General features: G+C 43.2%; 55 protein-coding genes, 1 tRNA gene and 1 pseudogene (2 of these 57 cut by a window edge). 37 read left to right on the forward strand and 20 right to left on the reverse strand.

What is annotated here, in order from left to right:
* Positions 1 to 846, reverse strand: partial view of a phosphate ABC transporter permease subunit PstC gene (gene pstC / locus AWH66_RS12060; protein WP_063606858.1) — the 5' portion only. Its footprint begins 84 nt before the window's first position; the window shows 846 of its 930 coding nt (coding positions 1-846); it begins with the start codon at positions 844 to 846; the stop codon falls past the left edge of the window.
* 53 nt (positions 847 to 899) lie between these two features.
* Entirely contained in the window at positions 900 to 1,943 is a 1,044-nt protein-coding gene (pstS, locus tag AWH66_RS12065) for a phosphate ABC transporter substrate-binding protein PstS (RefSeq protein WP_063606859.1), read from the reverse strand.
* A gap of 332 nt (positions 1,944 to 2,275) precedes the next feature.
* Here pstS and AWH66_RS26290 point away from each other — a divergent pair, with 332 nt between their 5' ends.
* The gene (locus AWH66_RS26290; RefSeq protein ID WP_063606860.1) at positions 2,276 to 2,566 is read left to right on the forward strand and encodes a hypothetical protein; all 291 of its coding nucleotides are present in this window, start codon (positions 2,276 to 2,278) and stop codon (positions 2,564 to 2,566) included.
* A pseudogene (locus AWH66_RS25430) lies at positions 2,515 to 2,856 on the forward strand (winged helix-turn-helix domain-containing protein); the annotation flags it as partial. The gene AWH66_RS26290 and the pseudogene AWH66_RS25430, both read left to right, overlap by 52 nt.
* Before the next feature lie 157 nt (positions 2,857 to 3,013).
* Here the strand turns inward: AWH66_RS25430 and AWH66_RS12075 are convergent.
* Both AWH66_RS12075 and AWH66_RS12080 read right to left on the reverse strand, forming a co-directional pair.
* The gene (locus AWH66_RS12075; RefSeq protein WP_063606861.1) at positions 3,014 to 4,291 is read right to left on the reverse strand and encodes an NAD(P)/FAD-dependent oxidoreductase; all 1,278 of its coding nucleotides are present in this window, start codon (positions 4,289 to 4,291) and stop codon (positions 3,014 to 3,016) included.
* A 13-nt stretch (positions 4,292 to 4,304) separates the two neighbouring features.
* Entirely contained in the window at positions 4,305 to 5,717 is a 1,413-nt protein-coding gene (locus AWH66_RS12080; RefSeq protein ID WP_083400031.1) for a glutamine synthetase family protein, read from the reverse strand.
* Positions 5,718 to 5,954: 237 nt separating this feature from the next.
* Here AWH66_RS12080 and AWH66_RS12085 point away from each other — a divergent pair, with 237 nt between their 5' ends.
* Genes AWH66_RS12085 through AWH66_RS12115 form a run of 7 tightly spaced genes read left to right on the forward strand, consistent with a single transcriptional unit; the run spans position 5,955 to position 13,423 of the window.
* Positions 5,955 to 7,286: a glutamine synthetase family protein gene (locus AWH66_RS12085; RefSeq protein ID WP_063606862.1), complete on the forward strand. Its 1,332-nt coding sequence runs from the start codon at positions 5,955 to 5,957 to the stop codon at positions 7,284 to 7,286.
* Positions 7,287 to 7,346: 60 nt separating this feature from the next.
* Complete coding sequence (locus tag AWH66_RS12090; protein WP_063606863.1) at positions 7,347 to 8,711, forward strand: aspartate aminotransferase family protein; 1,365 nt, start codon at positions 7,347 to 7,349, stop codon at positions 8,709 to 8,711.
* A 58-nt stretch (positions 8,712 to 8,769) separates the two neighbouring features.
* Positions 8,770 to 9,879, forward strand: a complete 1,110-nt coding sequence (locus AWH66_RS12095; protein ID WP_063606864.1) for a polyamine ABC transporter substrate-binding protein — start codon at positions 8,770 to 8,772, stop codon at positions 9,877 to 9,879.
* 55 nt (positions 9,880 to 9,934) lie between these two features.
* Entirely contained in the window at positions 9,935 to 11,077 is a 1,143-nt protein-coding gene (gene potG / locus AWH66_RS12100) for a putrescine ABC transporter ATP-binding subunit PotG (protein ID WP_063606865.1), read from the forward strand.
* The gene (gene potH, locus AWH66_RS12105) at positions 11,074 to 11,991 is read left to right on the forward strand and encodes a putrescine ABC transporter permease PotH (protein WP_063606866.1); all 918 of its coding nucleotides are present in this window, start codon (positions 11,074 to 11,076) and stop codon (positions 11,989 to 11,991) included. Before potG ends, potH begins: the two co-directional genes overlap by 4 nt.
* Entirely contained in the window at positions 11,988 to 12,830 is an 843-nt protein-coding gene (locus AWH66_RS12110; RefSeq protein WP_063606867.1) for an ABC transporter permease subunit, read from the forward strand. Before potH ends, AWH66_RS12110 begins: the two co-directional genes overlap by 4 nt.
* A 50-nt stretch (positions 12,831 to 12,880) precedes the next feature.
* Positions 12,881 to 13,423, forward strand: a complete 543-nt coding sequence (locus AWH66_RS12115; RefSeq protein ID WP_006069549.1) for a cupin domain-containing protein — start codon at positions 12,881 to 12,883, stop codon at positions 13,421 to 13,423.
* 61 nt (positions 13,424 to 13,484) lie between these two features.
* On the opposite strand, the gene AWH66_RS12120 is transcribed toward AWH66_RS12115, so the two are convergent.
* Together AWH66_RS12120 and AWH66_RS12125 are read right to left on the reverse strand one after the other, a co-directional pair.
* Positions 13,485 to 14,972 (reverse strand): aldehyde dehydrogenase, encoded by a 1,488-nt coding sequence (locus AWH66_RS12120; protein ID WP_063606868.1) that lies wholly within the window; start codon positions 14,970 to 14,972, stop codon positions 13,485 to 13,487.
* 17 nt (positions 14,973 to 14,989) lie between these two features.
* The gene (locus AWH66_RS12125; RefSeq protein ID WP_038227041.1) at positions 14,990 to 15,538 is read right to left on the reverse strand and encodes a cupin domain-containing protein; all 549 of its coding nucleotides are present in this window, start codon (positions 15,536 to 15,538) and stop codon (positions 14,990 to 14,992) included.
* 237 nt (positions 15,539 to 15,775) lie between these two features.
* Here AWH66_RS12125 and aptA point away from each other — a divergent pair, with 237 nt between their 5' ends.
* The 3 genes from aptA to AWH66_RS12140 are packed head-to-tail and all read left to right on the forward strand — an operon-like array spanning position 15,776 to position 19,371.
* A complete protein-coding gene (aptA, locus tag AWH66_RS12130; protein WP_063606869.1) occupies positions 15,776 to 17,122 on the forward strand; it encodes an omega-aminotransferase AptA in 1,347 nt (448 codons plus the stop codon).
* Between the two features lie 4 nt (positions 17,123 to 17,126).
* Entirely contained in the window at positions 17,127 to 18,623 is a 1,497-nt protein-coding gene (locus AWH66_RS12135) for a CoA-acylating methylmalonate-semialdehyde dehydrogenase (protein ID WP_063606870.1), read from the forward strand.
* A gap of 7 nt (positions 18,624 to 18,630) precedes the next feature.
* Positions 18,631 to 19,371, forward strand: a complete 741-nt coding sequence (locus tag AWH66_RS12140; RefSeq protein ID WP_063606871.1) for a type 1 glutamine amidotransferase — start codon at positions 18,631 to 18,633, stop codon at positions 19,369 to 19,371.
* Between the two features lie 203 nt (positions 19,372 to 19,574).
* On the opposite strand, the gene AWH66_RS12145 is transcribed toward AWH66_RS12140, so the two are convergent.
* Positions 19,575 to 19,934 carry a glutaredoxin family protein gene (locus tag AWH66_RS12145; RefSeq protein WP_063606872.1) on the reverse strand — a complete coding sequence of 120 codons (360 nt, stop codon included), beginning with the start codon at positions 19,932 to 19,934 and terminating at the stop codon, positions 19,575 to 19,577.
* A 108-nt stretch (positions 19,935 to 20,042) separates the two neighbouring features.
* Complete coding sequence (norR, locus tag AWH66_RS12150; RefSeq protein WP_063606873.1) at positions 20,043 to 21,626, reverse strand: nitric oxide reductase transcriptional regulator NorR; 1,584 nt, start codon at positions 21,624 to 21,626, stop codon at positions 20,043 to 20,045.
* A 303-nt stretch (positions 21,627 to 21,929) separates the two neighbouring features.
* On the opposite strand from norR, the gene hmpA reads away from it, so the two are divergent.
* On the forward strand, positions 21,930 to 23,129 hold the full coding sequence (gene hmpA, locus AWH66_RS12155; RefSeq protein ID WP_063606874.1) for an NO-inducible flavohemoprotein: 1,200 nt from the start codon (positions 21,930 to 21,932) through the stop codon (positions 23,127 to 23,129).
* A gap of 27 nt (positions 23,130 to 23,156) precedes the next feature.
* Here the strand turns inward: hmpA and AWH66_RS12160 are convergent, their stop codons facing one another.
* The 4 genes from AWH66_RS12160 to AWH66_RS12175 all read right to left on the reverse strand — a co-directional run bounded on the left by AWH66_RS12160 (position 23,157) and on the right by AWH66_RS12175 (position 26,183).
* The gene (locus AWH66_RS12160) at positions 23,157 to 23,696 is read right to left on the reverse strand and encodes a hypothetical protein (RefSeq protein ID WP_063606875.1); all 540 of its coding nucleotides are present in this window, start codon (positions 23,694 to 23,696) and stop codon (positions 23,157 to 23,159) included.
* A complete protein-coding gene (locus tag AWH66_RS12165) occupies positions 23,693 to 24,229 on the reverse strand; it encodes a YaeQ family protein (RefSeq protein ID WP_063606876.1) in 537 nt (178 codons plus the stop codon). The genes AWH66_RS12160 and AWH66_RS12165 overlap by 4 nt, the downstream gene beginning before the upstream one ends.
* A gap of 144 nt (positions 24,230 to 24,373) precedes the next feature.
* On the reverse strand, positions 24,374 to 24,583 hold the full coding sequence (locus AWH66_RS12170) for a cold-shock protein (protein WP_006069560.1): 210 nt from the start codon (positions 24,581 to 24,583) through the stop codon (positions 24,374 to 24,376).
* Positions 24,584 to 25,019: 436 nt separating this feature from the next.
* Positions 25,020 to 26,183, reverse strand: coding sequence for a threonine/serine exporter family protein (locus AWH66_RS12175; RefSeq protein ID WP_063606877.1), 1,164 nt, complete (start codon positions 26,181 to 26,183; stop codon positions 25,020 to 25,022).
* Between the two features lie 469 nt (positions 26,184 to 26,652).
* Between AWH66_RS12175 and AWH66_RS12180 the strand changes: the two genes are divergently transcribed.
* Positions 26,653 to 26,727, forward strand: a tRNA-Gly gene (locus tag AWH66_RS12180).
* Positions 26,728 to 26,941: 214 nt separating this feature from the next.
* On the opposite strand, the gene AWH66_RS12185 is transcribed toward AWH66_RS12180, so the two are convergent.
* Positions 26,942 to 27,373 carry a hypothetical protein gene (locus AWH66_RS12185; RefSeq protein ID WP_083400025.1) on the reverse strand — a complete coding sequence of 144 codons (432 nt, stop codon included), beginning with the start codon at positions 27,371 to 27,373 and terminating at the stop codon, positions 26,942 to 26,944.
* A 610-nt stretch (positions 27,374 to 27,983) separates the two neighbouring features.
* Here AWH66_RS12185 and AWH66_RS12195 point away from each other — a divergent pair.
* Positions 27,984 to 28,451, forward strand: coding sequence for an HAD family hydrolase (locus AWH66_RS12195; protein WP_063606880.1), 468 nt, complete (start codon positions 27,984 to 27,986; stop codon positions 28,449 to 28,451).
* Between the two features lie 104 nt (positions 28,452 to 28,555).
* Positions 28,556 to 28,777 carry a hypothetical protein gene (locus AWH66_RS12200; protein WP_124942187.1) on the forward strand — a complete coding sequence of 74 codons (222 nt, stop codon included), beginning with the start codon at positions 28,556 to 28,558 and terminating at the stop codon, positions 28,775 to 28,777.
* 43 nt (positions 28,778 to 28,820) lie between these two features.
* On the opposite strand, the gene AWH66_RS12205 is transcribed toward AWH66_RS12200, so the two are convergent.
* From AWH66_RS12205 to AWH66_RS12215, 3 genes are all read right to left on the reverse strand, one after another.
* Complete coding sequence (locus tag AWH66_RS12205; protein WP_063606881.1) at positions 28,821 to 30,008, reverse strand: multidrug effflux MFS transporter; 1,188 nt, start codon at positions 30,006 to 30,008, stop codon at positions 28,821 to 28,823.
* A 157-nt stretch (positions 30,009 to 30,165) separates the two neighbouring features.
* Positions 30,166 to 32,154, reverse strand: coding sequence for a peptidase U32 family protein (locus AWH66_RS12210; protein WP_063606882.1), 1,989 nt, complete (start codon positions 32,152 to 32,154; stop codon positions 30,166 to 30,168).
* Between the two features lie 91 nt (positions 32,155 to 32,245).
* A complete protein-coding gene (locus AWH66_RS12215; protein WP_063606883.1) occupies positions 32,246 to 32,962 on the reverse strand; it encodes a GntR family transcriptional regulator in 717 nt (238 codons plus the stop codon).
* A 205-nt stretch (positions 32,963 to 33,167) separates the two neighbouring features.
* Between AWH66_RS12215 and AWH66_RS12220 the strand changes: the two genes are divergently transcribed.
* The 7 genes from AWH66_RS12220 to AWH66_RS12250 all read left to right on the forward strand — a co-directional run bounded on the left by AWH66_RS12220 (position 33,168) and on the right by AWH66_RS12250 (position 40,445).
* Positions 33,168 to 33,575, forward strand: coding sequence for a glycine zipper family protein (locus tag AWH66_RS12220; protein ID WP_063606884.1), 408 nt, complete (start codon positions 33,168 to 33,170; stop codon positions 33,573 to 33,575).
* 171 nt (positions 33,576 to 33,746) lie between these two features.
* On the forward strand, positions 33,747 to 35,141 hold the full coding sequence (locus AWH66_RS12225; protein WP_063606885.1) for a coniferyl aldehyde dehydrogenase: 1,395 nt from the start codon (positions 33,747 to 33,749) through the stop codon (positions 35,139 to 35,141).
* Positions 35,142 to 35,432: 291 nt separating this feature from the next.
* A complete protein-coding gene (locus AWH66_RS12230) occupies positions 35,433 to 36,491 on the forward strand; it encodes a hypothetical protein (protein WP_063606886.1) in 1,059 nt (352 codons plus the stop codon).
* A gap of 180 nt (positions 36,492 to 36,671) precedes the next feature.
* Positions 36,672 to 37,448, forward strand: a complete 777-nt coding sequence (locus AWH66_RS12235) for a helix-turn-helix transcriptional regulator (protein ID WP_063606887.1) — start codon at positions 36,672 to 36,674, stop codon at positions 37,446 to 37,448.
* A 207-nt stretch (positions 37,449 to 37,655) separates the two neighbouring features.
* On the forward strand, positions 37,656 to 38,456 hold the full coding sequence (locus tag AWH66_RS12240) for an SDR family NAD(P)-dependent oxidoreductase (protein WP_167360949.1): 801 nt from the start codon (positions 37,656 to 37,658) through the stop codon (positions 38,454 to 38,456).
* Positions 38,457 to 38,699: 243 nt separating this feature from the next.
* Positions 38,700 to 39,878 carry an OmpP1/FadL family transporter gene (locus AWH66_RS12245; protein WP_063606889.1) on the forward strand — a complete coding sequence of 393 codons (1,179 nt, stop codon included), beginning with the start codon at positions 38,700 to 38,702 and terminating at the stop codon, positions 39,876 to 39,878.
* A gap of 165 nt (positions 39,879 to 40,043) precedes the next feature.
* Positions 40,044 to 40,445: a hypothetical protein gene (locus tag AWH66_RS12250; RefSeq protein WP_063606890.1), complete on the forward strand. Its 402-nt coding sequence runs from the start codon at positions 40,044 to 40,046 to the stop codon at positions 40,443 to 40,445.
* Between the two features lie 64 nt (positions 40,446 to 40,509).
* Here AWH66_RS12250 and AWH66_RS12255 read toward each other — a convergent pair whose 3' ends face one another.
* Together AWH66_RS12255 and AWH66_RS12260 are read right to left on the reverse strand one after the other, a co-directional pair.
* Positions 40,510 to 41,703, reverse strand: coding sequence for an HlyD family secretion protein (locus tag AWH66_RS12255; protein WP_063606891.1), 1,194 nt, complete (start codon positions 41,701 to 41,703; stop codon positions 40,510 to 40,512).
* 4 nt (positions 41,704 to 41,707) lie between these two features.
* Positions 41,708 to 42,031, reverse strand: coding sequence for a DUF3302 domain-containing protein (locus tag AWH66_RS12260; RefSeq protein WP_006069592.1), 324 nt, complete (start codon positions 42,029 to 42,031; stop codon positions 41,708 to 41,710).
* Positions 42,032 to 42,361: 330 nt separating this feature from the next.
* On the opposite strand from AWH66_RS12260, the gene AWH66_RS12265 reads away from it, so the two are divergent.
* The 11 genes from AWH66_RS12265 (at position 42,362) to phnD (ending at position 54,409) form a co-directional block, all read left to right on the forward strand.
* The gene (locus AWH66_RS12265; RefSeq protein WP_063606892.1) at positions 42,362 to 43,939 is read left to right on the forward strand and encodes an arylsulfatase; all 1,578 of its coding nucleotides are present in this window, start codon (positions 42,362 to 42,364) and stop codon (positions 43,937 to 43,939) included.
* 191 nt (positions 43,940 to 44,130) lie between these two features.
* Positions 44,131 to 45,435 carry an anaerobic sulfatase maturase gene (locus AWH66_RS12270; RefSeq protein WP_063606893.1) on the forward strand — a complete coding sequence of 435 codons (1,305 nt, stop codon included), beginning with the start codon at positions 44,131 to 44,133 and terminating at the stop codon, positions 45,433 to 45,435.
* A gap of 9 nt (positions 45,436 to 45,444) precedes the next feature.
* The gene (locus AWH66_RS12275) at positions 45,445 to 45,993 is read left to right on the forward strand and encodes a hypothetical protein (RefSeq protein ID WP_063606894.1); all 549 of its coding nucleotides are present in this window, start codon (positions 45,445 to 45,447) and stop codon (positions 45,991 to 45,993) included.
* Positions 45,990 to 47,045 (forward strand): tetratricopeptide repeat protein, encoded by a 1,056-nt coding sequence (locus AWH66_RS12280; protein ID WP_063606895.1) that lies wholly within the window; start codon positions 45,990 to 45,992, stop codon positions 47,043 to 47,045. The genes AWH66_RS12275 and AWH66_RS12280 overlap by 4 nt, the downstream gene beginning before the upstream one ends.
* A gap of 19 nt (positions 47,046 to 47,064) precedes the next feature.
* Entirely contained in the window at positions 47,065 to 48,051 is a 987-nt protein-coding gene (locus tag AWH66_RS12285; RefSeq protein ID WP_420882865.1) for an AAA family ATPase, read from the forward strand.
* Positions 48,052 to 48,055: 4 nt separating this feature from the next.
* Positions 48,056 to 48,991: a DUF58 domain-containing protein gene (locus tag AWH66_RS12290; RefSeq protein WP_063606896.1), complete on the forward strand. Its 936-nt coding sequence runs from the start codon at positions 48,056 to 48,058 to the stop codon at positions 48,989 to 48,991.
* The gene (locus AWH66_RS12295; protein WP_063606897.1) at positions 48,984 to 49,460 is read left to right on the forward strand and encodes a DUF4381 domain-containing protein; all 477 of its coding nucleotides are present in this window, start codon (positions 48,984 to 48,986) and stop codon (positions 49,458 to 49,460) included. The genes AWH66_RS12290 and AWH66_RS12295 overlap by 8 nt, the downstream gene beginning before the upstream one ends.
* Positions 49,461 to 49,469: 9 nt before the next feature.
* The gene (locus AWH66_RS12300; protein ID WP_063606898.1) at positions 49,470 to 50,492 is read left to right on the forward strand and encodes a VWA domain-containing protein; all 1,023 of its coding nucleotides are present in this window, start codon (positions 49,470 to 49,472) and stop codon (positions 50,490 to 50,492) included.
* Positions 50,489 to 52,105: a vWA domain-containing protein gene (locus tag AWH66_RS12305; protein WP_063606899.1), complete on the forward strand. Its 1,617-nt coding sequence runs from the start codon at positions 50,489 to 50,491 to the stop codon at positions 52,103 to 52,105. Before AWH66_RS12300 ends, AWH66_RS12305 begins: the two co-directional genes overlap by 4 nt.
* Positions 52,106 to 52,173: 68 nt before the next feature.
* Positions 52,174 to 53,388: a BatD family protein gene (locus tag AWH66_RS12310; RefSeq protein ID WP_167360950.1), complete on the forward strand. Its 1,215-nt coding sequence runs from the start codon at positions 52,174 to 52,176 to the stop codon at positions 53,386 to 53,388.
* A gap of 97 nt (positions 53,389 to 53,485) precedes the next feature.
* Positions 53,486 to 54,409 (forward strand): phosphonate ABC transporter substrate-binding protein, encoded by a 924-nt coding sequence (phnD, locus tag AWH66_RS12315; protein WP_063606901.1) that lies wholly within the window; start codon positions 53,486 to 53,488, stop codon positions 54,407 to 54,409.
* Positions 54,410 to 54,490: 81 nt separating this feature from the next.
* On the opposite strand, the gene AWH66_RS12320 is transcribed toward phnD, so the two are convergent.
* Positions 54,491 to 55,684, reverse strand: coding sequence for a C45 family autoproteolytic acyltransferase/hydrolase (locus AWH66_RS12320; RefSeq protein ID WP_063606902.1), 1,194 nt, complete (start codon positions 55,682 to 55,684; stop codon positions 54,491 to 54,493).
* A 131-nt stretch (positions 55,685 to 55,815) separates the two neighbouring features.
* On the opposite strand from AWH66_RS12320, the gene AWH66_RS12325 reads away from it, so the two are divergent.
* The 3 genes from AWH66_RS12325 to AWH66_RS12335 all read left to right on the forward strand — a co-directional run bounded on the left by AWH66_RS12325 (position 55,816) and on the right by AWH66_RS12335 (position 57,329).
* A complete protein-coding gene (locus AWH66_RS12325) occupies positions 55,816 to 56,226 on the forward strand; it encodes a helix-turn-helix domain-containing protein (protein ID WP_063606903.1) in 411 nt (136 codons plus the stop codon).
* A gap of 153 nt (positions 56,227 to 56,379) precedes the next feature.
* The gene (locus AWH66_RS12330) at positions 56,380 to 56,745 is read left to right on the forward strand and encodes a hypothetical protein (RefSeq protein ID WP_063606904.1); all 366 of its coding nucleotides are present in this window, start codon (positions 56,380 to 56,382) and stop codon (positions 56,743 to 56,745) included.
* A 17-nt stretch (positions 56,746 to 56,762) separates the two neighbouring features.
* Positions 56,763 to 57,329: a hypothetical protein gene (locus AWH66_RS12335; protein WP_063606905.1), complete on the forward strand. Its 567-nt coding sequence runs from the start codon at positions 56,763 to 56,765 to the stop codon at positions 57,327 to 57,329.
* A 39-nt stretch (positions 57,330 to 57,368) separates the two neighbouring features.
* Here the strand turns inward: AWH66_RS12335 and AWH66_RS12340 are convergent, their stop codons facing one another.
* Positions 57,369 to 57,671, reverse strand: the final stretch of a protein-coding gene (locus AWH66_RS12340; RefSeq protein ID WP_038227024.1) for a DeoR/GlpR family DNA-binding transcription regulator. The gene runs 456 nt beyond the window's last position; only the last 303 of its 759 coding nucleotides appear in the window; its start codon lies beyond the right edge, outside the window; its stop codon occupies positions 57,369 to 57,371.

Genomic DNA, 57,671 nt, shown 5'->3' on the forward strand with positions numbered 1-57,671 from the left:
TGATGCAATATGTATTGGATCGGTGGCTTCATTAAACTGCTGGGCAATAGTCGACGAGATTGATGCAGCAGGCATAAAGAAAGAAGTTTCAATACGGTTTGCACCACCAATCACAAAAGCGACCGCCATGGTTTCGCCTAGTGCGCGACCCAAACCTAAGATACCAGCACTCACGGTTGCGTTTTTCACTTTAGGAATCAGTACCTTGGTAATTACTTCAAAAGGTGTCGCTCCAGTACCATAAGCCGCTTCTCTCAACACATTGGGGATAGACTTTAGTGCGTCTCGTGTAAGTGACGTCATGATTGGCAAAATCATGAAGGAGAGAATAATGCCCGCAGTAAGAAGTCCGATGCCAATAGGCGGACCATTAAACCAAGATCCGATGATAGGGGTTTCAATAAGGTGTTGACCGGCCCAGGTTTGGAAGCCATTTGAAAACCAAGGAGAAAAGACAAAAAGACCCCACATACCATAAATAATGCTTGGAATAGCCGCTAGCAATTCGATCGCTTTACTTACCGGTACACTGACCCATTTAGGCGCTAACTCAGCGAGAAATATTGCTGTACCTAAGGCAATAGGGACGGCAATAATAATGGCAATTAGTGATGTCACTAGAGTACCGTAGATGGCTGACGCAGCGCCGAACTGGCCTCGAATCGGATCCCACACGTTATGGAATACAAAGCCCGGTCCGAATTCCTTAAATGCAGGCCATCCTCCATCAATGAGTGACAATAAGATTCCAGAAAGAGTAACAAGAATAAGTATGGCACTAGTAAAGCTCAATCGTTCGAAAATTGAGTCGCCATTTACTTTGTTGGATAAAGTTAAAGTAGTCATAATACTGGGAATACGAGCCTAGACCTCGAGAGGCGAGGCTCGTTAATAGTGAATTATTTAATAATGGCTTGATTGTTGGTTTTTAGACTTTGTTTCCAAGTGTCATTAACCATGCTAACGACTTTCTTCGGCATTGGAATATAGTCGAGTTCTTCAGCAGCTTTGCCTTGGGTATAGCTCCATTCAAAGAACTTAATAATCTCTTGTGCTTTCTTGGCGTCAGGTTGATTCTTATGCATTAAGATGAAAGTTGCGGCGGTCATTGGCCATGAATTAGCCCCCGGTTGGTTATTAAGAAGCAAATGATATCCTGGAGCGTCTTCCCAATCGGCGTTTGCGGCTGCGGCTTGGAATGTTTTCATGGTTGGCATTAGATATGCGCCATCGCGAGCCTGCATTTGTGTGTACGCCAAATCATTTTGTTTAGCGAATGCATATTCTACATAGCCGATAGCACCGCGAGTGCGCGTAACGAAGTTGGCGACACCAGCGTTACCGTTTCCACCAATTGCCGTCGCTGCCGAAGGCAATGCGATGTCTTTGCTTGCACCGATTTTTTCGTGCCATTCGGGGCTAACTTGATCAAGATATTCAGTGAAATTGAATGTAGTACCTGACCCATCAGAGCGGTGGACAACATAAATAGGTTGGTTCGGGATCACTATATCTGGGTTAAGTCCCGTAATAGCTTTATCGTTCCAGTTCTTGATATTTCCTAAGTAGATATCAGCTAATACTTTGCCTGTCAGTTTTAATTGACCTGCCTTGATACCTGGGAGGTTGATTACAGGGACAATCGCGCCCATGACCATAGGAAATTGAATCATGTCTTCTTTGTTCAACTCTTCGATGGTAAGCGGTGCATCTGTCGCGCCAAAGTCTACCGTTTTTGCTGTGATCTGACGAATGCCACCACCAGAACCGATAGCTTGATAGTTGATCTGGATACCCGTTTCCTTTTGGTATTGCTCAGCCCACTTTGCATAGATTGGATGAGGGAAAGTCGCACCCGCACCGTTAATAGTGGTCTTTGCTGCCAAGCCGAATGATGCAGTGACTAACACAGAAGACAAGAGAGCTGCTCTGATAAATTTCACAATATATCTCCGATATAATTCGTTTAGTGTGGGCCATTAAAAAGGAGTAATACTTTTTAATGGCCCGGTTTAGTTTTGTGTTCAAATAAAACTAAGGTGATTGAAACTACTCAATCCATTAATCGGTATGTACCAATCAACAAAGCGGAGATTAAGAATCAAATATTACAGTTATATTAAGCAAGTACGTGTCAGTGCTATTTAACGCAAAGATTTATATAAAAAGATACTTATCTGATAATAAAACTTCACAACATTTTACTTGGTTGTTTTAGCATGTAATACTTCTATTAATAGGTAACTTGACGATGTGAATTAAAATATTACAAAGTATGGATGAATTACTTACTTTTTCAGTTTATTTGGTTTATGGACTCGCTTTCTTTGCGATCTTTTTCGCTATATTGTTCCGAGACCTGAGTCAAAGTCGTATTTCAATGGCATCGGCATTACCGACGCTTGCTGCGTTCGGTTTATTACATGGTCTGCATGAGTGGTCTGAGCTTTATCTTGTTATTTACGCTGACGACCTAGGAAGTGTCACGGGCTTAGCAACCTTCAAGGTCGCCAGGACGAGTTTCTTACGAAACCTTTTAACCTCACTACGGTTTCGACAACCTTGAAACGAATTCATACTCAGCGATCTCCTAAGTCCCCCAAGCTAGAACGGGATGACGATTTAGTGTTTAGCGCTCTGTCGAATCCTATTCGACGACAAGTGCTTAAACAATTACGACTGCACCGTAAAATGAAGTTCATGGATTTATGTCGAGTAGTGGGAGTCGAGGATCACACCAAATTCAATTTTCATTTGCGTCAATTAGTTAAAGCAGGGTTGGTGTTTAAGGGGGAAGGGAAAATTTATTCCTTGACCCAAATGGGACTACAAGTCCATTCGGGGCTATTAAAGTAATGATGGGGTTTTAATTAACATAACAATTAAATTCCTAAGAAAAGCGTTGTGCATTATCTATCAAACTATGACGTTAATATAACTCAATAGGTTGTTGGTTAATTCAATATTTAAAATTCTAAAAAAGGAGCTACTAGTAGCTCCTTTTTTATCTACCTTATAAAAGGTCTCGAACTCTAAAATAAGACATGGCCAAAACTAACGCTGGGGTTCTAAACATTCGGCCACCAGGAAAGGGCATGTGTTTGATTCTATCAAATATAGAGAATCTCTCTGCTGTGGTCGCAATACACTCCGCCATTAATGTACCCGCCATACCTGTCGCGGCGATACCATGGCCTGAAAAACCTTGCGCAAAATAGACGTTTGGTTTTAGCCGGCCAAAGTGGGGGGCTCGATTCATAGTGATGGCGACATTTCCGCCCCAAGCGTATTCGATTTTTGTGTCTTTAAGCTGTGGGAATATATCAAGCATCCGCGCGCGCATGGCTTTTTCCAAGTTAAGTGGTGCGACGCCTGAATAACTCACCCTTCCGCCAAATAGCATACGGTGGTCACCGGAACATCGGTAGTAATCGAGAACGAAGTTGATATCGCAAGCTGAGATATGATCTTGCATCAGCGCTCCTGTTACTTCCTCGCCCAATGGTTCGGTCGCACAAATATAAGTGCCAACAGGCATTACTTTATTTTCGAGTTTCGATTCCAGCCCTTCCATATAGGCATTACAAGCAAGAATGACGTGATTTGCTTTTACTTTTCCATCTTTAGTAAACAGCGTTGCCGGATCACCATGTTCAATCTTGTTTACTGCGCTATCTTCATAAAATTCTGCCCCGGCGAGTTTGGCTGCATTAACTAAACCTAGGGTATAGTTGAGCGGGTGTAAGTGGCCACTGTTACTATCAAACATTCCAGAGGTATACTTGGTACTAGCAATGCGGCTGGCGACTTCATCTTTGTCCCACATTTCTAATGATTCATACCCATAGTTTTCAGTTAAATCGTCATACCATGCTTGTAACTCTTTATCGTGACGAGGCTTCATACCCACATGAACCATGCCATCACGCCAGTCACAATCAATGTTGTATTTGTTGATGTTCGATTTCGTTAATGCCAGCGCTTCAACCGAGATGTCCCAAAGCTTTTTAGCATCGGATTTGCCGACTAGTTTCTCAAGAGTGTCTTGCTCTGATGCCCAACCGAAGATCGCTTGGCCTCCACTGCGACCAGAAGCCCCCCAGCCAACGCGGTTAGCTTCTAACACAATGACTTTAAAGCCTTTGTTAGCCAACTCCAATGCAGCGGTGGCTCCGGTGATTCCGGAGCCTATCACACAGACGTCGGCAACATGTTCTCCCATAAGTTTGGGGAAATCGAAATGCTGATTTCTTGATGCTGCATAGTAAGAGTCTGTGTGTTTGACTTTCATTTTGTATCCTTACTTATTTGTACCACTGATATTCTAATGGAGAGACTTGTGCTGAAAAGCGCGCCTGTTCATGTTTTTTATTAGCAAGATAGACTTTACAAAACTCTTCACCAAAACTGCTTTTCATAAACTGACTGTTTTCAAACTCATGGAGAGACATGTCCCATGAAATAGGAAGCATAGGCAGTTCCAGTAGGGTAGCGTCACCTTCAATTGGGGCTGGTGGCGTCAGTTTGTTTTCTATCCCATCAATTATTGATGCTAGTAACACTGCGACGGTGAGATAAGGGTTTACGTCCGCGCCAGAGAGTCGATGTTCAATTCGTTTGTCTTCGGTACCGCTCGCTGGAATTCTTACCGCTACAGTGCGATTGTCCCATCCCCACGTAGCGTGAAGTGGTACAAACATATTGGGTTGAAGTCGACGATAGGAGTTCGCATTGGGGGCAAATATTGCCATGCTATCTTCTAAATGAGCGAGAACGCCTGCAATGGCATTGAGTAGTAGTTCTTCATTTTCACCAAATACGTTGTTGCCGACTTCGTCTTGCAGGCTGATATGGACATGGCAGCCGTTACCAGCATACTCTGTGTAGGGCTTGGCCATGAAATTGGCGTAAAAGCCGTGTTTCTTTGCTACTGCTCGCACTACGCGTTTTAGCAACATAGCTTGGTCACACGCCAGAAGTACATCGCTCGTATGTTTGAGGTTGACCTCGAATTGCCCAGGTGCGTATTCGGCGGTGATATTGTCGGCAGGGATATTTTGAGCGTTGCAGGTCTCAATCACCTCATCGAGAAACGCTTTAAACTCATCGAGCTCTTCCAGTGAGTAAACTTGCGTTTGTGTCATTCTTTCACCGCTGATTGGCATCAACGGTGGTTGCGGGTTACCCGCCTCATCAGGTTCGAGGTCTTGCAAGTAGAACTCGAGCTCAACGGCAATACATGGCTTGAAGCTTTTCGTAGCTAATTTGTCTAGCTGTACTTCTAGTACGTGGCGAGGGTCGGCAAAAAACGGTTGATTGGATGTGGGTTCAAACATAGTCACAATGGCTTGAGCACTGTTTTCCTGCCATGGCGTGATAGCCAAAGAACTTGTGACCATACGACAAATTCTGTCACCATCGCCTTTTTCGAATCCTAAGCCGGTCTCTTCTACGGTTTCACCACAGATATCTAAGGCAAACACGGAAGCCGGAAGACAAATACCTTGCGCTAGCACTTTATTGAGTTGTGATACAGGAACGCGCTTACCTCTCACTACGCCGTTCATATCGAACAATATGAGATCCAATGTTGTTACGTCCGGGTGGTGTTCAATAAATCGTTCAATTGTTAGCTTATCGTGACTAACCTGTATTGGTTCTATGTTGTCAGCACTGTTTGAAAGTTGACTTGTTCCCACTGTGGTTCCTCCACTTATCTCCAACCTATCCATGTATAGCAAGCCTTTTGTTTTGAATCTTGCGCCACTGGTTGCTTTTTAACCTTAGACATAATGTTCAGTAAAAGACAACACAAATGTATATAAAATGTTAATCAGTATCTCAAAAGTTACAAAATAATTAACATATTTGTTTGACAATTGTACAGCTTGCTGCCAATCCTAAATGGAGCTTATTGATAAATTCGTTGAGCAATTTTTGAAAAAGAAGGATTTATGGAAACGATTAGGAAATGGATAGAAGAGAACCGTATTACTGAAGTTGAGTGCCTGATCCCCGATATTACAGGCAACGCGCGAGGCAAGATTATGCCTGCGAAAAAATTCCTTCGAGAAGGGGGCATGCGTCTTCCCGAAGTGGTTTTTTTCCAGACCGTTACCGGAGACTGGCCAGACGATGAGAGTATGATCGACCTGACAGAGAAGGATATGACTCTGGAGCCTGACCAAAACACCATTCGCTTTGTCCCTTGGACAAAAGAACCTACCGCTCAGGTTATCCATGATTGTTTTACCGTCGATGGCGATCCGGTAGATATTTCACCGAGAGCCGTGCTGCGTCGAGTGCTGAGCCTCTACGCCAAAGAGGGGTGGCAACCTGTCGTAGCCCCAGAACTTGAATTCTTTCTGGTACAGAGAAATCTAGATTGGGACTACCCATTAGAGCCGCCAATTGGTCGCAATGGACGCCCTGAAACAGCTCGTCAGTCTTTTAGTATTGATGCGGTGAATGAGTTCGATCCTATTTTTGAAGACATGTACGACTACTGTGAAGCACAAGAATTGGACGTCGATACCTTGGTACATGAATCTGGCGCTGCACAAATGGAGCTGAACTTTGACCACGGTGAGCCGCTCGACAGAGCTGACCAAGTGTTCTTATTTAAACGCACAGTCCGTGAAGCGGCTTTAAGACATGATGTGTATGCCACCTTTATGGCAAAACCAATGGAAGATGAGCCAGGCAGTGCGATGCATATTCACCAGAGTTTGGTGGATAAAAATGGAAAAAACCTGTTTGCCAACGATGATGGTACTAACAGTGACCTTTTCTTGAACTATATCGGCGGTATGCAGAAATACACGCCAGCGGCTATTGCGTTCTTCGCACCTAACGTGAACTCCTATCGCCGTTTAGTATTTGGTGACTCTGCACCAACGAATGTGGCTTGGGGTGAAGATAACCGTACTGTTGGACTACGTGTGCCTATCTCTGACAAAGAGTCTCGCCGTCTTGAAAACCGTTACGCTGGCGCGGATGCAAACCCGTATCTCGCCATGGCATTGACGTTGGCATGTGGCTACTTAGGTATGAAAGAGAAGCTTACACCAACGGAAAAAAGCACTGGTGATATGACCACTGAGCCATACTCACTTCCTCATAACCTAGAAGACGCTTTGGTGTTGTTAGAAAACAGTGATGAGCTAAGAGAAATTTTAGGTGACCGATTCGTATCTGCTTACGTGGCCATCAAACGTAAGGAGTACAGAACGTATTTCCAAGTCATCAGTTCTTGGGAAAGAGAGTTCTTATTATTGAACGTTTAAAACAGGCAACGCTATAGATAAAAGCAAACCCGTTAATACAGCGAGAAATGGAATTAAGTTATGTCAAAACAAACTGGGTCTAAATGGATTGAACAAGATAGTGCACACTGCTTGCACCCATTTACCAACTTTAAAGCACTCAACGATAAAGGCTCACGCGTTATTACCCGAGCGGAAGGCATTTATATTTACGACGAAGATGACAACAAAATCCTAGATGGAATGGCAGGGTTATGGTGCGTCAATATGGGCTATAACTGCCAGCCACTTATCGAGGCTGCGACGAATCAACTTCAAGAGTTGCCTTACTACAATTTGTTTTTCCAAACCACTCATCCACCAGCTGTAGAGCTTTCAACTTTGCTTGCCGAAGTAGCGCCTGAAGGCATGAACCACGTGTTCTTTACCGGTTCAGGCTCAGAGTGCAACGACACCGTGGTTAGAATGGTGCGCCATTACTGGGCAAGCTTAGATAAGCCAAATAAACAAACCATTATCAGTCGTAAGAATGCATATCACGGCAGCACGATGGCAGGGGCAAGTCTAGGTGGCATGGCATTTATGCATGCCCAAGGTGGCCTACCACTACCGAATATCGTTCATATTGATCAACCTTATCATTTTGGTGAAGGACAAGGGACCGACGCGAATGAATTTGGTCTAGAACGTGCGCAGCAGCTAGAAGCAAAAATCCTAGAACTGGGTGAAGACAATGTTGCTGCGTTTATTGCGGAACCTATTCAAGGTGCAGGTGGCGTTATTATTCCGCCGGACAGTTACTGGCCTGAAATTCAACGTATCTGCGATAAGTATGAGGTCTTACTTATTGCTGATGAAGTCATTTGTGGCTTTGGGCGCACCGGTGAGTGGTTCGCAAGCCAAACATTCAACATTAAACCTGATCTGATGTGTATGGCGAAAGGCATTACTTCCGGGTACTTACCACTTGGCGGTGTAATGGTTCGAGACCATGTTGCACAGGTGCTAACAGACGCAGATACTGAATTCGCTCATGGCTTTACTTATTCGGGTCACCCAGCGGCATGTGCAGTTGCTATCGCCAATATTAAAGAGATGCAAAAACACAATATCGTTAATCGTGTACGCGAAGATATTGCTCCGTATTTTGCTTCTCGTTGGAATGAACTTCTTGAACACCCAATGGTGGCAGAAGCTAGAACGAAAGGACTGGTCGGGGCTATAGAATTAGTGAAAGACAAGACCACCAATGAGCGTTTTGACAAAGAACTCGATGTCGGCACGAGATGTCGTGAACACTGCTTTACCGCGGGTGTCGTGTTGCGAGCTGTTGGCGACACCATGATCTGTTCACCACCGCTTATCATTACGCGTGCAGAAATTGATGAGTTTATCGACAAGGCAAAAATAGCCTTAGACAACACACTCGCCGACGTTTCGCAGTAGCCGACGAGATTTATACCCAAAGGTATTAACCAAAGAGCAAACAGGAACGGAGATCCAAATGGAGAAAACAAAAGCATGCTTCGGTATCGCGTTAGGGATGACGATAGGACTTAGCTCAATGACATCCTATGCGGCTGAGGAAAAAGTGCTCAATATCTATAACTGGTCAGACTATATCGCAGAAGACACGATTAAAAAGTTCGAAGAAGAGACTGGTATCAAGGTTGTTTACGATGTATTCGACTCAAATGAAGTCTTAGAGGCGAAGATATTATCTGGTAATACGGGCTTTGATTTAGTCGTGCCAAGTAATGACTTTTTGGGACGTCAAGCGAAAGCTGGCGCATTCCAAAAGCTGGATAAATCAAAGCTAACAAACTACAAAAATCTAGACCCTAAATTAATGGGAATTCTGGCGGACACGGTCGACCCTGATAACGCTTACTCTGTGCCATATCTATGGGGCACAACTGGCATCGGTTACAACGTTGCTAAAGTCAAAGAGGTACTGGGTGAAGACGCGCCAGTGGATAGCTGGGACTTAGTATTCAAACCAGAAAACATGGAGAAACTTTCTAAGTGTGGCGTTGGTTTCTTGAATGCTCCGACAGAGATCATGGCAGCGGCGCTGAACTATATCGGCAAAGATCCAAACAGTACGGATCCTAACGCTTATAAAAAAGATGCGCTTGCACTGCTTAAGCAAGTTCGTCCTTATGTCACTTACTTCCACTCATCACAGTACATTAATGACCTAGCTAACGGCGATGTATGTGTTGCAATTGGTTGGTCAGGCGATGTACTGCAAGCGGCAGATCGTGCAGCTGAAGCAGACAATGGCGTAGAAGTGGCGTACTCGATTCCGAAAGAGGGAGCGCTGGCTTGGTTTGATTTAATGGCGATTCCAAAAGAAGCGAAGCACCCAGAAAACGCTCACTTGTTCATCAACTATCTACTTCGTCCAGAAGTGATTGCTGAAATCAGTAACTATGTTTGGTATGCGAATCCAAACCCACCATCACGTGAGTTTATTGACGCAGAAATCTTGGAAGATCCAGGAATTTACCCAACAGAAGAAGCGCAAGCTAAGTTATATAGCTCAAAGATGTTACCGCATAAAACATCACGCGCTATGACTCGCGCTTGGACGGATTTCATTAAGAACTGATCAAACCCTAATTTGGCGACTCGCTTTGAGTCGCCAATTTTGCTTGGAGACTACCATGACAGTGATGTCACTTGATACAGAACTCAATCACCAACATGTTTCGCCAGTGCCACCAAAACCATTATTAGAAATTCGAGGGCTGACAAAGGACTTCGGCGGCCATCTTGCGGTAGATAACATCGATCTTACCATCAACCAAGGTGAGCTGTTTGCGCTATTAGGCGCATCGGGTTGCGGAAAATCGACCTTGTTACGAATGCTCGCTGGATTTGAACAGCCAAGCGCGGGACAGATTATTCTTGATGGCGAAGATCTTGCCGATATCCCTCCATACAAGCGACCAGTCAATATGATGTTTCAGTCGTACGCACTGTTTCCTCACATGACAGTAGAAAAGAACATTGCGTTTGGATTAAAGCAAGATGGTATGCCAAACCAAGAAATTGCCAGTACCGTAAAACACATGCTTGAACTCGTTCGAATGACGGATTTCGCGAAGCGCAAACCGCACCAATTATCTGGTGGTCAAAAACAGCGTGTTGCGCTCGCTAGAAGCCTAGCCAAAAAACCAAAACTACTCTTGCTCGATGAGCCAATGGGCGCTCTGGATAAAAACTTACGCGAAAAAATGCAGCTTGAGGTTGTCGACATACTAGAAAGTGTGGGTGTTACTTGTGTGATGGTCACACATGACCAAGAAGAAGCCATGACTATGGCAACACGTATCGCCATTATGAACAAAGGCCAATTTGTGCAAATTGGTTCTCCAGAAGCGATTTACGAACATCCGAACTCTAAATTTGCTGCGAAATTCATCGGCTCAGTCAATATTTTTGAGGGTGTACTAGAAACCAATCTTAGCGACAAATCAACGGTTCGAACGCCAGACCTATCGAATGTGATTACTATTAATCATGGTATTTCAGGTGCACCGGGTATCCCTTTAATGATAGCCGTTAGACCAGAAAAAATGACGTTATGCGACCATACCCATCACTCTAGTAATTCGTGCAGTGGGGTAGTGGAAGATATTGCCTATATGGGCAACCAATCCATTTACCATGTTCGTTTGGATTCTGGCAAGTTAGTCACTGCAACACTGCAAAACACGAGCCGTGTGAGAAAGGGTATGCCGACGTGGGAGCAAAGAGTCAATCTTTGCTGGGACATGGAAAGCTGTGTGGTACTGAAACTATGAAGAAACAAGCCAAACTCAATATTTGGCGTATTGTTCCCACGCCAAAGTGCTTATTGCTTGCTGTTCCCTACGGATGGTTACTGCTTTTCTTTCTATTGCCGTTTCTGATCGTATTCAAAATCAGTTTTGCTGAAGCTCAAATATCGATTCCACCTTATTCTGAGTTGCTTAGTTATGCTGAGCAGCAATTGCAGCTATTACTCAATGTCGGCAACTATCAATATCTGATAGAAGATGACTTATACGCATCGTCGTATTTACAGTCGATTCGTATCGCGCTTATCTCAACATTACTTTGCTTAGTGATTGGTTTTCCGATTGCCTGGGCTATTGTTCACTCGAAGCCGTCAACACGAAATGTACTGTTAATGCTGATCATATTGCCGTCCTGGACCAGCTTTTTGATTCGAGTTTATGCGTGGATAGGAATTCTTAAGAATAACGGTCTTCTGAACAATATGTTGATGACCCTTGGTGTTATTGAGGAACCGCTAAAGATATTGCACACAGACACTGCGGTTTATATCGGTATTATCTATACCTATTTACCCTTTATGGTTCTGCCACTTTATACCGCATTGATGCGAGTGGACTACTCCTTACTGGAAGCGGCAAGCGATCTTGGGGCGAAACCAGTAACGACACTATTCACGGTACTCGTACCATTGACACGTGCCGGTATTATCGCAGGCTCGATGTTAGTGTTTATCCCTGCTGTGGGTGAGTTTGTTATTCCTGAACTACTTGGCGGGCCTGATACAGTACTGATTGGTAAAGTCTTATGGCAAGAGTTCTTTAACAATCGAGATTGGCCAGTCGCTTCGGCGGTAGCTATCGTAATGTTGCTTATTTTGATGTTGCCTATCTTATGGTTCCATCGTTATCAAAAACGTGAACTGGAGGCGCAAGCATGAACGACATTCCGGTCTATAACAGCAAACTGAAGTGGTGCATTTTGGCGGCGGGTTTTACCTTTCTTTATCTGCCAATTTTGATTTTGATTGTTTATTCATTTAACGAAAACCGATTGGTTACCGTATGGTCTGGATTTTCGTTTAAATGGTATTTTGAGCTATTAGAAGATGATCTGCTCATGGGCGGTGTAAAGCTGAGTTTGATAATTGGCTTTTTATCCGCCAGCGCGGCTGTTGTTCTGGGCACTATCGCCGCATTTGTATTGAACCGCTTTGGGAAATTTAAAGGTGAAACTGGGTTTGCCTTTATGATCACGGCACCCTTGGTTATGCCAGAGGTTATCACAGGTCTTTCTCTACTATTGTTATTCATTGCGATGGGACAAGTGTTTGACCTGTTTAGCCAGCGAGGCATGATGACCATTTGGATTGCGCATGTAACTTTCTGTACGGCTTATGTCACGGTAGTAGTGAGTTCTCGACTTCAAGAAGTAGACCGCTCTATCGAAGAAGCTGCCATGGACTTGGGAGCGCCACCTTGGAAAGTCTTCTTACAGATTACCCTACCTTCGATTGCGCCCGCTATTTTGGCGGGGTGGTTATTGGCGTTTACCTTGTCATTAGATGACTTAGTGATTGCGAGCTTTGTATCTGGTCCGAGCGCTACAACATTACCTATGGTGGTATTCTCAAGTGTCCGTTTAGGTGTTAGCCCTAAAATCAATGCATTAGCAACACTGACCATATTAGCGGTGTCTTGTGCCACGTTTATTGCGTGGTGGTTGATGGCGAAGGCGGAAAAGCGTAGGCTGCTTGAAATGAAAATGAGTCAACAATAGTTCAGCAAGTGGTTGATGTTAAGTAATCAGTTCTAATTTGGGAGAAAGACATGGATGTAGGTAAGCAACTAAAAACAATTCGTACCATGCGAGGGATGTCACAACGTGAACTCGCTAAACGAAGTGGTGTCACCAACTCCATGATCTCTCAAATAGAACAGAACTTAGTAAACCCCTCAGTTGGCTCTTTGAAAAAGATCCTGGATGCCATACCAATCTCAATGGGTGAGTTCTTCACCCTCGACGTTGAGCCTAAAGATGACATCTTTTTTAGTGCTGAGCAGATGGCGGATTTAGGGGATGGACAGATAAAAATGTTGCTGGTAGGTGCAAAGCGAGAAGGGCGCCAATTAGCCGTCTTGAGAGAGATTTATCCGCCAGGCTCCGATACGGGTACTGACTTCATCGAGCATGATGGAGAAGAAGGTGGTGTCATTATTCGAGGAGAAATTGAGATTACGGTTGGCAGCCATACCAGAGTATTGAAGGCGGGCGATTCGTATTACTTTGAAACTCGCAAACCACATCGCTTCCGTAATAAGGGAAAGGTCGAATGTGAACTTATTAGTGCGGCAACGCCTCCTACTTTCTAAAGTCTTTGAATAAAAAATAGCGAAGCATGAGCTTCGCTATTTTTTTCAACACTAGAAAACTCTAGTCTAATTCAATCCACGTCGATTTTACTTCGGTGTATTTATGCAGAGCATGTAACGACTTATCACGCCCGTTACCACTTTGCTTGTAGCCACCAAACGGCATGGTCATGTCACCGCCATCCCAGTTGTTCACGAATACCGTTCCCGCTCTTAACGCACGAGAGCATTTAATGGCTGTTGACATGTCAGATGTCCAAATACCTGCCGCCAACCCGTATTCGCTATCGTTAGCAAGTTGGATCGCTTCATCAATCGAGTCAAAACTGGTAACACATAGAACGGGCCCAAAAATCTCTTCTTTATAGATACGCATATCGGGTGTGACATCAGTAAACAAAGCGGGTTGAATAAAGAAACCATCGGTGTGGCTCATTGCAGGCTTACCACCGTAAGCCAGTGTCGCCCCCTCTGTCTGACCAATGTCGATGTAACTTAACACACGCTCAAACTGTGCAGCATCTACAATCGCACCGACCCGTGTATCACTCTCAAGAGGATCGGCAGGCTGCCAATTTGCCATGTATTTCTTAACCAGTTCAATAAACTCATCCTTTATAGAGGAATGAACCAGAAGTCGTGAGCCTGCCGTGCATACTTCCCCTTGATTGTAACAGATAGCGGAGGCTGCTGTTGCAGCGGCCTTTTCTATATCTTTAACGTCGTGATGCACAATGTGGGGGCTTTTGCCGCCACATTCCATAAATGCACGTTTTAGGTTAGATTCACCCGCGAAAGATAACAGCTTTTTACCTACGGCGGTTGAACCAGTAAAAGTGATACAATCGACATCGTTGTGAAGCGCTAATGCTTGTCCTGCCTCATGGCCAAAACCGGGTAGCACTTGAAATACTCCGTCTGGAATACCTGCTTGTTTAGCCAAGTCAGCGAGCAAAATAGCGGTGAGAGGTGATTTCTCGGAAGGCTTCACAATGACCGAATTACCAGTTGCTAATGCGGGGCCAATCTTCCAAGCCGCCATAACAGTAGGGAAGTTCCAAGGTACGATTGCCGCGACGACACCTAGGGCTTCGTGAGTCACAAGTGCTAATGCTCCCTCTGTTACTGGGGCTACTTCATCATAGACTTTGTCTATGGCTTCGGCGTTCCATTGAATGCAGCGCGCGGTAGCAGGCGCGTCATATCCCATGGCATCTGATATCGGTTTACCCATATCGAGTGATTCGAGAAGGGCAAACTCTTCTTTATGTTCGTCAATGAGCTTAGCGTAGTTAAGTAGGATCGCTTTACGCTCTGCGGGTGGTAGACCACACCAGACTCGGCTCTCAAACGCTTGGCGAGCAGCATTTACTGCAAGCTCAACATCTTTATCTGTGCAGCGGGCTACATGCGCCAATAGGTGACCTGTAGATGGGTTGATGATTTCAAACGTATCGCCGAAGACTGAATCAACAAAGTGTCCGTTGATAAAAGCTTGGGTACGAAAACTCAACGCTTCGGCTTTATCATGCCAAGTCATAGTGTCCATATTGTTTACCTTCTTCCTTAAAAACTGGCTGGTGAGTTTGCACTGACAATGATGCAATCAATATCAGAAGTATTTCTAAATCGGTGAGTACGTGTACTGTCGAAATAATAGCTGTCGCCTTCATGTAGGACGACGACTTCACTGTCGACCGTGAGCTCTAACTCGCCTTGAACAATAACACCGCATTCTTGACCTTCGTGAGCGAGCATCTCATCTCCGGTGTCTGCACCTGGAGCGAGTGTTTCTCTCAACATGCCAATTTGCCTGTCGTCGTGATAGTGGCCAATCTGGCGATAGCTAATCTTTCCTCGGCCTATTTCTGGTTGTTGCTGTTTGCGTGAGAAAAACTGATCAGGTTTTGGCTCATCAACCGCAAAAAACTCCGCCATAGATGAAGGGATCTTGCTAAGTAGTTTGCTCAGCGAAGCGACAGACGGGCTTACAGCGTTACTTTCAATCTGAGAAATGAATCCATTAGTCACGCCGGCTCTTTTGGCTAACTCACGTTGTGACAAGCCTGCACGTTCTCTTAGTGCTTTAAACCTTGGTCCTATTTCTGTTTCCATTGGGCGAAATCTCCAACTCTTCCCTTTGTGATTAGTAAACTAAACACAATCCTAGCTCACTAAACAGAAAAAACCAGCAAATGTTTATAATTTAATTATTGAATAGGAAAATAAAACGTTCTATAGTCAATTTTGTTCATTATTTAATAACATTGCATTTACATGTTGTAGTTCGAGTGTTTAGCGGTGTTTAGTAAAAGAAACAATGCTGTTCAGCATTTTTAGTTGGAGTGCACGATGCAAGGTATAAACAAGCAAGGTACAACTGGTTCAGGAAATATGGATGCTTTTTGGATGCCGTTTACTGCTAACTCGCAGTTTAAATCAGCGCCACGCATGTTAGTTTCAGCTGAAGGGATGTACTACACGTCAGAAGATAAACGCAAGATACTCGACGGTACAGCAGGTCTATGGTGCTGTAATGCAGGACACGGGCGTCATGAAATCAGTGAAGCGGTGGCGAGTCAGATTCACAATCTAGACTTTGCGCCAACATTCCAAATGGGCCATCCATTGCCATTTGAATTTGCTGAGTCACTCTCAGAAATCGCTCCATCAGGTTTGAATCGCGTATTTTTCACTAACTCAGGTTCAGAATCTGTTGATACCGCACTAAAAATTGCGTTGGCTTATCAGAGATGCATCGGACAAGGGACTCGTACGCGTCTAATTGGTCGAGAGCGTGGTTATCACGGTGTCGGATTTGGTGGTATTTCGGTAGGTGGAATTGTTAATAACCGCAAGACATTTGGAAGTCTGTTAACTGGTGTCGACCACCTTCCACATACATTGAGCATTGAAAATAGCGGCTTTAGCAAAGGGCTACCTGATTACGATCCCGGCTGGGCGGAAAGCCTAAACAATATCGTTACTCTGCATGATGCGAGTAACATTGCTGCGGTTATTGTTGAGCCGATTGCCGGGTCTACAGGGGTAATTCTTCCTCCTAAAGGTTACTTGAAACGTCTTCGTGAGATCTGTACTCAACATGGCATCCTATTGATATTTGATGAAGTTATTACTGGATTTGGTCGCATCGGTAGTCCTTTTGCAGCGCAAGAGTTTGACGTCAAGCCTGATATTATTACTACCGCTAAAGGCTTAACTAATGGTGCTATTCCTATGGGAGCCGTTTTTGTCAGTGACGAGATTTACCAAGCGATGGTGGCTCCAGATAGTCAAGCTATCGAGTTGTTCCATGGTTACACCTATTCCGGCCATCCAGTAGCAGCAGCGGCTGGTTTAGCGACACTAGATATTTATCGCAATGAGAATCTCTATACACGAGCGGCTGAGCTCTCAGACTATTGGGAGCAAGCAGTCCATAGCTTGAAAGGGCTACCTCACGTAAAAGACCTTCGCAATTATGGTTTGATTGCTGGCATTGAGTTAGAAGGGATTGCGGGTAAACCAGGCTCTAGAGCGTTCCAAGTATTTACCAAGTGTTTTGAGAAGGGCGCACTAATTCGTGTCACTGGGGACATCATCGCACTTTCTCCGCCGCTGATTATTGAGAAGCAGCATATCGACGATTTATTTACTCTGATTGCAGACGTTTTGCAGAATATTGATTACAAGGAATAAGACTATGTCAGTTTTGGTATCTAATTTTATCAACGGCCAAATGGTAGAGAGCCACAGCGGAAGAAACGCAGACTTGTTTAACCCGGCAAATGGTGAGTTGCGAGGACAAGTCCAACTATCAAGTGCTAATGAAGCGCTAGAAGCTGTCGCTGTGGCGAAACAGGCGCAAGAAGCTTGGCAAGCAACACCACCATTGCAACGTGCTCGAGTCATGTTCAGATTCAAAGCTTTGCTTGAAGAGAACGCGGACGAGCTTGCTACGTTAATTTCTACCGAGCATGGCAAAGTACACAGCGATGCACTAGGAGAACTGACACGTGGGTTAGAAGTGGTTGAGTTTTCTTGTGGTATCCCACATCTGTTAAAAGGTGAACATTCACTCAATGTTGGACGTGAAATAGACAGCTATTCATTGATGCAACCAGTTGGTGTCTGTGTCGGTATTACACCATTTAACTTTCCTGTGATGGTACCGCTATGGATGATCCCAGTAGCGCTTGCCTGCGGAAACAGTTTTATCCTTAAACCATCTGAAAAAGATCCGAGTGCGTCTTTGAAGCTGGCGGAGTTGCTGAAACAAGCAGGTCTTCCTGATGGCGTTTTTAATGTTGTTCAAGGTGATAAAGAAGTGGTTGATGCGCTTCTTGAGTCACCAGACGTTGCAGCCGTGAGTTTCGTAGGTTCAACGCCGATCGCTGAAGCTATCTACAGCAAAGGAAGCGCAAATGGCAAACGAGTTCAAGCGCTAGGCGGAGCTAAGAACCACTTAGTTGTTATGCCTGATGCAGACCTTGAAGGGGCGACAAATGCTATTATGGGAGCTGCATATGGTGCGGCGGGAGAGCGTTGTATGGCTATTTCCGTAGCAGTTGCTGTTGGTGATGAAACTGCCGATCGATTAGTGGAACAGCTGAAACAAAAAGTGGAAGCACTGCGCGTAGGCCCAGGGCTGGGAGTGTCGCCTGAAAACGAAATGGGTCCATTGGTGAGCGAGCCTCACATGAATAAGGTAACGGAATACATTCAAAGTGGTGTTGACCAAGGCGCAACGCTTGTAGTGGACGGGCGAGGCATCAATACCTCTGCTCCAGGTTACTTTGTAGGCGGGACGTTATTTGACAATGTTACTCCAGACATGACCATTTATAACGAAGAGATTTTTGGTCCCGTTTTGTCGGTCGTACGTGCTAAAGATTATCAAGAAGCACTGCAACTTATTAATGAGCACGAATTCGGTAATGGTACTGCAATTTTCACTCGTGATGGTGATACCGCGCGCGACTTCTCAGAGAAAGTAGAAATCGGTATGGTAGGGGTTAACGTGCCAATTCCAGTGCCAATGGCATTTCATAGCTTTGGTGGTTGGAAGCGCTCAATCTTTGGACCTCTCAATGTTCATGGCAATGATGGCGTGCGCTTCTATACTCGTATGAAGACGGTTACTGCTCGCTGGCCTAAAGGGCAAAGAGAAAGTGAATTTGTAATGCCAACTATGAAGTAGGTGATAAATGAAGATAGGGATATTAACGTGCGGCCATGTGGACTCGCCATTATCAGATGACCATGGTCAATACGCAGACATGATAGAGGCCTCTCTCTATGAGGTCAACAATGAGTTCACTTTTCAGAACTACGATGCGACAAAAGGAGAGTTACCTCATCATGATGAATGCCATGGGTTTATAATCACAGGTAGTGTACACAATGCTTACGATAATCATCCCTGGATTTTGAAACTCATGGACTGGATAACGCGCTGTGAAGCACGTCGACGTCCATTAGTAGGCATCTGTTTTGGTCATCAGCTTATTGCGAGAGCTCTCGGCGGCACGGTGCAAAAATCGGAAAAAGGATGGGGACTTGGCAGTTACGAAGTTCAAATCACCGCTCAGAAGAAATGGATGAATCTGTCTGTAGACTCCGCGCGTCTTTTGGTGAGTCACCAAGACCAAGTGATTATTGTCCCTGGCGGCGTGAAAGCTATTGCTACTAATGATTTCTGCCCTAACTTTATGCTTGTGAAAGATAATCATATATTCACAGTACAAGGACATCCTGAGTTTAGCTCCAGCTTCACAGAAAAATTGGTAGAGAAGCGAAAGCATCTCCTAACACCTCAGCATTATGACCAAGCGTTCATCGAGATAAGCAAAGCACAAGACTCTGCGTTAATACTACATTGGATTGATAACTTCTTTGTAATGGCACAGCAAGGTAAGTATGCCGAAAACTTGCAACAAGCTGTTTAGCGGTAACTAGGAAACTAAAAAGAGCTCATATTGAGCTCTTTTTTTGGGGGTATGATACAAAAACGAGTTTGAGACTCAGTCGCTGAAACCGCCGTCACCCCTGCGTAGTCAGGTAGGGGAGCTACTCAAAACTCCCTTCAAGCCTAGGGAACATTCCGATCTTAACAACTAGAAACACATTGGAATGACGATTTGTTTAACGCCTAAGCAAACTCTTTTTGTAGATAAGAAACAATGTCGGAAGACTCATACATCCATTTCTCTTCACCACCTTGAGTGATCTTCAGGCAAGGTACTTTTACTTTACCGCCACCCGCTAGAAGCTCGTCACGTGCAACAGAATCGTTTTTAGCATCTTTCAATGCAATGTTGACAGATTGACGTTTCATTTCCCTACGAACCTTCACACAAAAGGGACACGCTTCAAATTGATAGAGCTGCATAGATTGCGCTTTTTGATCGGCTTGTTGCTGTGCTTCGGGAGTGCGTTTAACGCCACGTGGAGAGAAAACGAAATTTAATAGCAGTATGATTTTACCAAGAATAATACGGATGAACTTCATAAATAACCTGTTGAGCAGTCTTGTTGTTTTTTAGAAAATTATAATGACGGTATGCGAGACATACCGTCGGATATTAACATCTTATTTACGATTCTGGTACGGTAAACATTAACTGCGAGAAAGGGTGTGGCTTTTGGTCACACTAATTCCCAATCGCTTCGATAAGCGAATCAGGTTAGCTCGATCAGTTTTAAGGACTCTGCTTGCCTTAGCCCAGTTATAATCGCATTCTATTAAGGCATTGGATATCAAGCTTCTTTGATATTCTTCGGTGGACTCTCGAATGCCTTTCGAGTGGTCAATCATTGGCGCACTTGTTTTACTCTGCTTTATCGCAGTGAGACGGCTTTCATCGTTAAAATGACCACAGTCGTCAATGCTTACGGTGACCACCTTCTTATCAAACAGCCTTGCTTTCGCTTTGAGAGCTGCTCGGTTAATAACATGTTCTAGTTCTCGAACATTACCGGGCCATGAATAGCGGTTCAAATGAGATACGACATTTGGACTTAGCTTGATTTGGTTAATGCCAAGCTTACGTCGAGCTTGCTCCAGAAAGAAACCAGCCAGTAGCTCTATATCGCCGTTTCTTTCACGCAATGGCGGTACAGAAATTGGGTAAACACTAAGTCGGTGATAAAGATCTGCACGGAACTTGCCTTGTTCAACTTCTTCTTTGAGTTCACGGTTGGTTGCGGCAAGGACTCTGACATTGATCTTTTGAATCTCATCCTTACCGACAGGTTGAATTTCGTTATTCTGCAGGGCTCGTAAAAGCTTACTTTGTGCAGCAAGTGGGAGCTCGCCAATTTCATCCAAAAATAGTGTCCCGCCATCGGCTAGCGCAAATTTACCCATGCGATTTTTATCTGCACCAGTGAACGCCCCTTTTACATGGCCAAACAACTCACTTTCGATAAGGTTTTCAGGAATTGCCGCACAGTTAACATAGACTAACGGATTTTGACGGCGAGTTGATTGGTAATGTAGATTACGTGCCACCAACTCTTTACCAACGCCGGTCTCGCCGTGAATCAAGATATTAAAATCTGATGGCGCGACAATTTCGATATCAGATTTCAACACGCGCATTAATTCGCTATCACCGATCATATCGCTGCTATCTCGTTCCCAAGCTTCGACGTTGAGCTCTTCAAGCAGTTGTTTAGATTGCTTGGCTTGGTATTCCAGCTGAGAGAAAGTTAGTGCCATTTTTAATGTGGATGCAGCAATGGCAGACAATACTTCTAGACTGCGCGTCGGAATGTGGTCAAAAGCGTTAGTCCCAAGGCTATCGAGGGTGAGGGCACCCAACATCTTGTCGCCAAAAATTAAAGGCAAACCCATACAAGAGTGCATTGGAAGATCGCCATGGTGGTCAATGAGCAAGCCATCAAATGGGTCAGGCAACTCAGAATCGGCATCAAAGATAACCGGAGATGTTGATGCGCAAATCTGAGCAAATCTTGGATGTTCGCTAATAACGAACCTGCGCCCTAGAGTATCGCGGCCTAAGCCTTGCATCGCGAGCGGGACAAGCGTATCACCTTGAAGTGATAATAAGGCAACACAGTCACACATGATGGTTTTTCTAATGGTATTGATAAGCGAATCGAAGCGTTCTTGGTCGTTATTGCTGCTGGCTAGGCCAATGGTCAGCTCCATTAAGTTGGAAGGAGAAATGTCTTGCATAGGAGATTACAACTTATGGTAATGAGTATGCTAGGCATTATAGAGTCATATTGACCCAAATTAAAGCGGTCATTTTGACCGATATTTAATAGTTAATTCTTGAATAAGCGAGGGTTTTTAAGGTTTTAAGAACTGGCACGCTCTGTGCTAAGTAGGTAATCGTTGAAAAACAAATAAGTGTGATTCTCAACTCGCACTATATCCGAGAGAAATATCTCACGGGACACAACTAAAACTATAAAAAAACAATATGAGACAGTCGAAGTTCGTACTGTAAAAGTCTAAGCCTTCTAGGGAGCGTATATGCTAAATAACAACCATATTGAAATCATCAAGAGCACAATTCCATTACTCGAGTCTGCAGGTCCTGCTTTAACTCAGCATTTCTATCAAAGAATGTTCTCTCACAACCCTGAGCTTAAGGACATCTTCAATATGACGCACCAAAAGACAGGGCGTCAAAGTGTTGCTCTATTCGAAGCTGTTGCTGCGTATGCTAAAAATATTGAGAACTTAGCAGCGCTTACTACAGCCGTTGAACGTATCACGCACAAACACACTAGTTTTAATATCAAAGCGGAACATTATCAAATCGTTGGTCACCACCTCATTGAGACTTTAAGAGAGCTGGCGCCAGATGCATTTACCAAAGAAGTTGAAGAAGCGTGGACTGAAGCTTACTTGTTCTTAGCGCAAATCTTTATTGATCGTGAGGAAGAGCTATACCAGTTGCGTGAAAAAGCGACTGGTGGCTGGCGCGGTACTCGCCGATTTGTTGTAACCGATAAAAAGCCTGAATCTGAACTGGTGATGAGTTTTGTTCTTACTCCAGAAGATGGTGGTAAAGTTCTTGATTATGAAGTAGGGCAGTACCTAGGTGTACAAGTCACACCTTCAAAAGGTGAGAATGTAGAGATCCGCCAATATTCTCTTTCACAAGCTCCAAATGGTGAAAATTACCGGATCTCTGTTAAGAAGGAAGGAAATAACAGCGATCAGCTAGGTCTGGTATCTCACTATTTGCATGATGAAGTGGAAGTGGGTGCAGTGATCGAAATACTGCCTCCAGCAGGGGACTTCTTCTACACAGAAGTTAATAAGCCAGTCGTTCTAATTTCGGCAGGTGTTGGCTGTACGCCAATGCAAGCGATGCTTCAACAGTTGGCAAAAGATGGAAAATCCGACCCTGTTACCTACTTACATGCCTGTGAGAACGAACAGCAACATTCTTTCATTGATGAGGTAGATACGATCGTATCAGCAAAAGGTTGGAACCATAGAGTGTGGTATCGTGAACCACTTAGTGCAGAGGGTATCAATAATTCGAGCACAGGTTTAATGGATCTGGCACAAATCAAAGATGCACTTCCAACAAACGTTGGTCACTTCTATACCTGTGGTCCGGTTGTCTTTATGGACCATGTTGTGAAGCAACTTGAGTCGATGGGGGTTGAGCGAGAAAGAATTCATTACGAGGTATTTGGACCTCATGCCAACCTTTAATCACCGATAACGGGTTGACTCAGCTAGCTAGTTAAACCATTTCTCAAACCACCGTTTCCATCCAGAAGACGGTGGTTTGTTTGCTTCAAATTCTCGAAAACCAAGATAATAGCTTTGGTTAAAGTCGGTACGTAGAGCATCAGCGCTTTGATCGAGCAATCCACTAATTGCGTTACTGGTTTGTGTCGCGTGATCATTCGCCAAACTATAATCCATACCCAGATAGCCTTGAATATATAGCCATATATGCGTGACGAGTTGCAACTCTTCTAACACCGGTATCCGAAAAGCCTTCGCATGTTTTTTTTCAAGTTGTTGATCGAATACGGATTTCATTTCAGAGATTTGCTCTATATGAGATTCAACTGAGGAAAGGGCTTCAATGTTTAACTTAGTGAAAAGGCCAAGAAGCAGGTGAGTTGGGCTAGATCCTGGCTTGTTCTCTTGAGCTGTTGCGTACAGCAAGTTTTCTCGTTCACACAAATTATCCAGTGCTTCAGACTGAGCGTCGACAAGGTGAATTTGATTAACCCTAATACTGTTGAGCGCTTCCCTCAATTCGATCATTTGTCTTGCAGCTCCTCAATCGTCACTTCTGCTGAGCCGGTTTCTGCGTCAACAAACAATGAAGTACCGGTAATCATGACAGAGAGATCCATCGTGCGAGTGACCAGTGAAGAGAGGGCTTCAATCGAGTCATTATTGAAGCGGTACACGCTAGCATCAAGGTAACCAAATTTGCCTTGGTTTTGCTGCCACCATACATCGCTTTTGGTGTTGAAGCTGTATACTTTGGTCTTTTTAGCCAAGCGTGTCGCTTTTTTGACGCGCTCTACGTCAGGCTCACCGATATCAATCCACAGTAAGGTTTGATCATCTAGAGATTTTTCCCAAATATCAGGCTCTTCAATCGTTGATAGCCCCTTTGTGAACTGCAGATCAGGAGAGGCATTGAGACAAAAAGCCATGAGCCTTGCCATCATGCGCTGATGATTTTCGGATGGATGCAGAGCAACGGTCAGATTAAGAGAGTCGTAATAATCTCGATTCATATCCGTTAACGCTACGCGAAACTTATATATGGTTGGTTTTAGTGCCATGGGAGTGTCTAATTCGTAGAATAGTGATGTCTATAGTACGCTTCTGGGCGCAAAAGGGTATAAACAATAGAACGAATGTGCTTCAAGTGATATAAAAATAGCCAGCTAGGCTGGCTATTTATCGAAGGTATTGCTTACTGGCAGTTAAACCAAAGTAATCTCTTCAGCTTGAGGACCTTTTTGGCCTTGTGTCACTTTGAATGCCACTTTTTGACCTTCAGCTAGCGTGCGGAAACCGTCTGCTTTGATGTTGCTGAAGTGAGCGAACACGTCAGGACCATTTTCTTGTTGAATGAAGCCAAAGCCTTTAGTTTCGTTGAACCACTTAACTGTACCAGTAACTGTGTTAGACATATCTATATCCTAAATTTTACTATCTTTTGTTTCTTGTTTGCCAAATCCGGCAGCTATAGCGTGGAAAAGTAAATTGCTATTGCGTACAACGCGTCGGGGGAATTCCGAGAATTCAACGAATGCCTTTTGTAAACAATGGAACTAATTTTCTAGCCAGTGATGAATATAAGGTAGTTCTTACCTAAGTCAAAGATAGTTACTTGGAAAGTTGCTGAATATTTGAAGTTCAGCTCGTTTTTAAGTGTCAATTACATGACATTTCAAACAAACGAGCTTATTTTTATGATCTAAGTCAATACAGGTGTTGTTGCTATAACTTGTTGATATAAAACATTATTTCGACTAGTGAATTAATAGTTTTGTAAAGATTTTGCAAACAATTCTATTATTATGAACTCCAATGGAGTTCTATAAAATAATCTTCTTACTAAGTATTTTATCGCTCAATCTTTGGTGAGTAGATTGAATATGCGGTTATTTGTCCGGCTACGATAGCAGAAAACATAAATAATGCGGATAAACCGATGTTTGGTATCGGAAGAATCGATTGTTCGAACACTGATTGACTTGCACTAACGAGAACGCGGCTACCAGGAACAAGAATAATAATGCCTTGAACAATATAAATTGAGCCTGTTAGATCCAAGCGTTTGGCTACCCATGTTCCGTATAATGTTATCAACACAGTAGTTACCCAAGTACCGACGATCCAGCCGCTATCAAAGCCTAGATAAAATGGTCCCCACATGCCTAGTACAGCAACAGGAAGACCTAACAAAATATCCTTAGGTCTAGCGTTGAAAATCACACCGATTGAGGTAGAGATAAGTAGCAATCCAAAGCAATGAAGCCAGAGTGGTACTTCATTGGTATAAGAGAGTGACTCTGCTTGTCCCCAAAGCGCTTCGCCTATATTTAATCCCATTATCGCCCCTATAAAGAGTTTGATGAGGGTGAGGGCACTTTGTCCCAAGAGTGCTGTGCCTGAAACGAGATCATTGAACGCCAAACACTCTAAAGAGTTAGCAATGGATAGGCCGGGCACAAATAGTACCACCGACGCAATACATAGCGCCCAAATAGGAATGGCCGCACCTGTACTTGCAATGAAGGCAACCAACACGCCTGTCAATAACGCAGACACAAACTCAACTGCAATGGAGTTGCGACCTTTATAAATAAGCTGGCAAATCCAAACCATCAAACCTAACAAGATAGAGAAGCCAATCGCTTCAAGCGTACTTCCTACCAACATAAGGTAGGCTGGTGGAATCCCCATATTGGCGAGGGCAACCACCCATTTAGGGTAACCAACGGGTTCAGGAAGTGGTTCGTTACTTGGTTGGTTGATACGAATAATGGTGTTAGCAAGTAAGCTGAGGTTAATGGATGCTGGCTTTAAACGCTTCATTACCACGGTGTTGTTTTTATCTGGAAACTGATAGTTGATAGCGGTTGGCGTTGCTTGAACCATAACATCAAGACCGTGCTTTTGAGCATAGTATTGCGCGTACTTTTCCACTTTATATGGAGCACAACCACTTCGATGAAGTGTGTCGCCAATTTCTACGATTTTTCTAATGGTTTGTGGAGAAGGCATAGTTCCGTCTAATCAATTAAAAGCACTCGACTTAATGGCGTAAAGGTAACAGAGCTTAATAGAATTATCGAGAGTGAATATTCGAAATACTGTCAATTCTATGCAGTTTTATAGTGGCGAAACTGTGAAAAGTGCAAGCGATTGCGTTCACTGCTCTCTATAGGGAACTTAGCAGTAGATTATCGACAGTGTTACTTGAATTATTATTGGCAAAAGAGATATTCTGCACCCGGCCGTTTACTAAACGACTAACTTTGGTGATTGCTTGGGTCAGCTACATAAATTCAGCGTAAATCACCATAAAATCCATAAGTTTGTGGGGTCTGTCACAGTTTAACTGGAATCAGACATTTGAAGCGAGTAAGAATTGTTCGTTAAGAATAAAAAATGTGCAAACAAACACTTAAGTCCTAATTAGTGCTTTTCTTTTGTCTCAGATATGGCATATTAACTCTCGTTCCACGATGATGCGTGCATCGTATAATGGCTATTACCTCAGCCTTCCAAGCTGATGATGCGGGTTCGATTCCCGCTGCACGCTCCAATTTCTCCCCCATGTTATTTACTCTTCACATAACACCTGAAACAACTAAGTATTCTAGAATTACCTTCCTAAGCTTTCGCTCGCCATAAATGAACTACACCATTTAGATCAAAAGTTGTCTGCTTGGACATCTAGGGTCTTCAAAAATCGTGTCTGCTTATGTTGCAGTGATGATAGTACCGCCCGACTTGCATAGAGGCGGCACATAATAATATTAATAGAACGTTACCTTCGCGTTATATTCTACTTGGTCATCATCGCCCACAACATTCTTGTAGTAGTCAACAGTAAAGTAAATAGGTTTGTCCTTTTTGACTTTTTCAGCAATCTTCTTGTCTAAATTCTTAACAGACTGGAAGTCATATACATGGAAAGTGTAACCAGGTTTTAGGTTCATCTCTTTAGCTTGTTTGCTCGTAATGTAAGTTTCTCGATAGATGGGAGATAAGTAAGAATCAAACTGCTGTCTAACCTCATCGCCATCCGATACTTCATATCCAAAATCATTAACAACCAACGTGCCCCTTTGTAATGATTCCATGGACGCATCCATGTTCTCTTTATCTGAGCTTTGTGTTGCAGTACAAGCGATGATTAGTATAGAAAAAGATACGAGCATCATGAGTCTGAAAATAGATTTATACATATTTAACCTCATACTTCCTTTTAGTGTTAATTTAGTCATTAGCCAGAGTGTTACTGACAGCTATATTATAGGCAAGATTATGAGTAGTTCCATTGGTTGATTTTATCTATGGCAGTTATTTTAAGAGTTGAAGGGTGACAAGGCGTTTTTTATAAAATGATATGGGGCAGTGCTAAGTTAAAAATGCATTAAATCAAAATGCTATCGTGTTTTTTATCTCTAGAATCCGTACTCTAATAAATACTCAAGTGGCTAAATAATTGGCTAACTCTAAATCCACTCATCAGAATAGTAATCTATTCAAACGTTAATTAGGTGTCCTTTATACGTGTAAAATGACTATCGTATTGATAATCAAGGCTTTTATTGATTTAGTAATGCTAAAGTCTCTTTGAAGTATAATTCAGTAGTCGTTGTGATATCTTCGCATTAAGATTAAATCACGATATTTCAGCTAAGCATGAGATTACTTGGATTTACAATTAGCACGAGTTAATCGTATTGTGATTAATTTGGTTTTGTTTGTTGAGATTTATAATTAACCTGTATTTTATTGAGGGTTTCTTTTCGATAATTGTTTAAATGAAAGAAACTTCTTCGAGGAATAGATATGAGTATTGAAATACCTATACCAAATTGGTCTAAAACGATTAAAACGGTATATTTTGGATTTGATGGTACGTTAGCTGAGGATGGAAAGCTCATTGGGGGCGTCGAAAATAAGCTAAGAGAGCTTGCTTCATTAGTAGATATTTACGTGTTAACTGCGGATACATTTGGCACTGCCAAAGACGTTTTGTCATCTCTACCCGTTAATGTAGTCACTTTAGACCACTGTAATACTCAAAGACAGAAAAGCGAGTCTATGTCTACACCATCCTCAAGCTCTGTTGCTATTGGTAGAGGTCTAAACGATGTACTTATGCTTGAAAAAGTGACGTTAGGCATTGTCGTTCAGACAGCGGAAGGCGTTCACCCAAAAGCACTTATGCGAGCAGATCTAATCTCTAACAGCATTCACGAAGCCATCGATTTACTTTTGAATCCGAAAAGATTGGTATCTGGTTGTCGTATATAAGTTCATTAGCAACATATTCAACATAACTAATATGCGGAGCAATCCAGTGGAAAGTTAACTGCTTACCAGTTGAATACGAATTAATAACCACGTGAGAACAAGAAATGAAAAGAAAATTAGTACTAATGATATTAGTTGCACCACTAACTCTATTTGGTTGTGCAAACAACATACACCAAGCCCCTAAACCGGTGAAAACTGAGGTTCAGCATTATTGTGAGGCGAATGGTGGTAGCTTTATATCCGCTTCTAATGAGTGCAAACTCGAAGATGGCAATATTATGGATGCGACGGTTTATTTTCAAGATCATCAACCGGACTATTAATCATAATACTTGCTGATGTTATGTCTTTAGTGATTCCTTGGGTTTAGGGAGATGAAGATGATTGCTCTGCATTAAATCCGTTGCGGATATTTGTGAATGTAATTGCTGCGAAGAGCGTTATCACCATTGATAAATGCCAAGGTTCACTCAAACCTAACCGAACCAATCCCATACTAACCAGGGACGATACAATCATCTGCCCACCTCCAGATAACGCGGCGGCGACACCTGCTTGTTTTTTGTATGGAAGAAGGACCATTGCTTGAGAGCAAGGGAGTGCGATGCCGTTACCTAAAATCATCAAAAACTGACCTATCATTAGATAGATAGGTTCGAGGGGAGAGAGAAATAACCAAAGTGCCGCAATTAAATGTATGAGAGGCGTACAAAAGAGCATGTTCCTTGTACCGATGATAGGACGTATTCGATTACATAGTGTCGTACCTAATATCATACCGAAAGCCGGGATAAGCGCCCATAATGCGTACTCATCAGAATTCATACCAATTTGATTCTGCATGATAAAAGGCATAACGGATACGGTAGTGATCATTAAACTGAAGTTCAGCCATCCGATACTGGCGAAGCTCATAAAGTAGGTCGAACGCATCAGTTCCCAGTATTGGCACAGCATTTTTCGTGGAGATGGTATTGAAGATTTTTGAGCTACTGTTTCTTTGAATTGGAAAGCAATAACGATCCAGGCCAATGCGACATAACTAAACAAAGAAACGAAAACCATGCTCCAACCGAAATGGAAGTTAATGAAACCACCGAGGACTGGCGCAACGACAGGGGTTATGGAAGCGGCCATTGCGATGTAGGACATAGCAATTGGAAGATCAGCACCGTTAAACTGGTCTCTGGTTGATGCTCTAGCGAGTACGGCACAGCATCCCGTCCCTAAGCCTTGTAAAAATCGGCCTAGTACCATCCCTTCAAACGTACTCTGAAAGACAATTATTGTTATTAGCCCCATTAAGGAGATGATGAGTCCCGATAGCAGGACTTTTTTTCGTCCCACAGCATCTGAAATGGGACCATACAAGAATTGAGATGGTCCGAAACCCAATAAATAGATACCGACTAGAAGCTGTGCTTGGTCCAAAGAGATATCAAAATCAGCAGCAATCCAAGGCAGTGATGGGAAGACTAAGCCCATACTCAACTGACCAACGCTAATAATTAGGCAGGCGAGTAGTATTACTTTGTAGCGAATTCCATTTGTCATTGGTGTTCCATCAAGAGATGCTAAGACTAGGGTGAGGGGTTGGGAGTTGAATTTGTATTACATGATACTCTGTTTATTTCGATCATGCGCTAGGTTTGAATGTAAATCTTGGTAAAAAACCAACGGTAACAATGGGCTACCGCTGGCTCGGTGGGGCTTAAATACCTTTCGAATATTGGTGGTTAGTTGTTGGCGAGATGAGAGTCGCTATAACAGCACCTGATGTTTGCTCTGGTTTAGCTAGCCAATGCAAAAATGTGTTGATAATTAGCTGCTTATCGTCGTTGACCTTAGTTTCTGTTTGAATGTCGCGCATATCAATGAATACATCCGTAATTAGATCGTTGTGGTCATTGAGTACTTCTAGGTTTAGAACATTCAGCTCACTATAAAGGCTGTTAAACGAGCCTTTTTGTTTATCGACCACATATGGGTTGTCTTTTAAGTTAATAATGGATGTACGTTTACTGCATCGTTTCAAACAGCCATTGTTTACCTTAATCTTTTTACATCCTTCAGTTTGTTGGAATAAGCACTGACGACTGGTAAGTAACGTATTTGGATGATAAACACTGTAGAACGTTCGCATGGTAGTTGGGCGGCGGATGTATTTGAGCTGTTTTTTGCTCAGTTCATTCGATAAGAATGCGCCACTGGCGTGGTATTCGTCGTTTAAACATTTGAGCGAATACGAGTTCGCAGTGTTCATCTGAGGGCCAGCGATCCAATTCAGCCCAGTAAGTTGTGCGTAAAAGCCGACACCTGAATTATTGGTTATCAGCATCGATGGATTAATGGCATCTAACAGCTGTTTCGCCGCCTCAAAGTCATCACCAATTAAAATGGCAGGGAACCATGGTTTGAGTCGAGGACTAGCTTCAAAGAGCGCAATGAGTGATGCTAACTCAGCTTTTAAACCCATAGGCAATTGATAGTAGACATCGACATTATCGTTAAGCGTTAGACTCACGTCCTGTTCCGATGAAACAAGTATGGAAAGGCGCTTTTCACTACCAATTGTCAGGGTTTCAGGTAGAGGCGCTAGTGTAGGAGCTTCAATGGAGCCTTTTAAACTGGTCGCGGTATTTGTTGTACCGAGGCCCATCGCCGAAATTTCAGATTCAACATGTTGAATAATTTTGGTTTTCTTATCGTAAAGACGGCGTTTTATGGACTGAATTTCATCACTGGTAGTGCACTTATAGACCGTTGAGAAGTGCTTTACTGCGTGATCACGCGGGTTGTCGATATACATGTTTTTTCCAAACTCACCTTGCAGGAAGCCATTGGAAAAATCACGATTAAATACGGTGTAAAGATCGGTTGTATCATTGGAAAGTGCTTCGCCGTCGCACAGACGGTCAATTTGTTTTCTCCAGTTATCAACGACAGTATAGACGTAATGAGGCTTCTTAATACGGCCTTCTACTTTGAGAGAATAAACTCCAGCATCGGCTAATGCTTGCAGATCATTAAAAGCGGAATTGTCTTTTAAATTTAATGGGTAATCGGAACCTGCTTTTGTCGTTTCATACTGCTCACGACACGGCTGGCTGCAACGTCCGCGGTTGCCTGACGCACCATTACGAGCAGAGCTAATATAGCAAAGGCCAGAGAATCCAATGCAATATGAACCATGGACAAAGACTTCCATTAACACGTTGTGCTGGTGGCCGAATTTGGCTAAATGACCAATCTCTTTGATATTCAACTCGCGCGAAAGATTAACTCGACTTACCGTCATCTGCTTTAAGAACTCAATTTGCCCAGTATTGTGGGTATTGAGCTGAGTAGATGCGTGCACATCTAATTCAGGAAAATGGTGCTTGAGTAGGTAAGCAAGTCCTAGGTCTTGAACGATGACGCCGTCAATATCAGTTTGTGCTAGCTGAGCAAGCAGTCGCATGACGGCTGGAATCTCACTCTCTAGGATCAACACATTAAGCGTCACGAAAATCTGGCAGTTGTTAGCGTGTGCGAGTGCCAAAACACCTGTTAAGTTTTCTAAGGTTAAGTTTGCTGCACGGTTCCTAGCGTTAAAGCGGTCTAGCCCGCAATAGACGGCATCAGCGCCTGCCGCAATTGCTGCTTTAATAGATTCAACATCACCACCAGGTGCTAAAAGCTCAAACTGATCTCGTGTCACAACTTATACCCTACCAATAAAAACGAGGGCGTATTCTACGGGAACTGAAGCAGAATTTCTCACCTTATTAACTGTAAGGATAAGCAAGGTGCTAACGTTTGAGTGAAACCGCGACCGATTCATAGGTGAAGAGAGGATTAGAACCAAGCACCATTGACTCCCCGAGTACCGATTGAATATTGACAAGGTAGTTGGTTAATAACTCACGATAATCGGAACGTGCTGAATAGATCGCTTTGTGCACTACCATGTCGAGCTCACTTGGGGCATACAAACGTCGCCACTGTTGGCAGTGATGAATAGTATAAAGTCGTAAGTAACGCCTCAGGTTTTGCAGCGACTGATGGATAGCGCGCTGCACCACCACAGCTTTGTTTGTTGGGATAAGCAATTCAAACATTCCCACTAAATGTTCATCGATATGGTAAAAATTGGGCAGGTCAGGACCATTCAGTTTAGTGCTCTCGCCAAATTTGCGAAAGTGACAAAGCAACTGGTACTCCTGAACTACCTCACCGTTTTCTTTTTCAGGCGCTACTCTTTTGTTAGGTAATAGTTGGTGGCACAAGAAGTCAACAATGCTGTTTAGTTCGTCCATTGATAGAGGAGCAACACATGCTCCATGATTAGGACGATAGTGAATAAAACCAGTATGTGATAATGCTTGAACAGCCTCTCTTAGAGGTGATAAGCCCAGTGAGTAGCGTCTAGCGAGGTCTTTAATTACTAATCTTTCTGATGGTCTAAGAAGTTGCTCTATGATGTCTTTTTCGAGGTATTGTTGTGCTTTTACTTTTATGTTGCTCATGATTGTTAATTTATAAAAGAATTTCTTCAATTATGTTTAGCTAACCTCGAAGTAAATAGAGTAATTTTACGGAATGATTAATTAAGGCTAATTCTGATTCAGTAAAATTACGGTACGACTCGTAACTTTTAATGTGCATGCTAATTCAATGTTTGACAAATAGAGTAGTTAAAGTATGAAGAAGCTAATAGTAGCAGGAATGATAATGAGTGCGTCTTTTTTATCAATGGCACAAGAACCAGTGAAAGGTGGAGACATTATTGACCAAAAATCCAAGCTTATTTTCAACTACGATAATGTCACAAAGGATGTTGCGGAGCAGGAATTGGCACACTGTCAAAACCTAGCAAATCAAACTCAAGAAGAAGTGACCTCTTCGCGAGGCAGCGGAGCTAGAGGGTTGCTTAAAGGGGCTGCCGCTGGGGCTGCAACAGGGGCAATTGCAGGCGGTAGTGGTTCTGACGCTGCAAAAATCGGTGCGGCGGGTGGACTCTTGGTCGGTCGTGTAGCGGGCAAAGGAAATGAAAGTGCGCAACAGCAAAAGAATTTAGAAAATTATAAGACCGTGCTTCGCAATTGTATGGTTGAGAGAAAGTATGAAGCACTTAACTAAATAGGATGCTTATCTAAAGCTTATTTCAAAGACGCTAGGTTATGAATGACTTAGCGTTTTTTTTAGGCAAGAATAGCTGATTTTTATGCAGTAATTTGCAGGATATTTTACCGATGCGTAAGTCGGTTATTTATTGTGTAGTAAAAGCTTGCTAACAACGTGGAATATCCTATGAACATAAATAACCGATTTCAAACCTCAATTGATGCGTATAAGGCGAATACTAACCCCTCCTTAGATCAACGATTGGAAAAGCTTCAGAAATTGAAGCAGCTTCTTGTTGGTAACATTGATACGTTTGCTGAAAGTATCGGCAAAGACTTTGGACAGCGCAGTTTACAAGACACGATGCTCGAAATCCTACCTATCATCAACAATATCAATTACACCATCGATAACCTAGAGAAGTGGATGCAACCGTCACTGCGCCATCCGGGAGTTTTATTAGCGAGTACTTCGCAAGCGCAGGTAGTTTATCAACCTAAAGGTGTGGTTGGCATCATTAGTACATGGAACGCACCATTAATGGTGACGCTAAATCCATTGACCACCGCATTGGCTGCTGGTAACCGCGTGTTAATCAAAATGAGTGAGTTTACACCGAATCTAAACTCAGCTTTGAGGAATGCACTCGCGACTGAATTCAGAGAAGATGAAGTGTGCGTAATCGAAGGGGAGGCGGATGTTGCTGCACAATTCAGTGCACTACCTTTTGATCATATTTTGTTTACTGGTTCAACAACAGTTGGAAGATTGGTCATGAAAGCCGCAGCGGAGAATCTCACACCAGTCACGCTCGAGCTTGGCGGGAAGTCTCCAGTTTTGATAGATGAAACCATTACTATTGCCAAAGCCGTTGAACGTATCGTTGTAGGTAAGAGTGCGAACAACGGCCAGTATTGCATAGCACCGGACTACGTTTTATTGCCAGAGGATAAACTAGAGGCTTTTATTGCTGAATATGTAGCACAATATCAAGAGCTGTTTGTTGATGGTGTCGATTCATTAGAGATGACGTCACTGGTAACGGAAAGTCAAATGACGCGGATTCATAATTATTTGGAAGAGTCGCAAAGAAAAGCAGAGCAGATAGTATCATGCCACCCTAATGGATATCGCTTTGAAGATCGATTGTTATCTACTCAGCTTATTATCAATCCAGCTGCAGATTCTTTGGTAATGATGAATGAGATTTTTGGGCCACTATTACCTGTAATCACTTATCAAAATTTGGCAGAGGCACTTGATATTATCGAATGCAATCCGAACCCGTTGGCGCTTTACTTAATGAGTGAGTCAGATGAAAGACAAGATTGGGTGACGAAGAACATAAAGTGTGGTGGGATGTGCATTAATGATGCTTTGTTCCACGCCGCTGTTGATGATGCGCCATTTGGTGGTATTCGAGAGTCTGGAATAGGGGCTTATCACGGTATAGAAGGTTTTCATACCTTCTCTCATGCCAAAACCGTACTGAAGACTGGTGACATATCTGTAGTAAAACAGATGTTTCTGCCAGGAGATAATGAAGTCAAGCAGATGATATCAACGTTATTATCCATCTAAATAATAAACCAGCTTGTAATGAGCTGGTTTTTTAATATGAGTCAAAGGTTAAAATCAGTAAATTTACCGTATTAAATCTTAGTGAATTGGTTTTTTTAAACTGGACAATCTTACCCTGTCGTAATGTCCGCTTTTGATAAATTAATTAATGTGAAGTGCCGCACGTGAATAAATAAAGTTTCAGTAATATTACCGTATTTATACCATGTTGGTTGATTCAATATTATCCCCATCGAAGGACGTTTACGTTCAAAAACATAAGTAAACCAACATTACTATCGGGATACAAAAATGAAAAAACTGGCCATTGCTATCGCTATGATCTTGTCGGCACCTGCTTTAGCAGAATCAGACGCAGCAACTATCTCAGCAGAGCAATCATCTGCAGCAAATATCTCAGAGCTATCTTCTACTGCTGATAAACCAAATAACTTGTACGATTTTATTGAGAACGATAAATTGTCTGGTGTTGCTTACGCAGGGGCAGAGCTAGGCGGTAACGTATTATTTGATGACCAAGCAGATGGAAACTTTGACCAAACTTATATGTTTAAAGTAGGTGCGGACTTAAGTTATTCGGTGACAGATAGCTTTTCGATTCTAATGGGTGGTGAAGCTCGCTACGCTTGGAGTGGATTAGATACAAAAGTAGAAGCGACAAACTATGTCGACCGCTTTGTATTTGGTACTAAAACGGTAGCAGGTGTCACGACTTTTGGTAAACAATGTGGTATTGCGGATGTATACCTTGGCTTTGGTGATATCTCTAAAGAGTACGGTTTAGGTGCAGAAGCTGATGAAGCTGCGTGTACTGACGAGCAACTTAACCACCACTATTTTGGTGAAAACTTCGATATCGGTGCAGCATGGGAACACACTAATGATGCATGGGCTGTTGGTGGTTCTGCAACGGTAGGTCCAGTTGTTATCGGTGGTACTTATGTGGATATCGCAAAAGGTGAATATTCAACAGACGCAGTCGACCGCAGCGAAAAAGTCTACACGATTGGTGCGGTAGCAGTATTTGATAAGTTTAACTTTGCTGCAAAATACGATTTTGCTGACGTAGAGTCAGATGGAACCAATGCGGTAAATAACGAGGAAACAGAGGGTTATGCACTAGGTATCGCTTACCAAGCGACAATGAACCTTTCTATCTCATCGACATATAACTCGGAAAACTACAATTTCGATAAAGAGAGTAACAAAGGTGGAACATTTGATAAAGACGACTGGTTCACTATCGGTGCTTCATACCGTCTTAACGAACACCTTGAGTTAGTGACTGATTACAAATTCACATCTGAAGATGATGACAAGCTATTCCTACGCGCTAACGTGAACATCTAATTTAGTCTTTGACACTGTTCTATTTAACCCTTTGCCAGTAGCATTAGCTACTGGCCTTTTTTTGCCAAGAATTAACATTTAATAAAATCCCAATTTTTAGCCCACACGTTGACACTTTTTCCAGATGGGCTAGCTTTAAAAAAACTATAACTATTAGTCTGTTGTATCGCGAGAATTAGAATGAAGAGTACTTTTGAAGAGTTGTTAATGAGTCAATCAGAGCGACTGACTGCCTCAAAACCTAATGAGTTTCTGGACAATTTTGTAGAACTTGCTGAAGAAGCATTAGAGTGGTTCAAGCTCGATAGGCTAACAGTGTTTCCAAATTCGATGATTCTTCTCAATGATGGAAAGACGATCTCCGTCTCCCGTAAAGGTATCCCTCCACTCGAAAAACAACGATTCCTTAGAGGCAACTACAAAGACTATCTAAGAATCTTACGTTCAAGACAAACGTGGCAGATATTTGACAGCGAAGCGTTATCCAAGCACTCATTAGATCCGGTAAAAGAACTCTATCGTGAAGGTGCTAGATGGCACGGTATCATTCGTTTGGAACTATTCGGTCAAACGTGGGGAGCGCTTGCCTTTTCCCGTTTTAGTTTAGATGAACCGCCATTATCAGAGGAAAACTTAAAGCGACTTCGCTTGTTGTGTGATATTTGGTTATGCTTCTGGCAGCATGCAACCATGACTCGTAATCTAAGTCTTGATGATAGCAATGCCGTTGATGAGAGTGAGAAGCTGCTACTTTTGAGCAAAAAACAATGTACAGTTCTTACTTTACTCGCCCAGGGCTATACAGCAAAACAGTGTGCCGAAAAGCTGTTCTTGAGCCCAAGAACTATTGAGTCGCACAAATATCGAATGCTCGATATATTGGATTTGGATAATCATACAGAACTAGTGCAATTTGCGCTTAGGAATGGCTTAGGTATCGAATCCGTTGACCGCTAACTAACATATTTTACCAATTCTTAGCCAATTATCTTATCGATTATAAGGGGTGATAATCCTTTACCCCTTAAGTACTACTATTGCAGTATTAATTACTGCATATTCCTGCATAGTCAGTTCGTATACTTCCTCTCAATAATAGAGCAGCAGTTCTAAAGAAAAGTCGAATTTCAATTATCGAGAGAGAACCAACGTATGAAAAGCATTATGAATAAGACCGTTCTTGTAACAGGTGGTGCGAGCGGCATGGGTAAGGCTTATGTGGAGCGTGCAGTTGCAGAGGGCGCAAAAGCCGTCATAATCTGGGATTTAAACCAAGACGCATTGGAGCAGGTTAAGCAAGAGTTTCATGGTAGCGAGACTCAATTATACACGTTTCAAGTCGACGTTACTGATACTCAGTTGGTTTATCAAACTGCGGAAATCATTCTGAAAAATATCGGTGCGGTCGAGCTCTTAATTAACAATGCGGGTATTGTTGTGTCTGAACACTTTATTGACCACGACCCAAGGAAAATTGATCTATCAATGCAAATAAATAGTACTGCACCTATGCATATCGCGCGTGCTTTTTTACCTGCAATGGCGGAAGTAGATGAGGGTCATATCGTCAATATTTCCTCTGGTGCCGGTTTCATGTACTGTCCAAGAATCACAGTGTACTGTGCTAGCAAATGGGCAATGTTAGGTTGGTCTCAGGGATTACGCGTGGAACTCGCTGAGACACTACCGCATATCAAAGTTACCACTGTTACTCCTGGGCACATTGATACAGGAATGTTTGCCGGTGCACATTCTAAGTTAATGCCAATGATTTCGACAGATGAAATGGTCGATGCGGTTTGGAAGGGGATTAAAAAGAACAAAATACTCGTAGCACGACCGCGTGCTGTAGGAGTTATTCCATTTATTCGTGGTTTGGTTGGTTTTCGTGGTTGGGATTGGATCTCTAAGATAACTGGCACGAATGACTTTATGGCCGGGCATAATGATACTCGTAGAAAATAATAATTACGGTATATAATTACTCAATTCGAAGCCGTATCTCACTGTATATTTTGGTATGGGTACGGCATTAATTTATTTCAACATACCGCCTTCACAAAATTCCATTCGTTCTTTCCGGTGCAGTATTTTTACCGATCATTTCACAAGCTCAGTTTTTTAAAATTGAATTAGTTAAATAATCAATAGAAGTGCAGCTAACTGCACATGAAAATTTCCTAATATATTCTTTTAGAGCGAATTCACATGAAGAAATCTACGATCGCATTGTTGCTACTAGCGCCGACAGTTCAAGCGAGTGGTTTGTTATTGCAAGAGGCCGTTACGGCCAACGCGGGTGCTGCTGGTGCTGGTGATGGTGTTTACACTAAATCTGCTGCCGCCACCTGGACTAACCCTGCCTCAATGGCCTTTATGGGTGAGCAATTGACGACGGTCAATGCCATGTTGCTCAACCTGAAAATGGATTATGACGATAAATCTGGTATAGCCAACGGTGACGGAGAAGCGACCACTACGATGCCTTCACTTGGGGTATTTTATGTGCGACAACTGAATGATTCGCTTCATCTTGGTGTGAACTTTGGTGTTGTTGGTGGTTCATCAATTGAATACGGTAGTGAGTGGGCAGGAGCGCCGTATCTAGATAAGGCATTTATGACTGGGGTTCAATTGAATCCCAACATGAGCTACAAGTTGAATGAAAACTGGTCTATCGCACTAGGTGCTCAGATTAGCTATGGATTACTTGAAGTATCCACGGCTTCATTGCAAACAGACTTGGATACTGACTGGGCTTATGGCTATACCGCAGGTGTTATGCATAAGCAGCAAGATTGGTCCATCGGACTTAGCTATCGCTCTAAATTGGAACACGAGTTTGCTGTTACGGCAACATCTGTTGACCCTGCAATGTCGTTACCACTTCAAACTGAGTTGTTAGTACCCGCCATTGTTGACCTGAGTGGTCGTTATGATGTTAACTCGAAAATCGCTATTTTGAGCTCAATTCAGTTCCATCAATGGAGTGATTTTGAGGAAACGCCGTTATATACCGACAACCTAACAAGTTCAGTAGATAGACAGTGGCAGGATGTTTGGAAATTTGCAGTGGGTACAGAGTATAAACTCAACAACGGTTGGGCATTAAAAGCTGGATTCTCCTATGAAACTTCGCCACAAGATGATCCCTCTTTGCAGTGGGTAGATCTGCCAGTTGGTGAGCAATATCGTTATTCATTCGGTGCGAGCACTGAATGGGGGGACAAAACAGTCGACTTCTTTTATGAGTTTGCAGACTTTGGTTCTATACCCGTGGAGCGACAAGTCGGGGCACTAGATAACGGGTTGAATACGCCACTACCAGACCTTAATGGTACTTTTAAAGGCCATATCCATTTTGTAGGCGTTAATCTAAGCTTCTAAACTCTCACCTTTCAAGTAGCGCTATTCTAGCGCTACTTCTACTCAGTTCGTTCGTTATATACCGTAATTCTTACTGAATACTCAGCAGCTGCCATTGGATAGACTCTCGTTATAAATTGATTTTTCGTCAAATTATTTTCGTTAACGTTCGCAAAGTGGTGCATTATGTTTTTTAATCGATTCTTAAAACCGTTTCTCGTGGTTGGTGGTTTAATTACGATGTATGCGGGGATATACGCCGTCAATCCCGAGTCGGCTTTACGAGACATGAATAACCTTCCTTATGATGCTAATTATGTGTTTCTATTTCGACACTGGGGAATCATGGTTGGCTTAATGGGTTTCTTTATCGCTGCATCAGCGTTTATACCACAATGGAGGGAATCTATTATTCTCTATTCGTTTTTGGAGAAGTTGTTCATGGTGTACTTGTATGTATCTAACTTCTTTAACCCTGAAACTGTACATCTAAATGCCAGCTTTATTCCATTTGCGATAACAGATATCACTATTTGTACTTATACATTGGGCTATTGGCTTGAGAACTGGAAGGCAAAAAAGCTTTGATGCGATAAATCTGAAGTTACAAAAAAACCTCGGCAAAAGCCGAGGTTGTTACATCTAGAGTAGTTTACTTCATTGGCCAAACATACTTTAACCAAGACATCATACGCAACAAAACTCGACGTACGATTGAAGTATGAAGAATATCTCCTTCATGATTCAATACGACAGCTTGGCCTTGAACACCCATTGGTAGTTCATAATTATCCAGGTCTTCGTCAAGCTCGATAATTCCAACAGCAAAACCATGTCGAGTTAAAGTACTGGCTGATACTAAGGTACCATTTGCTTGCACTTCACCTTCTCGCATTGCTGGCAACACACTGACCAATTTCCCTGTAAACACTTTACCAGGCTGTGAATCTAAGATCATTTCAGTTTCTAAACCTGGTTGGAGTCTTCGTAAAGAGTTCTGCCAAAACATCCCGGCAATTTGACGTTTTCCGGTATCTGGAATGAAGACCATTGAGGGGCGTAGCGGGATCGATGCAGAGCGAAAACCCGGAGCTAAGGCAATTTGAGTCGGTATACCATCGGCTGGGGCACGAACGATGGTGTATTCCAAATCGAGCTCTGCTTGTTTTACTGCTTCGATTAATTGTGCCACACGAGTATTTTCTCCATAGATATTTGAGTCTGCATCTAGGCGAACTCGCTCTTGCTCTGATTCGGCGGCATCTAGGGTAGAACGAGCGATATCAACACTGGCTTTTGCCGAGTTGTAGAGTTCTTTCTGTCGTTCAATTTGACCATCTGTGAATGGAGAGTTTTCGCCGCCTTTCGTATGAGCTTCGGTGTAACGTTGGTAGGTTGAAAAGGTACGGTTTAAATTGGCTTCTGCTTTTTGTACTGCGGCTTGTGCTTTTTCAGTGTTTGCAATTGCTGAAACTAATCCCTGATCTTTCTGGTAGGCAATACTTTTCGCTTCTTCTAAAGCAGCTTTCGCTTTACGGAGCGCAATCTGCTGTTTGTCATTTTCCAAAGTAAATAGAATATCGCCCTTTTTAACAGGCACATTGGCTTTGGCGTGAACTTGTTTAACAGTCCCCGTGACTTGAGGGATGATAGGGACTGAGACAAACACTTCTTTAGAAAATTTAGCATAAGGGTGGTTGTAGTTCATCGCAATCATAATGGTACTTAAAATCCCAATCCCGCCTAAAACGGCTGTAGGAACCGACCATTTATTAAGAGGAATCTTAAACAGTTTAAAGATACCAATACATAAAGCCGTATAAGTTAGAATAATCAGCATGTCCATATTATTAACCCTCTGCCTTATTTATATGCTGTTTAAGTTCAGCAATTTCATTTTTTAGATGAACGAGCTCAGACTCTAGTTGAAGTTTTTGTTGTTGAGTGAATCCCCACCCGGTGCCAGGCTTGTACAGCGTGGCCCAAATCCATAAAAAAGGCCATATGGCGTGGAGTGTAAAGAGGCTAACCCAACCTGCTACGTGTATTGCATCCTGATGTGGGTGGTTACGCTTGTGAGCGATTTCGTAGGGAATGTCATGAATGACAATTATTCCATAAAATATTGTAATAAATACAAAAAAAACCAGAAATAGAGCAAAGTAATCTAACATAAAGACACCTGAGTTTGGACCAAGATATTATGTCGCTCAAAATGGCGACTCTGAAATGAATAGGTGAAGGGATGATAGGGAGTGGAAATAGAGTGAAATACAGTAAATGTACTGAACCAATAGGACATTTGAACTACAACCATTAAAAAGCTAGTAAATTATGATTAGGGTCAATTTTCTTTATCGATTATTATTGGCACTTATGGTTTATAGTGACGGGTAGCGCCATTTAACTATCTATGAATTAAATAAGCAGTAATTATACTGATTACCCAATACATCGCTTTTTAAATAATAGTTCTGATTTATTTCTAATCCAAGGTCTGAACTATGTTTCAAAAGAAAACGTTCCTACAACTAGCGGTAGGTGCAGCGTTAGCTGCGACGTCAATGACAAGTTTCGCAACAACCGACACTTCACGTCCAAATATTTTGGCAATATGGGGTGATGATATCGGTATCGATAACTTAAGTGCATACACTAAGGGCCAGGCAGGTCACTGGACTCCAAATATCGACCGCATTGCTAACGAAGGTGTCTTATTCACTGATTTCTACGGTGAAAACTCATGTACAGCAGGTCGTGCAGCCTTTATTACAGGTCAACACCCAATGCGTACTGGTTTGACTAAGGTAGGTATGCCAGGAGCCAAACAAGGCTCAAAAGCTGAAGACCCAACGATTGCGACTGTGCTTAAAGAAAAAGGCTACATGACAGGCCAGTTCGGTAAAAACCACCTTGGTGACCTAGATGAGCACTTACCAACTAATCACGGCTTTGATGAATTCTTCGGTAACCTATATCACTTAAATGCTGAGGAAGAGCCAGAGCATCAAGATTATCCAAAAATGCCTTGGTTCAAGAAGAAATTTGGACCGCGCGGTGTGATTCACTCCTATGCAGACGGCAAGATCGAAGATACGGGTCCATTAACGAAAAAGCGCATGGAAACAGTGGATGAAGAGTTTCTTGCGGCAGCTCTCGATTTCATCGACCGCGCTCACAAAGAAAATAAACCGTTTTTCGTTTGGTTCAATGCGACTCGGATGCACGTTTGGACTCATCTTAAAGAAGAATCAAAAGGTCTTTCAAAGCGCGGCGGTATTTATGGCGATGGCTTGGTAGAGCACGACAATATGGTTGGTGAGCTCTTAGACAAACTAGATGAGCTAAAGATTGCTGACAATACTATCGTAAGTTACACAACAGATAATGGCGTTGAGAAACTGTCTTGGCCAGACGGTGGTACAGCTCGTTTCCGCGGCGAGAAAAACTCATCATGGGAAGGTGGTCACCGTGTCCCTGCCATGATGCGCTGGCCAGGGAAAATTCCTGCTGGCTCTGTTGTCAACGAAATCGCAGCGCACAATGACTGGATGCCAACATTTGTTGCAGCAGCAGGGGATACTACGATTGTAGAAGATCTGAAGAAAGGTAAGAAGATCAATGGTAAAGAGTACAAGGTACATCTTGATGGCTACAATCTGCTTCCGGCATTAGAAACAGGCAAGGCGACAACACAACACAACTTAACAACGTGGCCGCGCCAGTACTATATTTATGCAACAGATGTTGGTGATATTTCGGCGGTTCGCGTCGGTGATTACAAGATTATGTTCAGTGTGAACAACTGCCATGGCTTGGAAACTTGGAACTGTTCATTTGAAGAGTTACGAGCTCCTAAGATGTATAACCTCCGTCAAGACCCATACGAGGTCGCTGATCACGAAGGCATGTACACTCAATGGTACATCGAACACTTGCCTTACCTATATTTAGGCGCTGCGACCACAGGTCAGTTCCTTCAAACGTTCCAAGAATTCCCACCTAGACAAGTTCCTGGATCTTTCTCTATCGACCAGATTGTAGAGAAAATGAATATCTGGCAAAGAGCTCAATATAAATAAAGCTATTGTATTGCGCATCAAAGCTCGACGTTAATGTCGGGCTTTTTTTATTTCTAAATATAAGCAACTGCGTTGAAGCTAAGCAGTAAAATTACCGATTACGGTGAATTAAAGTGGCGGGATAATGGCACTTCAATGAACACAGGGAAGCGCTTGTCACAAGGTTCGTGACACCAACGCGAGGCTTTAATATGTCCCAAAAAACACAGCATCTCGGCCAAACACTTCCGCTAAAGCAACCTGCTAAGCGTATGAATATTATGACTAAGCCTATTGGTTCAGCCTGCAATATTGACTGTTCATACTGTTATTACTTGAGCAAAGAAGAGCTGTTGGGGCATGAAAAAGGGTGTGGCAGTCAAATGTCACGGGAAATGTTGGAACATTATATTAAGTCTTATATTGAACAACAAAACTTCCCTGAAATCGTCTTTCACTGGCAAGGTGGGGAACCAACATTACTGGGTGTGAAATTCTTTCGTGATGTGGTTCGTTTACAGAAAAAGTATCGCCCGAAAGGCGTGAAAATAGAAAATAACCTGCAAACTAACGGCACTTTACTGAATGACGAGTGGGGTCAGTTTCTTAGTAAGAATAACTTTATGGTTGGACTAAGTATTGATGGCCCAGAAATGATCCACAATACCTACAGAACAAATCGCTCGGGCAAGGGGACTTTCAAGCAAACTATGCGAGGTGTGGATATCTTGCACAAGCATAAAGTTAACTTTGCTACATTGTCTTGTGTGAACAACATATCTGGTTCTAATCCATTAGAAGTTTATCGTTTCTTACGTGATGAAGTGCGCTCGCCACAGATGCAATTCATACCTATTGTTGAACCTAAATCTTTTCGAGAAACCGCGCCTCAACATTGGCCCGAATCAGAAATACTATTCCAAGGAATGCCCGAAACAGAGCCAAGTCATCCAAATTCGATACTAGAACCTTGGTGTGTATCGGCAAGCCAATGGGGCAATTTCCTTTGCACTATTTTTGATGAATGGCTCGAAAATGATATCGGCCAGGTCAATGTTCCGTACTTCGAAGCATGTATTGAGTCCTGGATGGGACGAATTAACCCACTCTGCGTGTTTGCCCCTATGTGTGGTAAAGGTTTAGCCATTGAGCACAACGGCGATGTGTTTGCCTGTGACCATTATGTCTATCCGGAATACAAACTGGGCAATATCAATGACGTGGCGTTAGAAGATTTACAGTTTTCTGCAGGCCAACAAGAGTTTGGGAACGCCAAGGAAGGCACTCTTCCCAAACAATGCAGAGAGTGTCAGTACCAGTTTGCATGTTTTGGAGAATGTCCAAAGAACCGATTTATCAAAACACTCGATGGGGAAAGTGGTCTTAATTATCTATGTGGTGGCTGGAAACAGTTCTTCTCCCATATCGACCCATATATCTCAATGGTTGTTGCAACGATGGGGTATCCGGTACACAAACGCATCAATGCCGATGCAATGAAAATTCGGTTTAAGTAGGGACCTGAAATGATGAATACCATCCGTAATATGGTTCTCACCAGTTTATTGGCGTTGATGTCTAGTGGAACAGCCGCTTCCGTGAACACAACTGAAAACATTGAGACTTTATTCCCTGTTGAACAGGTAGAAAAGATGATTGATTTGGCATTTGAGAATATGAGTATTCGGTATACCGTTTTTGCTACTCAGTTCAACTACTGTCAACAACATCCTAAACACTCTGATTGTGGGGATTCATACCAGAAGAAGCGAACGCAGTATCAAATTGCAAAAGGCAATCATGACGTACTGGAACAGGTGTTTAATCAACAGATGAAGGCATTGGTTATGCCAGAAATGGCTTATCCAACTTTAGTTGATTCCTTACGCGAACTGGCATATTTAGATTCCTCCGCCAATTCCGATATACGCTATATCGACACCTTACACGCTGTAAATGAGTGGCTCGATATGCATGAAATGCCGCAGACCGAACACGTCTATTTTCTTCACGCCTTAATTATCAGGACAGAAGCGTTAAGCCAACAGATACGTGATGAGGACCTATCATCATGAGATCGCTCATTAATATGATTTTTCTGGTCGCCAGTGTTTCGCTTCCAGTGATAGGTAGTCCTAACACGATAGATAGTACTAACACGACAGAAAGGGCTAATACAACAGATAGTGCTAACGTCTCATCGCCACAAAACACGACGTACGAGTACAGCAGAGAAAATACGTTATCTGAAATGTCTCAGGATGTGACGTTACCGCTCAGTCAGCGTATCGCTGCAACCCAGATGTTGGGAAACTACTCAGGTGCGAATACGTTAATAGCGCTAGGTCGTGCATCAAGGTCAGAGTATATAGAGCTCAGGATAGCAAGTATTACCGCTGCGCAAAAATGGCAGGGCAGAGCAAGGTGGGATCTCATTTCGCCGTTACTAGAAGACTCTGAACCAAGAGTGCGTTCGCGTGCGGTAAGCGCATTAGCACCATTATGGACATCACTTCCTGACCAATATCAACAAGTACTAGACGCTGCGATAGAACAGCAACTAACAGTGTCTGACGATACGACGGATGGGCGAGTAGAGAGTGCCTGGCTATACCGTATGCGCCAGCAATACAACGAAGCTAAGCTGTTATTGCTTAAAGAATGGAAGAATGAGCCTAGCGTTCAAGTTGCGGTTGAATTGGCAGAACTCTACAAAGCAATCGGACAAGATCACGACTCGATACGTGTATTGCGCCAAGGGCTTGAAGCTCATCCAACATCAGCAACACTACACCACAGCTTAGCGCTCACTTATTGGCGAAAGCAGCAAAACCAATTAGCAATCGAACATATGCAGCGAGCCCATGAACTAGAGCCAGATATCACTCAATATACTTATTTACTCGGACTTATGCTGGCCGAAAGTAACCCTGAAAGGGCGTTAGATTTGTTTGAACAAGCATACGTTCAGTTAGGTGTACCTCATTATCTGTACTCACTTTGTGAAGCAAAGCTAGCCATGGGCGCCGACGCCTCTACTTGTTTAACACAGCTACGCAAACTCTACCCTGAAGAGGCCTTGATGTCGCTCACCAAAAAACACGCTCAAGCAAAGAACGCTAATTAGAATAATGATGACTCAAGATATCCAACACACAGTACTTACTAGGCTTATTAGTCAGGTAAATCGAAATGTCATTGGCCAGCAGCATGTAACGAAATCTATGGTGATAGCGTTATTAACTGGTGGCCATATTTTATTGGAAGGATTACCGGGTACCGCAAAAACAAGAGCAGTAAAGACCTTAGCGGATTGTTTGAATCTTGATTTTAGCCGGATTCAATTTACTCCGGACTTATTGCCTTCTGATATTACAGGGACTCAAATCTACCAACACGAAGAAGGAAAACTGAAATTTCAGCCAGGACCGATCTTCAGTTCAATTGTACTTGCTGACGAAATCAATCGCTCTCCGGCGAAAGTACAAGCGGCGTTACTCGAGGCGATGGCAGAAGGGACCATCACTGTCGCAGGGGAAACTAAGTCACTGCCTCAACCTTTCATGGTGCTAGCAACGCAAAATCCCATAGAACAAGAAGGAACCTATCCTTTACCTGAAGCACAAATGGATCGCTTCGTTATGAAAGTCACTGTGGATTATCCGAGTAGCCAATCAGAGATGGATATTATTCGTTTAGTTCGAGATGAGGATAGAAACGAGCACAAGTCGGCGACAAAGATGAACGCGACCTTTGAAGGCAACGAATGGTTTTCAGTTGAGACATTAAATGCCGCGCGCGAAGCTGTAAAGCAAATCCATGTTTCGGATGCGATAGATAGGTACTTGGTTGATTTAGTGGTCGCGACTCGTTGCCCTGAAGCTTATCCACAAAGCGACTTAGCGGATTGGATAGATGTTGGTGTAAGCCCAAGAGCATCGATTGCATTGGATCGTTGTAGTCGTGCTCATGCGTTTTTATCAGGTAGGGACTTTGTGTCGCCTGACGATGTCAGAGCCGTTGCTCCGTTCGTATTAAGCCATCGCTTATCTCTCAGCTTTGACGCTGTTTCTGAGGGCATAAACACAACGCACGTCGTCGATGAGCTATTACGTCAAGTGCCGTTGAGTTAGTTTCATGAAGACGACTGCTGTGGATCCAAGAATCGCAACTACCTTAAAGGAGCTCACGCAAGTAAAACACCGTTTACATGCGTTTCAGTTTCCACCATCGAAAAAGGTAGCAAGTCGGCTTGTTGGAGGACATTTATCAGGATTTCGAGGACGAGGTTTGGAGTTTGAAGAATTTCGTCATTATCAAGCGGGTGATGATGTCCGAAATATCGATTGGTTAGTGACGGCCAAAACAAATCAACCGCACGTCCGAGAATACCGACAAGAGAAAGACCGAACTGTACTGCTCTGTGTTGATCAGAGAAGCAACATGTACTTTTCTACCGTCGAGATAATGAAATCCGTTGTGGCGGCACAAGTGACTGCTGCACTCAGTTGGCAGGTTCTTCAGCAAAGCGACCGTGCCGGCGCCCTTGTATTTGGGACTCAAGGTCTAAGCTGGTTTAAACCTAGGCGATCACATAGTGAGCTTCTACGATTGTTTCGCTTACTAGAAACAGAAAATAATGAACTGGTAAAACGTAATAGTGAAACTGAGAGAGTGACTTTTAACAGTGTTGTACAACGCTTGCTGCGTCAAAAATTAAAAGGTGCAGTGATTGTTGTGATTTCAGATTTCTCCGACTATGACTCTGAAACACGTTTTATGATTCGTCGACTGCAAGCACATAACGACCTAGTATGTGTTTCAATTCAAGACCCGATGGAGCAAGAACTATTAATACAGGAGGCGATTTGCTTCAGTGACGGTGAACTTCAAGTCGCAGTGGATAGCAGTTTTCAAGAGAAAATCGACAACTACAATACTCTGTGGCAACAACATCACCTCAGTGTTAAACAGGAATTGCAATCTCTGGGGATACCTTATCTTCAACTCGATACGTCAGGACAACATTTCTCGCAATTAAAGCAACAGTTGAGTGAGAAAGTACATGTCTAAAAACAACATATTACTACGAGATTTAATTGATCCAGCCATACCCGAGATGACGCCATTTTTCCCGCAGACAATCGGCTGGAAAATAGCCGGAGTTTTTATATTGCTCAGTAGCTTGCTCGTCTTGTTGAGGTGGTGGAGAAGTTATCAAGCCAACCGTTATCGACGTATCGCATTGAAAGCCATCGCACGCTTACCCAAGAATCAGCCGAATTACTACTTAACGGTACTCAATAGCGTTTTGAAACAAACCGCGTGTCATTGCTATCCGCATTCGAGTGTTGCTTCCTTGTATGGCGAAGCATGGCTGTTGTTTTTACAGTCTAAGAGCAATTCAAATATGTTCTCGAGTTCAATTGCTCAACAATGGCAGCAGGCAATCTATGCAAAAAACCGGAATCAAGAATGGACACCCAGTCAATTAAGACAGCTTGAGTTAATGGCCTGTGACTGGATTAAACAGCATCGTTAAGGTAAGACAATGATCGAGTTAGAATATCCTTGGCTTATGATTTTGCTTCCATTGCCATATTTCATTTATCTCTGGGCTCCAAGTTATAAGACAACACAGCAGGCACTTTCTGTTCCCTTTTTTACGCGACTGGTCAATGGACTAAACCTTCGTGCAACTAAAGGGGCAGCCAGTCTTAGAGCCAGTCGTTGGCAGCGTGTGTCGATTATCGCTACGTGGTTAATGTTGGTGATAGCAATTGCAAAACCAATGTGGTTGGATACACCTAAAACCTACCAGCTTAGCGGCCGTGATCTCATGTTGGTGGTGGATTTGTCAGGTTCCATGTCCGAAAGGGACTTTCTAGATAATTCTGGAAAAGAACAAGATCGTTTAACCGCTGCCAAATCGGTGCTCGAAACATTTGCCGCAAAACGAGAAGGTGACCGACTGGGGTTAATTCTTTTTGGTGATTCCGCCTATCTTCAGTCCCCGTTTACTGCTGACCATGAGGCGTGGCTTGCTTTGCTCGATCAAGCCCAAGTAGGAATGGCTGGAGAGAGCACACACTTGGGAGATGCGGTCGGTCTAACGATAAAAACATATATAGATAACCCTGAGAATCAGACGGTAGAGAAAGTCGCGATCATACTGACAGATGGCAATGATACAGACAGTTTAGTGCCACCCATTGACGCTGCAAAAGTCGCTCGGGCATACGGTATTCGACTGTATATAGTTGCCATGGGCAGCCCAAATACGACAGGCGATCAAGCCATAGATTTTAGCACGATAGAGACAATGGCTACCGTCACCGGCGGGCAAGCGTTTCTTGCTATGTCCCAAGAAGATTTGGACGCTGTATATCAGACCATTTCGGTGTTGGAACCTAAGGAATATCAGAGCTTTACTTATCAACCTAAAACTAGCTTGCATTTTGTGCCAGTGCTGTTGGGAGTTCTGAATCATCTTATGTTTATGCTCTATCGGCTAATGTTTCAAACCAAAGTCTTTCGTTCTCGAGTAAAAGCACAGCCTAAGAGGGAACTATGACTGGTCAAGCGCTAATAGAGCAGTTTCATTTTCTTCGACCGTTCGGGCTGCTGTTGTTGATCCCTTTACTTAGCATGGTTTATTTGCGTTGGCGTAACGAAGCAAAGAGAAGTGAATGGATGACGAGTTTGCCCATTCACCTGCGTGATGCATTGCTGGTGGGGAGGCCAAACTGGTTTAGCCAATTGCCTTTAAAGGGGCTGACGTTGGTGGGCGTTATCGCGATTATCATTGTTGCTGGCCCAAGTTGGTATCGACAAGCCTCTCCTTTTGCAGAAGATACAGCGCCACTGGTTGTTGTTTTGGATGTCTCTAGCTCAATGTCGCAGTCAGATGTTGCTCCAAGCCGACTGTTTATTGCAAAGCAGAAAGTACTCCAATTGCTCAAGTTGCACAATAAGGGGAAAGTATCTTTAGTCGTGTTTTCTGGAAGTGCTCATCTGGTTATGCCTCCGACGCAAGATCTAGCTCTATTCGAACCGCTCCTTAACGCGATTAAGCCTAATGTGGTACCAAGAGACGGAAAATTTGCTGAATACACCTTGTCACCAATCCACCAAGTGTTAAGTAAAGCAAAGTCATCGGGCACGGTATTATTAGTAACAGATGGGCTAAGTAACGAAGCGATAATTACCTACCAAGATTACTTCTCTAGTCACAATCATCAATTATTGATTTGGGGAATCGGTCATAGCGATACCGATGTTGTTTTTCCTATAGAGGAGAGGAAGCTTGCGTCGTTAGCAAATCGCGTTGACGGTCAGTCGGTGATGTATTTGCTAAATAACGAGGATGTCGTTGAACTTGCTTCATTGATTGCGAAACACGCTCAGTTATATGGAGGTGAGAGTGAGCCATGGTATGACTCTGGCTATTACTTGCTTGTGCCACTGATGCTGCTGTATCTGTTGTGGTTCCGACGTGGGTGGTTAGTTCAATGGGGGATGGTCATCGTAATGTTATTGGGCTCGGGATATAGCCCTACTACTTATGCTGATTCGATACATTGGATGGATATTTGGCTGACTAAGGATCAACAAGGTCAGCGCTTGTTTGCTCAACAGGAATACGAGTTGGCGGCTAAGACTTTTGAGGAACCATATTGGAGAGCAACCGCTTATTATCTATCAGGCGACTACATTAGTGCTCAACAGTACTACATGAGAGTCGATACTACGGCTTCACAGCTTGGCGCGGCAGCATCACTTGCACATCAACGGGAATATATGGCCGCTCGTCAGCTTTATCGTGACATATTGGATCGAGAGCCTGCAAATGTGACAGCGACTCAAAACCTAGAACTAATGGAGAGGATCATACAACACATAAATGAGTTTTCAGAAGGCCAATTAACCAGTGGTGAAATGGAAGCTAGCAAGGAGTTAGGAGATAAGCCACAAACTGCGGAAGGGGTGACTCAAGAAGTTGATCCTTCGTTGTTACAAGAGCAAAAACTCACAGCAGAAGACTTGCTTGCCGATTCTTCCGTTCACGATAAATGGATGAAACGCGTCAATAGTGACCTCAGCGTATTTCTTACTTATAAATTTCATCGACAGTTGGAGATGGGAGTTGCTACGCAACGTTACGTAGAGCAGAAGGGAAATCAATGAGAGTTAGGTGGTCGTTTTTATCTTTTGTTGTACTGGTCTTAATAACGTGGAGTTGCCAGGCAACAACTATGAGTGAATTGCAACAAAAGGGACGAGTATTTATCAAGGCTTCGGTCACTCCAACAGGCACCGTCTCCCTTCGTCAACAAACAACCATTACGATAGAGGTTGGCACGGATACGTGGTTTACCAAAGGAACTCGAGTACATCGTTTTGAAGTAGAAAATGCGCTGATTGCCAATCGAAGTCGGTTTGCGATTAATGGTACTCAGCGACGATATGGTAAAACTTACGCGATACAACAATGGGAAGTGACCCTTTACCCTTTAACAACGGGGAAGCTAGCCATTCCAAGTATTACTGTCGAATTGCAGGTGAAAGGGGACAATGGTAATCCTGATGTGGTCGGTTACCTTGTTACAAATCCAGTAACTTTTGAGGTCAATAAGCCGTCAGCAATGATGGTGCCAGATAAGACTTGGTTAGTGAGTTCGAACCTATCTTTGCAACAGGAATGGTCATCACCATCGTCCAAAGATCAGTTTGTCGTGGGAAGTGCGCTTCAGCGAGATGTAGAACTTCAGGTGCAAGGTAGCACCATAATGCTTCTGCCAGAGCGGTTAAGTGAGATACAAAGTACAACCGATTATCAGGTTTACTTTGAAGCCATCAACAAACAAGACCTTGCAAATCGAGGGGAATACGCTGCCGTGCTGCAGGAACAATACACTTTTGTGTTCGACAGTGCTGGAAAGTTTACCTTACCTTCTATCGATGTATACCAATGGAACCCAAAAACACAGCAATTAGCGCGGCATGAACTACCCGGTAAGAGCGTTTTTATCAAGCATACGTTTAGAAGTTACTTGAGTACTTATTGGATCGAGTTGTTCGTCCTAGTTATCACAATCTGCGTACTAGGGTTTGCCGGGAATGTGAGTTTTCGGCGTTATAAAATGGCTAAAGAAAGGGGGCGGTTACCATTGCTGTGGTCTTTCCTTCTAGCTCTTCGAACCAAGGATAATGTCCGGCTAGAGAATGTCGTTTACCTTAAGATTATGACACTAGGGTGTAGTGAGCTGACGCAAATATCGTCAGATGTTAATTTCGTAAGAATAATCAATAAGATAAATCAGAGCCGCTACATCATGAACGTAAGCCAACAAGCCCCATTGTCCAAGTTTGATTGGTTGACCATTTGGTACAGAATTGAGCGCGCGCCTAAGGCAAAGCTTCCTCTTATTGGACGTTCATCTAGCAAACGTATCTACCAACCGGATTAATATGACTTTCACGGAACTGTAAAAACCTCATAAGCAGGAACAGTTCCAATAGTGTCGACTCTAAACACGAATATCTGTCGACATTAAGGAAAATGAAATGAAAAACCGTTGGATAGGAGCTCTATTACTCGCAGGCTTAGTCTCTAAAAACCTACATGCCTCTATGCCTAAAGCCATTAACCTCGGTATCTTAGGAGGGGAAAACGCCGAAGCACAAATCGGCAATAACCAATGTGTTGTAGAGTTTATGCAGGAGGAGTTGGGCGTCAAAACCAACATACGAAACTCGAGTGACTATAACTCAGTGATTCAAGGCTTACTGGGGAAGAAAATCGACTTAGTGATTAACATGTCGCCGAAGGCATTTGCTGAGGTATATCTCAATGATCCTGAAGCCATCGATATCATTGGTTTGATTGCAGACAACACAGATAACTCAAGAGGCTATCACTCGGTGGTCATCGTTAAGGCTGATAGCCCTTATCAAAATATTGATGATTTACGCGGCCACTCGTTTGCTTTTGCAGATCCTAACTCAACATCAGGATACCTGATTCCCAACAACCAATTAGAACGTCAAGTTGGTGGAACTATGGATAACCGCTTTAATGGCTTTTTTGAGTCACTGAGTTTTTCTGGAGGTCACGAACAGAACATTGTCGGAGTTATCAACGGTCAATTTGATGCAGCGGTCTCCGCTTCGAGCATGGTCGGTGACAGAGCGAGTGGTTATTCAGCTGGTGCGCTTCATCGATACGCCAAGCACGATCCTGAAGTGATGGACAAGATTCGTATTATTTGGCAATCACCACTGATTGCCAATGGCTCTACTATCGTGAGTAATGATTTAGACCCAAAATTTAAAGCCAAGCTTGTTGATGCAGTAAAAAAACTAGATAAAGAAGACAATGCATGCTTCTCGAAAGCAGCTGGTGGCTTAAGACATCTTGCCGACACCAGCATTGAAGAGTACCAGTCCGTTATTGATCTTGTTTACGCGACCAAATTTGTGCAGCGATAAAACCTGCTAATAAGCAGACCTGTTGAACGCTTAACACAGCGATATCTAGGCTCATTCGATGAGCCTAGTTCTTTCAGTTAGCTACTTTTCTAGACACACTTTCTGAAAGTCATTCCATTCACCCACCCCCGGAGCCACTTCTAAGCAGCCTTCTTTAGTGTCCATAACTGCGGTTAGCGTAGAGATAAAATCCGACCCATATGCTGCATGTTGAGCGATAGGTTTGGTATTAAGCACGTACTTTGCTGCGTCTACATTTCCCTCAGGGCTATTATCGATAAACTGTTGAGCAAACTCTGCGCGCCATTCAGTGTAGGCAGTAGCGATGGTGCGTTTTCTGCTTTTGTCACCTAACCCTACTGATTCAGCAAAAGACTGCATCACGCCCGGACGTTCGGAATGGTTCGCATGACCGATACCTGCTGGACGTTTTATGACGTAATTATCGCCTTCTAGCATTTCTATACCAATGGTATCGCCATTTGCATCTGCAAAATTAAAATGAGATGCAACAACCGTTCGGTGTTTCTCTAGAATTTTCTCTGCTTCTTCCACGCTTTTGGCATGCCGAGCTAAGTAGTTTTGAAGAGCGCCAAGTTCGATTGCACTATTAGATTGAAGACCTACACCTTTTGAGTCAGTACCCTGAAAGTTAATCACCACACCAATGTCTTTGCCAAGCGTTTGGCCAGAGCCATAGAAACCGGACGCCATGACTTGAACATAATCGTCAGCTTGAAGAACCCAATAGTTGCCGCCAGATAAAGAAGGGGTATCGTTGACTTGCCCAACCACCCCAGTACCTGCAAAACTTATGGTTGTACAGCCACTTAATGATGATTGGGCTGCAGACGCTAACGCGGCGTCAAGTTGAGACAATGTGAACATCCTTTCTACAGAAATACCTCCTACTTCCGCCAATGCTTCTACTACTTCAAAGTACTCGGGATTGAGTTTTCTCGAGTTCTCCAATACTTTCATGGAGTCTTTTTCGAATTCGACAACATCAATTCCCGCCAGTTTGTAAACATACTCTGCCTCTTTAATGCCTCGTCTCACCTCATCACCAATTTGGCTTTCAAAAACCGTGACATAGTTTTTGGAGTCAAGACCTCGAATATCCACAATCGGCAAGCTTTTCTGTTGTACAAATGTCTCTGGAGCGTAATAGGGCTGGTTAACATTCAAACCTTGCGCAGGCTCGAGAGATATTGCGTTTGCACCACTAGACAGCGTTAGTGCAGCGATGATTAAAGCTTGATGAGTAGTTTGCATAAAGGTGCCCTCAGTTAAAATATAAGGTTTGATAACTAGTGTTGTGTGTAACCTGGTATAAACTTATCATTTGATATATCCGTTATTCGGATAGGATGGGTATGTAAATTCCACATAATGGACAAATCGAAATGGCAGAGATTGAAACAGAAGGTTTTGAGTTTTTTGGGGTCGAGGAACAGGTGTTCCGAAAAATGGTTGTAGAGAGAATAGAAGCATTGATGGTTCAGACCCAGCTTTCCAAGAACTCACTGGCAAAAAAAGCCGGAATTGGTCGCTCTGCGCTTTATGAGAAAATGGATAGAGAAGGAAAGAGCCATTTTACTATTCTAGATTTTTTCCGTATTGCGAAAGCACTCGATGTTAGTCTTCTTCAGCTATTCCCCATGACCAGCTTAGAGCGACTTCATGGCGGGCAATTACCGTTATCTGCCAGCACGTTGAAGTTTCTGGATCTTATGCTGGCAGCTCCGAAAGAAGATGTTGAGTACTTATCAGAATTCTACCGTACATTGAAAAAACGAGACGCGCAGAAAGCATAGCAATTACTTGTTCATCAGGTCGTAAGTAGAAACGTCTTTCCATATTCCAGACAAAGTGGGGCTATGCTTTCCATATAATGGACATTGTCTTTGATACGATTTTTGTCGTTGGCACAGTTGGTGTGCCTGCCGAAATGTTATCGGAGATCTTGTATGAAAACCTTATTTAGAACTGTCCCACTGTTTTTATTCTTGCTGTTACCGTTAACCGCAAGTCACGCTGCTTCATCTCCCGAGCCTACTGCTCGTGAGTCCCAAACCGAACAATACGCTATGGTGATCGCATCCGGAAAACTCTTAAGTCTGACGAAATGGAAAGTTGAAGTCGACTTTGGGCAAGAACTGGAGATTAGCGTTAGGAACAAAGACCTATTACGCGACGAAAATGGCAAAACCATTGCGTTTAACTCGCCAATGGATGCTCTAAATTACATGAATAGTCAGGGGTGGGTGCTTGTTTCTACAGCCACGACGGAGAGCAAGTTTACCGCTGTAATGAAGCGTGCAGCGCATCAGTAAGTAGGTAGGTTGTGCGTATGATGAGCAAAGTAATAAACGTTTCGATGACTGACGTAGATAAGCAGGCTGAGCTGTGGCGGAATAGAACTGTAGCACCTCGACCCAAGGTTCCTGCTTTGTGTGTGAATTCCGCGTTAACGTATGTTCGAAACCTATTTCTTCAAGAGTCGACTCTGCAAGAGCCGAGCCACGGCTGCGGTTGGTTAGATGATCTTCTAAGCGAATGTTCTCGATATAGCGCTCTGCAATACAGTGAAATCTTAGTCGTCAGCAGTTTGGTAATAAAGCACCGTTTGGAATTTGAAGGCAATGGATTATCAATTAAACCAGCATTATACGGTGAGGCGCTTGATGTTGAACCTATGTGGGGAGAGGGGGGAGATAAGCGCCAAACGCTCATTCATATCTTGTATTTGCTTAGTAATATGGTGAAACGAACAGGCACGCCAAGTAGTTCGCTTATTACTAGTGCTTTCGTTAGTGCTATAGAGTGCTTCGATGCGATTGGATTAGAGTGCAGGTCATGTTACTTAATCAAGACATCTAGTGGGATGCTGCAAATAAAAACGGCCACCTTGTCTTAGACAAGTTGACCGTTTAATTTTCAGCTGCGCAAACGTAGATTAATCGCAAATCTCAATTGTTGTATCGCCTTTATTCACAATAGCCTCTAATTCTTTAGTCAGAGGCGCATCAGTGAATAAGCAACTTGCATCACTAATTGGACCTAATTCAATGGACCCCTTTGGGATAAACTTAGTTGAATCCAAAGCGACCAACACATGTCGAGCCGATTTCATTACTGTTTGAGTAATCAGAGTTTCGCTTAAGTCATATTCCAATAAGGTACCATCAACATCGATAGATGCTGCACTGGTAATAAGGAAATCAAAACGGAAGTTGGAAATAAAGTCCAATGCTTCAGT

Source organism: Vibrio barjaei, from assembly GCF_001639065.2.
GTDB classification, from domain to species: Bacteria; Pseudomonadota; Gammaproteobacteria; order Enterobacterales; family Vibrionaceae; genus Vibrio; species Vibrio barjaei.

Excerpts from the sequence above, each read along its gene's own strand:
- AWH66_RS26290 (WP_063606860.1), top strand. The coding sequence starts at position 2,276 with ATGGATGAATTACTTACTTTTTCAGTTTATTTGGTTTATGGACTCGCT.
- AWH66_RS12075 (WP_063606861.1), bottom strand. The coding sequence starts at position 4,291 with ATGAAAGTCAAACACACAGACTCTTACTATGCAGCATCAAGAAATCAG.
- AWH66_RS12085 (WP_063606862.1), top strand. The coding sequence starts at position 5,955 with ATGGAAACGATTAGGAAATGGATAGAAGAGAACCGTATTACTGAAGTT.
- AWH66_RS12090 (WP_063606863.1), top strand. The coding sequence starts at position 7,347 with ATGTCAAAACAAACTGGGTCTAAATGGATTGAACAAGATAGTGCACAC.
- AWH66_RS12095 (WP_063606864.1), top strand. The coding sequence starts at position 8,770 with ATGGAGAAAACAAAAGCATGCTTCGGTATCGCGTTAGGGATGACGATA.
- potG (WP_063606865.1), top strand. The coding sequence starts at position 9,935 with ATGACAGTGATGTCACTTGATACAGAACTCAATCACCAACATGTTTCG.
- potH (WP_063606866.1), top strand. The coding sequence starts at position 11,074 with ATGAAGAAACAAGCCAAACTCAATATTTGGCGTATTGTTCCCACGCCA.
- AWH66_RS12110 (WP_063606867.1), top strand. The coding sequence starts at position 11,988 with ATGAACGACATTCCGGTCTATAACAGCAAACTGAAGTGGTGCATTTTG.
- AWH66_RS12115 (WP_006069549.1), top strand. The coding sequence starts at position 12,881 with ATGGATGTAGGTAAGCAACTAAAAACAATTCGTACCATGCGAGGGATG.
- AWH66_RS12120 (WP_063606868.1), bottom strand. The coding sequence starts at position 14,972 with ATGGACACTATGACTTGGCATGATAAAGCCGAAGCGTTGAGTTTTCGT.
- AWH66_RS12125 (WP_038227041.1), bottom strand. The coding sequence starts at position 15,538 with ATGGAAACAGAAATAGGACCAAGGTTTAAAGCACTAAGAGAACGTGCA.
- aptA (WP_063606869.1), top strand. The coding sequence starts at position 15,776 with ATGCAAGGTATAAACAAGCAAGGTACAACTGGTTCAGGAAATATGGAT.
- AWH66_RS12135 (WP_063606870.1), top strand. The coding sequence starts at position 17,127 with ATGTCAGTTTTGGTATCTAATTTTATCAACGGCCAAATGGTAGAGAGC.
- AWH66_RS12140 (WP_063606871.1), top strand. The coding sequence starts at position 18,631 with ATGAAGATAGGGATATTAACGTGCGGCCATGTGGACTCGCCATTATCA.
- AWH66_RS12145 (WP_063606872.1), bottom strand. The coding sequence starts at position 19,934 with ATGAAGTTCATCCGTATTATTCTTGGTAAAATCATACTGCTATTAAAT.
- norR (WP_063606873.1), bottom strand. The coding sequence starts at position 21,626 with ATGCAAGACATTTCTCCTTCCAACTTAATGGAGCTGACCATTGGCCTA.
- hmpA (WP_063606874.1), top strand. The coding sequence starts at position 21,930 with ATGCTAAATAACAACCATATTGAAATCATCAAGAGCACAATTCCATTA.
- AWH66_RS12160 (WP_063606875.1), bottom strand. The coding sequence starts at position 23,696 with ATGATCGAATTGAGGGAAGCGCTCAACAGTATTAGGGTTAATCAAATT.
- AWH66_RS12165 (WP_063606876.1), bottom strand. The coding sequence starts at position 24,229 with ATGGCACTAAAACCAACCATATATAAGTTTCGCGTAGCGTTAACGGAT.
- AWH66_RS12170 (WP_006069560.1), bottom strand. The coding sequence starts at position 24,583 with ATGTCTAACACAGTTACTGGTACAGTTAAGTGGTTCAACGAAACTAAA.
- AWH66_RS12175 (WP_063606877.1), bottom strand. The coding sequence starts at position 26,183 with ATGCCTTCTCCACAAACCATTAGAAAAATCGTAGAAATTGGCGACACA.
- AWH66_RS12185 (WP_083400025.1), bottom strand. The coding sequence starts at position 27,373 with ATGTATAAATCTATTTTCAGACTCATGATGCTCGTATCTTTTTCTATA.
- AWH66_RS12195 (WP_063606880.1), top strand. The coding sequence starts at position 27,984 with ATGAGTATTGAAATACCTATACCAAATTGGTCTAAAACGATTAAAACG.
- AWH66_RS12200 (WP_124942187.1), top strand. The coding sequence starts at position 28,556 with ATGAAAAGAAAATTAGTACTAATGATATTAGTTGCACCACTAACTCTA.
- AWH66_RS12205 (WP_063606881.1), bottom strand. The coding sequence starts at position 30,008 with ATGACAAATGGAATTCGCTACAAAGTAATACTACTCGCCTGCCTAATT.
- AWH66_RS12215 (WP_063606883.1), bottom strand. The coding sequence starts at position 32,962 with ATGAGCAACATAAAAGTAAAAGCACAACAATACCTCGAAAAAGACATC.
- AWH66_RS12220 (WP_063606884.1), top strand. The coding sequence starts at position 33,168 with ATGAGTGCGTCTTTTTTATCAATGGCACAAGAACCAGTGAAAGGTGGA.
- AWH66_RS12225 (WP_063606885.1), top strand. The coding sequence starts at position 33,747 with ATGAACATAAATAACCGATTTCAAACCTCAATTGATGCGTATAAGGCG.
- AWH66_RS12230 (WP_063606886.1), top strand. The coding sequence starts at position 35,433 with ATGAAAAAACTGGCCATTGCTATCGCTATGATCTTGTCGGCACCTGCT.
- AWH66_RS12235 (WP_063606887.1), top strand. The coding sequence starts at position 36,672 with ATGAAGAGTACTTTTGAAGAGTTGTTAATGAGTCAATCAGAGCGACTG.
- AWH66_RS12240 (WP_167360949.1), top strand. The coding sequence starts at position 37,656 with ATGAATAAGACCGTTCTTGTAACAGGTGGTGCGAGCGGCATGGGTAAG.
- AWH66_RS12245 (WP_063606889.1), top strand. The coding sequence starts at position 38,700 with ATGAAGAAATCTACGATCGCATTGTTGCTACTAGCGCCGACAGTTCAA.
- AWH66_RS12250 (WP_063606890.1), top strand. The coding sequence starts at position 40,044 with ATGTTTTTTAATCGATTCTTAAAACCGTTTCTCGTGGTTGGTGGTTTA.
- AWH66_RS12255 (WP_063606891.1), bottom strand. The coding sequence starts at position 41,703 with ATGGACATGCTGATTATTCTAACTTATACGGCTTTATGTATTGGTATC.
- AWH66_RS12260 (WP_006069592.1), bottom strand. The coding sequence starts at position 42,031 with ATGTTAGATTACTTTGCTCTATTTCTGGTTTTTTTTGTATTTATTACA.
- AWH66_RS12265 (WP_063606892.1), top strand. The coding sequence starts at position 42,362 with ATGTTTCAAAAGAAAACGTTCCTACAACTAGCGGTAGGTGCAGCGTTA.
- AWH66_RS12270 (WP_063606893.1), top strand. The coding sequence starts at position 44,131 with ATGTCCCAAAAAACACAGCATCTCGGCCAAACACTTCCGCTAAAGCAA.
- AWH66_RS12275 (WP_063606894.1), top strand. The coding sequence starts at position 45,445 with ATGATGAATACCATCCGTAATATGGTTCTCACCAGTTTATTGGCGTTG.
- AWH66_RS12280 (WP_063606895.1), top strand. The coding sequence starts at position 45,990 with ATGAGATCGCTCATTAATATGATTTTTCTGGTCGCCAGTGTTTCGCTT.
- AWH66_RS12290 (WP_063606896.1), top strand. The coding sequence starts at position 48,056 with ATGAAGACGACTGCTGTGGATCCAAGAATCGCAACTACCTTAAAGGAG.
- AWH66_RS12295 (WP_063606897.1), top strand. The coding sequence starts at position 48,984 with ATGTCTAAAAACAACATATTACTACGAGATTTAATTGATCCAGCCATA.
- AWH66_RS12300 (WP_063606898.1), top strand. The coding sequence starts at position 49,470 with ATGATCGAGTTAGAATATCCTTGGCTTATGATTTTGCTTCCATTGCCA.
- AWH66_RS12305 (WP_063606899.1), top strand. The coding sequence starts at position 50,489 with ATGACTGGTCAAGCGCTAATAGAGCAGTTTCATTTTCTTCGACCGTTC.
- AWH66_RS12310 (WP_167360950.1), top strand. The coding sequence starts at position 52,174 with ATGAGTGAATTGCAACAAAAGGGACGAGTATTTATCAAGGCTTCGGTC.
- phnD (WP_063606901.1), top strand. The coding sequence starts at position 53,486 with ATGAAAAACCGTTGGATAGGAGCTCTATTACTCGCAGGCTTAGTCTCT.
- AWH66_RS12320 (WP_063606902.1), bottom strand. The coding sequence starts at position 55,684 with ATGCAAACTACTCATCAAGCTTTAATCATCGCTGCACTAACGCTGTCT.
- AWH66_RS12325 (WP_063606903.1), top strand. The coding sequence starts at position 55,816 with ATGGCAGAGATTGAAACAGAAGGTTTTGAGTTTTTTGGGGTCGAGGAA.
- AWH66_RS12330 (WP_063606904.1), top strand. The coding sequence starts at position 56,380 with ATGAAAACCTTATTTAGAACTGTCCCACTGTTTTTATTCTTGCTGTTA.
- AWH66_RS12335 (WP_063606905.1), top strand. The coding sequence starts at position 56,763 with ATGATGAGCAAAGTAATAAACGTTTCGATGACTGACGTAGATAAGCAG.